Here is a 57,671-nt window from a genome sequence, read left to right as displayed (position 1 = left end):
AGTCCATCTGCTCGGAGGCGGTACAATCGGGCAGGATGATATCGGCGTATTTGGCCGACGAAGTCATGTGGTTATCGATGACCACAATCATTTCGCATTTTTTATCATCTTGCAGAATGTCATGAGTCCGGTTGATTTCAGAGTGTTGGTTAATCAGGCAGTTACTGGCGTAGTTCCAGATAAACTTGATCGGTACATCCAGCTTATCTTTACCTTGCACACCATCGCGCAAAGCGGTCATCTCTGGGCCGCGCTCAATGGCATCGGTCCATAAGAACATTGAGATACTGGTTTTAACCGGGTTTTCCAAGGTTGGCATACGAACAAACGGCAAGCCATAGGAGCCTTCACGCGCACCCGAGTTACCGCCATTAATACCCACATTACCGGTCAGGATCGCCAGCATGGCAATGGCACGGCTGGTAATTTCGCCGTTGGAATGACGCTGAGGTCCCCAGCCCTGAGCGATATAAGCCGGTTTAACTGATCCTATCTCACGCCCCAATTTAATGATTTTTGCCGCTGGAATACCGGTAATGGCTTGCGCCCATTGCGGGGTTTTAGCGGTTTTATCCGCGCCCTGCCCCAAGATATAGGCTTTGTAATGGCCATTTTTCGGTACACCTTCCGGCAGGGTTTTCTCGTCATAACCGACGCAATATTTATCAAGGAACGGCTGATCAACCAAATTTTCCGTGATCATCACATACGCCAACGCGCAGGCTAGGGCGGCGTCAGTACCCGGTCGCAGGGGGATCCATTCATCTTCGCGGCCCGCTGCGGTATCGGTATAGCGGGGATCAATCACAATCATCTTGGCGTTGGATTTTTCCCGCGCCTGTTCCAAATAATAGGTGACACCGCCGCCGCTCATCCGCGTTTCACCGGGGTTATTACCGAACAGCACCACCAGCTTACTGTTTTCAATATCGGACGGGCTGTTGCCGTCGGCCCAGCCGCCATAGGTATAATTCAAGCCAGCGGCAATCTGTGCGGTACTGTAATCACCATAATGATTAAGGTAACCGCCACAGCAATTCATCAGCCGCGCCAATAAGGTCGATCCCGGTGGCCATGAGCGGGTCATGGTGCCGCCCAGCGTACCGGTGCCATAGTTGAGATAGATGGCTTCGTTGCCATATTCCTTAATGATGCTTTTCATGCTGGTCGCGAGGGTATCAAAAGCCTCTTCCCACGAGATACGTTTGAATTTGCCTTCACCCCGTGCGCCGATCCGCTTCATCGGGTATTTCAGCCGATCAGGGTTATACACCCGACGGCGCATTGAGCGGCCACGTAAACAGGCGCGTACCTGATGCAAGCCATCAAAATTGTCATCACCGGTATTGTCGGTTTCAACATATTTAATTTCACCATCAACCACATGCATACGTAGCGGACAGCGGCTACCACAGTTAACGGTACAGGCACTCCATATCACTTTACCGTCGTTGGTCGGATTTATAGCCGATTGAACAGCATGGGCAGCACGGGAAAACGGCAGCGAAAATGCCCCGGTCGCCACTGCAAGGCCACTAATCAAGGTTGTTTGAACCAGTTTTCGCCGGGTAACTTCAGCCGTTAACAGCCGCGATTCGTTGGTCTCTTTCATAAGATTCCCACTTGGTTGCATTCCAGAAAATGGAGAACATCCGCCAGGGATGAAATCCGATTAATTCAAAAAATGAGTCATTCAGCGGGATAGGAGGTCTTTCAGTTGGAGCGCAGTGGCACCATTGTTGCAGTTGTTATAGTTAGGATCATAAATAAACCTTCCCGCCCTGATAACCCTACCTCTTTTGGCTAGAGCAGGAGTTGTCTGGTATCAATAAAGCCATGAGGATTAACCTCACCTCACTGTTTTATGATGGATTTGTGATAAATAACCGTTCTGATCAACAAGCTTGATGACACAGTACCCTGGTCGGTTGTGTTGCATTAACAACAAGAAGTGAGTAGCAGTTGTACTGTTATTTTTAGGTAACCAACCAATAAAATTGTTCTGCCGGAGGCAGCCCGTCGTCGTTCAGACGGTGAAATTGCTCTTTAGCCGTCATTTAAAAGCTTTTAGAATCAGAGAAATGATCATACAATATTATAAAAAACAGTATGTTACCTAACAATTGTTTCGCGCTGTGGGGCTTTAAAAAAAGCAGCTGTCTTGGATGCTATTTTTAACCTCCACACATCCAATAATTGCATTTGAAAATATTCATATTTAAATAATAATTAAACTATCATTTTAATTAAGATCGTGTCTTTTCATTGTTAGTAAAAAGCATGGCAGCTATGGCGTTCTAAATGGAAGCAATACCCCTACGGAATAGTCGCATTGAACTGACTGACGATAGTCATCAGTCTGATTCAGATAAAATTACTGGGTTAATTTCATTGAGTAATAACATATTTACCTATAGGAATATTTATTATGTCCTTTATCTCTGCATTTAAGGGAGTGTTGTATGTGATTACAACGGGAATAGATCAAAGAAATTATTTTCACACACTTTTAGCGCCCTCGCAGGAAGACATCATTGCCTTCCTTCTATCCCCTGGATGGGGAAAAACAACACGTTTTATGTGTTGTTTGGGTAAGTGGCTATCAGTTTATTTAATCAAGTTTTTTTCATTTTATCTGGATTAGAATTATGTCCTTTTATCAGATACAGATTATAGAGCGAGGTGGATATACATATCGAATAAAATCACCTTCTAATTCAGACAAATCTCATTTATATACTGGCAATAACCATATGCCTTTGCTAATTATTGTCGGTTACTCTGTTACGGATAACAATGTATAAATTAAATTTATTAAACGTTTATCTTATAAGTATATTTAAATATGCCAATGCAATCACAATGGGATATAAGATATTTATTTGCAATTTATCACTTAAGCCCATTGATTTTAAAAAATATTCGCGATAAAAAGAAACGCGCTTTATTTATATTAAGTTTAATTGAATTATAAGGAGAGTGATATGTTTGTGTCTGGTTTATTAAAGGCTTTCGTTGTCACTGCGCGCAAGAAATCGTTAAAAAACGCAGCAAAGGAATTGTTTATCACCGCGTCTCCGTTGTCCCGCAGAATAAAAATATTTGAAGATAAATTGGGTGGCGACTTGTTTATTCGGGGAAAAGATGGCGTCACATTAAACCAAAAAGGAATGGATATTTATAATGCTATACTACCCTACTATGAGTATTTAATTTCTCTGGAAAACGATTTTATAGAGGAAAACAATCATAATAGAAAAAAACAGACCATAAAAAAAAGTTTAGGCATATTGATTGACCATGACATACCCAGTTTCATGTCTAATTTTACTTACAATCATCCTGGGGAAATTAATATATACACTCATGACAGCATGGATTTGAATTTAATAAACATCTTACACAATAGTGAGATAGATGCAATTATATCTACTAATACTTTAACCGTTGATGATGATAGGTTTGGCGTTGTTAACATTAAACCTGAAGTGATTAATATCGCATACCAGGCGGGACTAAATCGTGATTTAGTGTTAAATGGAACGATTATTATAACCCCCTCATTGCTAAAAGCCGCGAGTTCCCACAATACACTTAAATGTAATAACTTCAATAATAGCTTAATATCTTTGGGTATAAAAAATGTTATTTCCATGCCAGAAATAACAAGTCATTTATCTAAAATTGAAAAAGGTGAAGTCATCGGATTGGTTCCTAGTTCCATGTCTGATTTTATAAAAGATAAATTCAAAGGAATATCAATTTTTCCTTTTTTAATTTTAGACGATGAAATAAAAATAGAAAGAAACGTCTATTTTTTAAAAGAAAAAGAAAATATTATTTTTGAAAGACTGATATCAAAGTTGAGTTTATCAATGAACTATTAGTTTTTCACCTTACTGATTAAATATTATTCAACCACTCAGGGTGGATGTTTTAACATACAACTCAAAATTGACATCGTACCAGAAACACATTAGCTACTGAACGCCACATAGTATATAGCCAATTTTCATTTACTATATTTACCATTAAAGCCTTAGAATGCCAGGCTGAGTTAATTAATGTAATCCTGCTTATCCACAATGGTAATAATGTCGTCACTTAATCAGTGGCGACATTATTATCGCTCCGTAGTTAACATCATAACCAGAACGTAATAACCCATCAGAGATATTAATTTATAGTGACACCTATTTATGGTGGTGAAATTATTGGGACTTGTAACGCTAGCCTATTCCATTACAAAAAGACCATAGTGCGGAGCTTCAGCCCTCTGACCAGCATGTGTATTGTCTTGCTCAGGTGAGAACAAACAGCACCATACGCTACAATATCATTAATCATCGATATAATAAAACACAGCAATGCTGTGTTTTATCCCTTATAACAGGTGGCATTTAAATAGGGTGTATATATCATAACGTATTTTAATTGCCCCCCTTGCTAACTACCTGTTAGTTTTATTGATAAAATAGGGAGTTATATACGGCAGACCACGTTACCCATCGAACAAAAAACACCAGCCATAGAAAAAGCCATATATTTCCCGCCGCCATATTCAAAGATAATGACTCCCGCCTCCCGATAAAACCAGAAATGACAATTTGAGTTAAGTTGCAAAAACACCAATAATAAACACATAGATATATTTTCAGTATCACGGATTTTTAATTCCATAGTTCAGACTTTTTAAACCAGATTATAAATTGCCAGCGGTATCGTCTTCACTAAAGTATCGTTGCCGACCGTTAGTTAAATAAGTCATTGACTCTTGCAATGAACAAATAAATAAGATGGCCAGCTAAGCTGGCCATCTTATTTTACTTACTTTATTGTCAGGCAATAAATATTACGGAAGTAGCGACCAAAGCGTGTTGTAATCTTTGCCACCGGGTTGCCAATCTTCTGAATGGGCAGTATGAGCACTAAAGCAGAGCCAATTTCTACCGAGACTGCTGACTTTGTCGCCAATCGCATAGATGGCACCAAGCTGCCAGGCTGGATAAGTGCTACCGCCACCATCACCGCCGCCGCCGCCAGTGCTGGCCGCTGTCGTCACAGAATAGACATTACTCGGTACTGATAATCGACCTAGAGTATCTTGTGCTGCGACAAAATAACGGTATGTTGTCTCAGCTTGCAGCCCGGTATCTTCGAAAGAAGATTTCGTATACGGAACTTCTGCAATTTGTACCCCATCACGATAGATGAGATAAACCTTAATTCCAGCTGAACTCGCCGATAGACCCCACATCAGACTGACACTACTCTCGGTTTTCCCCATACTATGCAAATCTGTCGGGGCAGAGGGAGGGAGGTCATTACTATTATTTGATAACGTACGGGCCGACACCGGAATGCTTAACGCGGATTCAACACCTGTGGCATTAACAGTGCTAACTGCATAGGTATAGGCAGTATCCGCTTGCAGAGCTGAATCAGTCACACTCAGTGCTGTGGTGGTGGTCAACAAACTACCATCACGATAGATTTTGTAATGAGAGACATCTGAAACCGTTGCAGTCCAGGCAAGTGACACTGAGTTATTGGTTGTACTCGTCGTGCGTAACCCTGTTGGTGGCAGTGGTTGATCATTACTACCGTCCCCCACGAAGTTCAGATCGATAACCTGATAAAACGCATTGCCGGTATCAGCCACTTCCCAAACGGCTAGCAACACATGATAACCGCTGCGGGTGGGTAGAATCACATCATGGTGCGTCGGATCTGACGGTGTTAATGCGTCTTTCACACCTGTAACCCAAGTCGGTTGCTCATGCAATTGAACTTGATAAAACGGCGTGTGTTCAAATTGTGCTCGGCTAAGAGGCAGATTGGGGTTCCAATCCGTTCGTGTCATAAAATAGTTCCAGCGCCGAGTAAGATGCGGAGTACCAAAACCCCATATGACGGGGATAACCTCGCCAGACAACACATCATGTTTATCCCAGTGGGTACCGGGTTTATCCAGAAACTCACCATTATCTTGATTACCGCTGGCTATTTTTCCATCCGGTGGCGGTAAAGCACTCACAACATCAGAGGGTGCATAAACATCCTGAAGATTCGCCGCTGTCGCAGGGAAAAACTTACCGGATTCGCGTTGATTAAGCTGGCCGAGATTAAGTAGCCCAGCTTGCCAGGCAAAATAAGCGCGAGACGCGGGAGAAAATATGTGGGAATGGAATAAGGATGCATCAGTATTTTTACTGCGGCTGATAATAGTGGCGGATCTCTTTTTCATAAAATAGACCTTTATATGATTAATTGATTGATTTAATTTTTTATTTCATTTTAATAACATCTATCAGATGCAAAATAATGAAATTAGCGCTGTACCGTGAGCTGCCATAAAGTGGTTGCTTGATCCGGTGACCAGAATTCATTTGAGGTGTGTTGCATCACGCAAATATAGTTTTGTGCGTTATGCCGTACCACATCATTATCGCGGTACCATTGACTCGCTACCCAGATCGAAAGGCTGCTGGTTAACGTAATGGCCGTAAAGGGAGCACTTAAATCGGAAATCTGACCTTGTGTATCAGTGGCACTGACCTTATAGGTATATTGTTTGTTTGGTTCCAGTCCGTTGTCAGTAAAGGTTTTATTAATCGAGGTGCCCACCTTAACTCCATCACGGAACACGGTGTATTCTCGGATGGAATTAACATTAATCTGGTGTTCCCACGCTAAACCAATACTGGTTTCAGCTTTTAATTTTTGAGCCAAGTTATAGGGGGCTAGCGGTAGATTATTACTGTTACCGGCATCACTGTGAATCAGGGCCGCGTAGCGATTTTTAAACTCCCAGTTATAACTTACCCCTTGGGCACTTTTACCAATATCCCAGTTAATTGACCAGGTCATCAGGCCTTTAATGGATAAACCTGCGCTATCCAAGCGGGCAAAAGCGTTATATACGTCTTTCTTGTCAATCACATAGCCATTGTTTGCTGCATCAATATTAGAGGGTAAGCCAATAACAAATTTATCGGCTGGAATTTTGATAAGTCCGCGAGTACCAGTAACCAAGCTTTCGGTTAGGTAGTATAGAAAGTCTTCTTTTCTCTCATCGTCATTTTGATTGATGTACCTTGGTTCTTCAATTTCAGCCACCCAAACACCGGCACCACCCTGGTTATAATACTGAGGTGCAATAAAGTCGTAATAACCCTCTAATGCATTGATATAATGACTATATTCTCTACCCACTTCTAAGTAAGGGAATTCTGGTGCCATACTAATAATGAAGTGTTCGCCTAATCCAGCGTAATGCTTTCTTACTTGTATCAATGCGTTGGGAATAACGATATGATTTTGATGTTTCTTCTCAATAGAATAGATTGCATCCTGCTCCAAATCGATATCTAAACCATCAAACCCATAGGTATCAACTAAGCGTATAATTTCGGCTGCCAAGGCATTCTCTTGCCCATTCTGTAACTCTATATGTCCATCCGCGCCCCCTAAGGAGATCAGCACCGTTTGCCCCCGCTCATGCAAAATATCAACTTGTGCGCGAAACTCAGCAGTAGTCATATTATTCGGCGTAAATGTGGGAATACCAGCACCTTTCATAAAGGAAACTGCAACAACATTGTATTCTTTAGGTACCTCACTTAACTTAACAATTGCAGACGTCCCATACCTATAGCCATCGCCACCGGCAGAATTCCAATTATGCCAGAACCCCATAAATATTTTTTTATTTCCGATATCAACTCGCTTAGCGGGTGAGTTTTTTAAATATTTGTTAGTCATGGATACTTCCTCATTTGCATCGTTAATAATACGTGAATGTATGTCTTTTAATCCTTGTCGTGTTTATCTCAATTAATTTAATTATCACTCTGACATTCAAGTTACAAAGTGAGAGTATTATTTTCACTAAGTATTTTTATGTGAGACCAATATTCTCGTCACTGTTATGATACCGCAACAAATATGATTAACCGACACAATCAGTATTTACGCTTAATGGGGTTAAATACAAACTCATTTATTAGTAGGCAGATTGTAAAAAATGCATTCTTGGTAGGAAACGTCTATTCCTCATCAAAATGAGTCAATATTTAGCTGCCCATACTTCAGGCAGTCAACAATAATATCGCGCTCTTTCATCATCTCTTCGATATTACACCGACTCAACCTGTAAGCAAGATGTCCGCAGACACACCGAGTGATGATATCGAGGGAGAGTGCAATCGTTTATTCGTATCAGGGCATCGATAAGTGCGGAAAATGAGATCCACCCTTTATAAAGAGGCCAGAGCCGTCGCTTCGGCCTGACAATCTATAGTAAGATCATCGGCAAAAATATAGCAGCTTGGTTTTACTAACGATTATTTCTGTTATCGAACGCTTTCGCTAACAGATGTTGAATGTGAGAAAAATATGTCAAACAAACCGTTCCACTATCAGGATCCCTTCCCGCTTAAGGAAGACGATACTGATTATTACCTTGTCAGTAATAATCACGTCTCGGTTGCACAGTTTGAAGGCCACGACATGCTGAAAGTCGAGCCTGAAGCCTTGACCCTACTCGCGCAACACGCTTTCCACGACGCCTCCTTCCTGCTGCGCCCCGCTCACCAAAAGCAAGTTGCCGCTATTTTAGATGACCCGGAAGCCAGCGAAAACGACAAATATGTGGCGCTGCAATTCCTGCGTAACTCAGAAATCTCGGCCAAAGGGATTTTGCCGACTTGTCAGGATACCGGCACCGCAATTATCGTCGGTAAAAAAGGTCAGTGCGTCTGGACCGGCGGCAATGATGCTGAAGCGCTGTCACGCGGCGTGTATAACACCTTTATTGAAGATAACCTGCGTTACTCACAAAACGCGGCGCTGGATATGTATCAGGAAGTTAACACCGGTACCAACCTGCCAGCGCAAATTGACCTGTACAGCACGGAAGGCGAGGATTACAAATTCCTGTTCGTCACCAAAGGCGGCGGCTCCGCCAATAAAACTTATCTGTATCAGGAAACCAAGGCGCTGCTGTCACCGGGTAAGCTGAAAGATTATCTGGTCGATAAAATGCGCACCTTGGGTACCGCAGCCTGCCCGCCATACCATATTGCCTTTGTTATCGGTGGCACCTCCGCTGAAAGTACCCTCAAGACCGTCAAGTTAGCCTCAACCAAATACTATGATGGCCTGCCAACTGAAGGGAATGAGCACGGACAAGCCTTCCGTGATCTCGCGCTGGAACAAGAGTTATTGGCAGCCGCGCAGGACTTGGGTCTGGGTGCACAATTCGGTGGTAAATATTTTGCTCATGATGTGCGGGTCGTGCGCCTGCCACGCCATGGCGCATCCTGCCCGATAGGCATGGGCGTCTCCTGCTCTGCGGATCGTAATATCAAAGGCAAAATTAACCGTAAAGGTATCTGGCTGGAAAAACTGGAGCAGAATCCGGGGAAATATATCCCAGAACACCTACGCCACAGCACCGAAGGTAAAGTGGTTAAAATCGATCTTAACCGCCCAATGGCCGACATCTTACAAGAGCTATCTCAGTATCCGGTGTCAACCCGCCTGTCACTGAGCGGCACTATTATTGTTGGCCGAGACATTGCCCATGCCAAATTAAAAGAACGGCTGGATAATGGCGAAGGCTTACCGCAATACATTAAAGATCATCCAATTTACTACGCCGGTCCCGCTAAAACACCCGAAGGTTATGCCTCAGGATCACTTGGGCCAACCACCGCCGGTCGCATGGATTCCTACGTTGATCTGCTGCAATCTCACGGTGGCAGTATGATCATGCTGGCCAAAGGCAACCGTAGCCAACAGGTGACCGATGCCTGTCACCAACACGGTGGTTTTTATTTGGGCAGCATCGGTGGCCCAGCCGCGGTACTGGCGCAAAACAGCATTAAGAGCCTGGAGTGTGTGGAATATCCTGAATTGGGTATGGAAGCCATCTGGAAGATTGAAGTGGAAGATTTCCCAGCCTTTATCTTGGTCGATGATAAAGGTAACGATTTTTTCCAACAGATCCAGGCATCAAGATGTAACCGCTGCGGTTAACATCAATATTCAGCCCCGGTGATATCACCGGGGTTTGTCAACTAATGAGTTCCTGCTGTTCTGCACCGTTTTTCATCCTCAGTAGCTGAATATTTTTTAAGCCCCCTGCTGGTGCAATTTATTAACCGCCATCACCATGCTCCACCGGCTCTTCCTTGATAATCTCACCACGTTACTATTCCCCGCCCACCGTTAGCACCAATGGTCAGCCGTCAGACTGATGAGCCATTTTCGTGCAACAGAAAGCACTAATTTAGTGCAGTAGCTTTCTGCTTTACTATTTGATTTTTATTATAAATTCCTCGTTGACAACCACTTGAAATACTTTTTATAGTGACCCTGACTTCTCCGCAAGAACGCCAACGTTGTCGGCTTGTGGTTATGGCAATAGAGCCCTCGCAATGTCATCTGACTTTGCCGGGCTTTTTTTTTGGCTTTTTTTCAGACCCACCTTTTTAACCAATGCCAGGGGTAACTATGTCTAGAATAGAACGATCCAGAATAAAATGTCATTACGCCACGCTTTCAATCGCGCTGGCAGCAGCATTTGCCATGACCTACTCAGGTATGACGATGGCGGCAGAAAAACCGGTGAAAATAGGTTTATTGGAAGATGCATCAGGGAACTTTGCCTTACCCGTTATTCCCAAAATCCATGCCACAGAACTTGCGATAGCAGAAATTAATGCCAAAGGCGGCATACTCGGACGCCAAATCGAGTTGGTCAAATACGATACGCAATCCGATAACACCCGCTTCCAACAAATGGCTCGTCGCTTAATTAAAAATGACAAAGTGGATGTCATATTCGGGGCGTTTTCCAGTGCCTCACGCGAAGCTATCCGCCCGATAATGGATCGCGAAAAGCAGCTCTATTGGTATAATAATCAGTATGAAGGCGGCGTGTGTGACTCCAATGTTTTCGTCACTGGCGCAGTGCCTGAGCAGCAGTTCTCAACCTTGATCCCGTGGATGATGGCGAAATACGGTAACAAGGTTTACACCATTGCCGCCGACTATAACTTCGGGCAAATCTCGGCCGAATGGGTACGTAAGATTGTGGAAGAGAACGGCGGCACTATGGTGGGCGAGGAGTTTATCCCACTGAGTGTCTCGCAATTTGGTCAAACCATTCAGAACATTCAAAAAGCCAAGCCTGATTTCGTTATGACCTTACTGGTCGGGGCTAATCAATCCTCTTATTACGAGCAACAAGCGGCGGCAAAACTGAACTTACCAATGGGTAGTTCGGTCAGCGTGGGCCAGGCTTATGAGCACAAGCGCTTTAAAGCCCCAGCCCTGAAAGATATGTATATCACCGCTAACTACATTGAAGAGGTGGATAGCCCCGCCAGTAATGACTTTAAACAGCGTTTCCACGCCAGGTTCCCGAATGAACCTTACATCAATCAGGAAGCGGCAAACGCCTATGATGCGGTTTATCTGTATAAAGCTGCCGTGGAAAAAGCGGGCAGTACCGATATGGATGCCGTGCGTAAGTCACTGGAAAGCGGGGATATCTGTACCGATGGCCCATCTGGCAAGGTCTGTATCGATCCTAAAAGCCATCATTTAAGCCATACCATTTATCTGGCTCATGTGAAAGACGACCACTCTATCGAGATCCCTAAAGTGTGGACGGATATCAAGCCTTATTGGTTAGGTGAAGCCGGTTGTAATTTGCCGGTGAAACCGGATAACAGCCAATACACCCCATCATCGCCACCGAAAAAAGCCTAACAAAACCGGTGAGTGAAGGGTTGACCGCACCTAGGGGCACTCCAACGGCTCACGCCGTTACGGCCCCAACGGCACGTTTCCCCTTCATTTGGCTCTGTCAGCAGTCTGAAAGGGCAACTTTGTCGGGAAGTCACCGCCGGTGGCGGGCTTCCCTGTGTTATCCATTTTCAATGGTGTCAATCAGGACACCTGGGATTGCCAAACGATGTTAACGCTATCCTTTCTCTATTCAGTGGTTTATCAATTTGGCGATAACTTCGCCTATCTGGTGCTGGCAGCACTGGGGCTGGCGGTTATTTTTGGCATGATGGGCGTGATAAATCTGGCACACGGCGAATTCATTATGTGTGGTGCCTATGTCACCATTCTGATGAGTAAAGCGGGTCTGCCACTGCCCTTTGCCATGCTGGCTGGTACCTTGGCGGCGGCCTTTTTCGGGGGGGTGGTGGAGCGCCTGGTGGTGCGCCATCTTTATGGCCGCTTATATGATTCGGTGGTGGCAACCTGGGCTATCAGCCTGATTGTGCAGCAAGGTATGCTGCTGATAGCTGGCCCTTCTCTGGAAGGTCTGTCTACGCCTTTCGGCTCTTTCACCCTCGGCGAATACTCCTTTGCCACCTACCGGGCACTACTGCCCTTCTTCGCAATTGCCATCTTAATGGTGCTCTATTGGCTGTTCTTCCATACCAATTACGGCGTCTGCGCCAGAGCCACTATCCAAAATGCCCGTATGGCCTCCTGCTTAGGGTTGGAAACTGATCGTATTTATACGTTGACCTTCGCGTTGGGTGCCGGTTTGGCGGGATTAGCCGGAGCCATTTATGCACCGACACTGACCGCTGTTCCCACCATGGGCAGTAGTTTTATTGTTCAAGCCTTTGTTTCGGTGGTGGTCGGTGGTGCAAATGTTTTAGTTGGCACCATTCCTGCAGCGATTGCATTGGGCGCGATACAAACTGGATTGAATTCTTGGTATGGGCAATTAGCCGGGCAAATTGGCTTATTGGTTACCGCTGTACTGGTTATCCGCTTACTGCCGAACGGCATTGGCAGCCTGTTTACCCGTAACCGCTAGGAGCTGCATGTGACGACAACTTCTCTGAATATATCGACAGATGACGCCAGAAAACGCCCGCTATCCCCGACCCGGCTGGCGGTACTGTTGGTTCTGGTGGGAGCTATCGCCCTGCCATTAGTGGTGGATAGCGCCATGATCGGCGACTTTTCCTACTTCCTACTGTGGACATTCTGCGCCATTGGATTGGCGGCGATGTGGGGGCATGGCGGTATTTTATCTTTCGGACAGACCGCGTTTTTTGGCCTTGCCGGTTACACCTATGGTGTGATGACGCTGAATTTCGGCGATGGCGTACTCTCTACCTGGTCTGGCTTAATAATGGCCTTACTGGTAGCCGCCGCGGTGGCCGCCGCACTGGGCTATTTGATGTTTTACGGCGGCGTAACCGGTATTTTTATCGGCATTGTCACCCTGTCTTTCACTCTGGTATTGGAAACCTTTATGTCGCAGACCGCAGGCCCGCAATGGGCTATCGGCAGCGCACGGCTGAATGGGTTTAATGGCATGTCAGGCATGCCGCCGCTCTCCCTACCCTGGTTTGATGGCAAATTACTGACACTGGAAGACAATGCTTTCTATTACCTGATTATCCTCTTGCTTGCTGGGGTTTATTGGGGAGTGCGGCGGTTATTGCGCTCTGATTTTGGCCTGACACTGGCCTCTATCCGTGAGAACCCACGCAGGGCAGAAATGCTCGGTATTGATATCCGTCGTTATCAATTATTGGTGTTCGTGCTGGGTGGCGTGCTCTCCGGTTTGTCCGGTGTGCTTTATACCCTGTGGGGTTCGTATATCACACCGTCCTCTATGGGACTGACCGCCGCCGCGATGCCGGTTATCTGGGTCGCGACTGCCGGGCGTAAAAATATCTTTGGCACGCTGGTGATAACCGCCTTGCTGGTTTGGTTATCACAATGGTTGGCTATCTATGGCAGCGAATACGCCATGATCCTGTTGGGGGCCATTCTGCTGTTTGTGGTACTGGCCGCACCCAATGGGTTATTGCCTTGGCTGGCGGAGAAAATTACCCACTTATCAGCCACTCGCCAGAAAAAGGGGCAGCCGCTATGAATCAGGCATCGCAGGATCTGATCCTCGAAACCCGTGGGCTAAGCAAACGCTTTGGCGGTATTCAGGTTATCAATCACGTTGATTTGCAAATACGCCGTGGCGAGGTGCGCTGCGTGATTGGCCCGAATGGTGCCGGTAAAAGTACCTTTTTCAAATTACTCACCGGCGAACATACGCCCAGTGATGGGGAGATCCGCTTCTTTAATCGGCGCTTGAATACGCTGGCACCGTTCCAGCGTATCCGAATGGGAATGAGCATTAAATTCCAGATCCCCGGTATCTTCCCTGAACTGACGGTCAGGCAACATTTACAACTGTCGCTAAGTCACTTACGCCCGGAGGTTCGTTCGCAAGCGGTCAGTATCGATGAGCTATTAGAGCGTTTTAAGCTCACCACGGAATACCATCAACTGGCGGGCAACTTATCTCACGGCAAGAAACAGTGGCTGGAAATTGCCATGGCGGTGTCGTTACAACCGACATTACTGATGCTGGATGAGCCGGTAGCCGGTTTATCTATCGATGAAACCTATCTCACCGGCGAGCTGATTAAACAGATGCAACACGACGGCCTGACGCTAATGGTAGTGGAGCACGACATGACCTTCGTCCGTCAGATTGCTTCACAAGTCACGGTACTCCATGGCGGCCAGGTCTTTGCTGATGGCAATGCCAGCGAAGTGCTGGCGCGTGAGGATGTGGCGGATATCTATTTGGGGAAAGCGGTATGAATAACGTGGTTTTGCAAATAGAGGGGCTGACGGGCGGTTACGGCGGCGGGCAAGTGCTCAATGGCGTCACATTACAACTGCATGCCGCAGAGGTATTGGGCCTGATTGGTCGCAATGGGGTGGGTAAAACCACACTGATGCGCAGCTTAATAGGAGCAGTACCGGCGAAACAGGGCTGCATTCTGCTAGGAGAGACCGACATTACCCAGGCGACACCGCAGCGCCGTGCTCGCTTGGGTATCGGTTATGTTCCACAAGGGCGTGAGGTGTTCGCCGGGCTAACCGTGGCAGAAAACCTGCAAGTCGGTATGCAATTTGTCCGTGAACACCGTGAATTCGCCCAAGACTTGCTGGAGCGGGTACTGGATTACTTCCCGATTTTGCGTCAGCGACTCAAACAGAAAGCCGGCACCATGAGCGGCGGTGAGCAACAACAGTTAGCCATCGCCAGAGCCTTGGTGGGTTCGCCAAAAGTGTTACTGCTGGATGAACCCTCGGAAGGTGTTCAGCCCTCTATCGTCCACATCATTGCCGATACTCTGGTGCGAATTGCTCGTGAGCTGCAGGTGGCGGTGATTCTGGTGGAGCAGGATATCGCCATGATCCAGCGGGCCGCACAACGTTGCGCGGTGATGGATAAAGGCCAGGTGATAGAAACCCTGACAAAACAACAACTTTCTGATGATCTTTTAATGCGCCGTCATCTGGCTCTGTGACCAGATGCCCTTATTACGTGGAGAATTGCTAATGAAATGGCTGGAAGAATCAATCATGGTCAAACGCGGTGTCGGTGCCGGACGTAAACCGGTAACCCACCATCTGACGGAAGAGATGCAAAAAGAGTTTCACTATACCATCGGCCCATACTCAACACCGGTACTGACCATTGAACCCGGTGATCGGGTGATTGTAGATACCCGGGATGCCTTTGAAGGGGCGATCAACTCAGAGCAGGATATTCCGAGCCAACTGTTAAAAATGCCGTTTCTCAACCCACAAAATGGCCCGATCATGGTCAATGGTGCCGAAAAAGGGGATGTCATCGCGGTCTACATCGAATCTATGCTGCCACGTGGCGTCAATCCACACGGTATCTGCGCCATGATCCCCCATTTTGGTGGGCTGACCGGCACAGATTTGACCGCCATGCTCAATGATCCGCTGCCAGAAAAAGTACGCATGATTAAGCTCGACAGCGAAAAGGTCTACTGGAGCGAGCGCCATACCCTGCCCTACAAGCCACATATCGGTACCCTGAGTGTGTCACCAGAAATTGACTCAATAAACTCACTGACACCGGATAACCATGGCGGGAATATGGATGTACCGGATATCGGGCCGGGTAGCATCACCTATCTGCCGGTGCGCTCTCCCGGCGGCCGTCTTTTTATTGGTGATGCCCATGCCTGTCAGGGGGATGGTGAGATTTGCGGCACTGCGGTGGAGTTTGCCTCAATTACCACTATTAAAGTGGATTTGATTAAAAACTGGCCGCTATCCTGGCCACGGATGGAAAATGCAGAAACCATCATGAGTATCGGCAGCGCACGTCCGTTAGAAGACGCAACCCGCATTGCTTACCGTGACCTGATTTACTGGTTGGTAGACGATTTTGGCTTTGAGCAGTGGGATGCCTACATGCTCCTTAGCCAATGCGGCAAAGTGCGGCTGGGCAATATGGTTGACCCTAAATACACCGTCGGCGCAATGCTTAACAAAGAGTTGTTAGCGCAATAAAAAACATTTATACCCTAAATAATTCGAGTTGCAGGTAGGTGGCAAGTGAATGAATCCCGCTGAGTTGACACGAGTCAATGATTCGGGTGACTAATCTGCCTGGAGCAGATTTGTACGCTGCTCGCAGCGGCCTCAACGAGGCGAGGCCCATGGACGGGTCGAGTAACGAGCCTAGCCACCCCCCCTACGGCTTGAAGTATGACGGGTATTATATTCAACAGCATAAGCAGGTGCCTATGAGTTCAGAAACACCGGTCAATATTGGCTTACTGTACTCCTTCAGTGGTGTGACGGCAGCACAGGAACAATCACAATGGCGTGGGGCGACACAAGCCATTGCCGAAATTAACCAACGCGGCGGAATCAACGGCAGGCTGCTGAATGCTATCCATTTTGATCCACAATCTGACGATGCGCAGTTCCGTACGCTGACCGAGCAACTGATCGTCGAGCATGAAGTTAATGTGATTTTTGGCGGCTATACCTCCAGTAGTCGCAAAGCCATGTCGCCCATTGTAGAGAAATATCGCCGGTTGCTATTTTATTCACAACTGTATGAAGGCTTTGAGTTTTCAGAGAATATTTTCTATGGCGGTGCCGCACCGAACCAGAACTGCGTACAGTTGGCAGACTATCTGGCCGGCCAATTCGGGGCGCGGGTTTATCTGATTGGCTCCCGCTATGTTTACCCCTACGAATGTAACCGTAATATGCAGGAATTAATCTTGCAGCGGCACGATGGCGCGGTCATTGGCGAGCGCTATCTTGATCTGAATGCTCCTTATGAGGCTTTCCTGCCGATCATCGAGGAGATAGCCAAAAAACAGCCGGACTTTATCTTCAGCACCGTGGTCGGGCAGACCGTTCCCTTTTTGTATCAGGCTTATCAGGCGGCGGGCTTGGATCCTACGCGGATACCTATTGGCAGCCTGAATACATCGGAAACTGAGATTGCCATTATGGGGGCTGAAGTGGCACAGGGCCATTTCAGTTCGGCCCCCTATTTCCAAAGCATTTGCAGCCAAACGAATCAGTCGGCACTCAAACAATTCCATCAGCAATTTGGGGCGGAATTCACCACGGACATGAATTGGGAAGCCACTTATAGCCAGATGCATCTGTTTGCCAACGCCATGGCCGAGTGTGGCAGTGACCGCATCTACCCGCTTTCAGCCGCACTGCGGGGCAGTCAGTTTGATGCGCCACAGGGCCGTATTCGTATTGATCCACTGAATCAACATACCGGGCTGTATCCACGCATTGGTATGGCGAATGAAAGTGGGCAATTTACTATCGTGCAGGAATCTCGCCGCATCGTCGAACCAGACCCCTATATGACCAACCAGATCCAGGGCGATTGGGTCACCAAGCTAACGACAGTGGGGTATCCACATGCGAGCTAATGATAGCCGAGTCAGTGCAACCGCCTTATTGCTCAGCCGGGGGATCCGCTGTGTGGTGTTACACCCCGACGACGACGACGGTGAAACACTCACTAATCACTTACGCCGCATGGGGTTTAAGGTTCAGGCTTTCTGGCCCATACCAGAGCAACTGCCGGCGGATACCGATCTGATTTTCTATGCATTACAGTCAGATAACCCAGAACCAGACGTGTCATGGCTCAATCACAGCAAACACGCCCTGATCGCCGTTATCGCCTATGAAAACCCAACGTTTATTGACCAGGCACTCAAAATGGGGGCGGGTGCCACTATCACCACCCCCATTCGCGCCTCTGGCTTACTGTCGTCCATGGTCTTTGCTTTGCACCATGGTGAACAACAACGGCAGATGAGTGATCGAATCGAGCGGCTGGAAAAAAAGATACTGGGAGTTCGCCAGGTCAGTGAAGCCAAAGCCATCCTGATGCGGATGCACAGCATTGGTGAAGAGCAGGCTTACGAGATCCTGCGCCATCAGGCCATGGACAAACGTATTACCGTCGAAGAGATCTCATGCGCATTAATTCAGGCCAATGATATTTTCGCCTGGACCACCCCTGGCGCGGCCAATAACCGGAAGAGCTGAGTATTTATCGCTCAATAGAACCCTGAGCATAACATTCATTATTTATTAGGATAATCATGTCGATAGCACCTTTTCTTGCGGCTGCAATTCAGTTTGAACCCTTGATGTTTGCCAAAGAAGCGAATTTACGTCAGCTACTGGCATTAGTAGAACAGGCAGCACAAAAAGGTGCGCGTCTGATTACGACCCCAGAAATGGCCACCACCGGCTACTGTTGGTTTGATCGCCAGGAAATTGCACCGATGGTTGAAACCGTCCCCGGTGATAGCACCACACGCTTTGCCGCACTGGCGCAGCGTTATCAATGTTATATCGTATTAGGAATGGCGGAAGTGGAGCCACAAACCGCGCTGTATTACAACAGTGCGGTATTAATCGGGCCACAAGGCGTTATCGGCTGCCATCGCAAAACTCACCCCTATATTTCAGAACCTAAATGGGCAGCCGCCGGTGACGTTGGGCATCAAGTCTTTGATACCCCGCTTGGGCGTATTGGCATGCTGGTCTGTATGGACATTCATTTCCCGGAAACCGCCCGTTTATTGGCACTGGATGGGGTTGATGTCATTTGCCATATCAGCAATTGGCTGGCAGAGCGTACTCCCGCACCTTACTGGATCAGTCGGGCCATGGAGAATGGCTGCTATCTGTTGGAAAGTAACCGCTGGGGGTTAGAGCGAGGGGTACAATTTAGCGGGGGGAGTTGCATAATTGAACCTGATGGCAAGATTGCCGCCGTGGTGGATGGCGGTGATGGCATTGCCTACGCCGAGATTGATATCAACCGTAGCCGTCAGCGCCGGGTACTGGGCGAACCGGTGTTTGAGCAGCGTCGACCGGACTATTATCATTCATTATTGAGCGACAGCTTTTTATGGGATCCGCAGGATTTCTTTGGGCTGTATGGGCAGCAGCCCTTACCGGCGGGCAAACAGAGCCGTATCACGGTGGCACAATTCTCCTCAGTGGATCAGGTAGAGGACAATCTGGCGACCATAACCGCCATGACAGAAGAAGCCGTGTCACAGCAAGGTAGCGAGCTTATTGTTTTTCCTGAATTAGCCCTGACGGGGTATCTTGCCGGTGCGACCCATGGCCAAACGCGGGAAAGCGCCTCGGTGCAGGCATTAACCCGCCTGGCCATGAAACTGCGGGTTTATCTGGTCGTCGGGATGGCCGAAAAACAACCGGATAAAAACTACAACACGCAGATGTTATTTGGCCCGGAAGGGGTAATCGGCAGCTATCGGCAAATACATCTGTCGCAGGCACAGCAGCAGTGGGCCAGCGCCGGAGAACACTGGGGCGTGTTTGATACCGCGATCGGCAGAGTGGGGTTGCTGTCAGGGCATGATGCACTGTTACCCGAGTCAGCCAGAATTCTGGCCCTGATGGGGTGCGATATTATCGCCTGTTCCGCTGCACTGGCTAGCGGCTTCACTGCCGCTCATGCGGGCAGTGTCGTCACGCAGAATTACCCGATCCCTACCGGAGCCGATCCTCTGCATTGGCACTTATTCAGAACCCGCGCGGGGGAAAATAATCTTTACTTCGCCTTCGCCAATACTGCTGATGACATCAATGGGCTGGGAGGTTATAGCGGGATCTTCGGGCCTGAAACCTTCAGCTTTCCACGCCTTGAGCGACTGCTCTGGCAAGAAACACAAGCCGTAACACAACCCATTGATACCGCTTCCCTCGCCGGCAGCCCCTACCCAACCAATGTGGTGCGCCGTAAAGATCTGGTCGCAATGCGCCAGCCTCATCACTATAAACCACTGCTGAATTAACCGGGTTACCTTGTGAACCTCAGAGTTTACAGTGCAACCATGAAACTAAGGAGAAACGTGCCGCAGGGCCCATCGGCGTAAGCCGCCGGAATGCCCTAGGTGCGTTAACCCCTTAGCCCATCATGGCATCTCTTCTATATCAGGTGGATGCTTCATCAGGCAGATGCTTCGCCGTCGATTCATCGGTGGTAGCATCATTTTCCACCGTATCAACATTATCGACACCCCTGGGCATGTGGATTTCACCATTGAGGTGGAACGATCCATGCGGGTACTCGACGGTGCAGTCATGGTGTATGACGCCGTCGGTGGCGTACAGCCGCAATCTGAAACTGTCTGGCGTCAGGCCAATATCGGTAAACCACAGGTGACATATCGTGAAACCGTGACCGATATTGAAGGCAAATTTGTGCGCCAATCTGGTGGTAAAGGGCAATATGGCCATGTGGTCTTTACCCTCGAACCACAGGCTGCGGGCAGTGGTTTTGCCTTTGTCGATGCCACTAAAGGCGGTGTGGTTCCGCGAGAATATATCGGCGCGGTAGAAAAAGGCGTGCTCGAAGCCACCAATACCGGTGTATTAGCGGGTTATCCGGTCGTGGATGTGAAAGTGACTCTGACCTTCGGTTCCTATCACGAGGTGGATTCATCTGAACTGGCGTTCAAAATGGCAGCCATCTTTGGTTTCAAAGAGGCAGTCAAACAAGCATCACCGGTAATTTTGGAGCCGGTCATGCAGGTTGAGGTGGAAACACCGCAAGAGTATGCCGGTAACATGATGGGCGACCTTTCCTCTCGCCGTGGCCTGGTACAAGGTATGGAAGAGATGATCGGTAGCGGGAAGATTATCCGCGCAGAAGTGCCATTGTCAGAAAGGTTCGGTTACTCCACCGTACTGCGCTCCATGTCACAAGGCCGGGCAACCTATAGCATGGAGTTCACACATTACGCCGAAGCACCACGCAATGTCGCCGATGCGATTATCGCCGCACGAGGCGGTAAAGGCTGATCTGCCGGTTAAATCATAGGTTAAGCCACCAGTGGAAAATTTTCTGCGGGTGGCTTTTTTATCGACTAACTGGCTATTCATCAACTAAATGGCTATCCGTCGACTGATCTCTACCACCTGATCACCTGGCAAATGATAGTAATCCGTGACATGAGTGCAATTTCTTACCATAAAGGCAAAGCTGCTCCGTTGCCATGCGGGCAACCCACTACCATCCTCACGACCCACAATGGTTTCATGGCCCAAATAGTAAGTGATATCGTCGAGTTCGAACGGGCAGTTCATCTTAACGATACTCTGCAATAACTCGGGAATATGTGGCCGCTCCATAAAGCCATACAGGGCGGTGCCGCGCCAGTAATCCGGTGCCTGCTCGATAATAACCAGTCGTTCTGCGGGATCTACGCGGGGAACGTTCAGAATATCAATGGTGAGAGATAAGACCTTCTGTTGTAAGGCGCGGTTACGCGCCACATGCCAGCGCATTACCGGTGGAATATCATTCTGGGTGCGGGTCAGAAACACCGCAGAACCCGGCACCCGAGGAATATTCTTAGCGCGTATTTTAGTAAAGAACTCATCGATACCCACCACCTTCTCACTGATAGCCAGTGATGTGGCTTTCACTCCGCGATGCCAAACCAACATTACGGTACAGACAACGGCGGCCAGCAGTAGAGGAATATAACCACCTTCCAGTACTTTAATTAGATTGGCAATAAGAAAACTGGCATCGATAATTAAAAAACCACCCGCAACTGATACGCTAGCCAACAAATTCCAACGCCATATTTTTCGCATCGCCACGAACAGCAATCCAGAGGTCATCAGCATGGTTAGCGACACGGCTATACCGTATGCCGCAGCAAGATTTTCAGAGGATTTAAAGAATACCGCCAGACAAACGGTCACTATCATTAATAACCAGTTGATCGTACCAATATATATTTGCCCGTAGCTCTCCGCTGCCGTCTGTTTTATGCGCAAGCGCGGTAGCCAACCTAATTGAATCGCCTGCCGGGTCATGGAAAAAGCACCGGTGATGATCGCCTGACTGGCAATAATGGTTGCTAAGGTTGCCAGAATAACCAAGGGAATTTGCATCATCGGCGGGCATAACCGGAAGAAAATATTATGCGTGAGATCAGCACCGGCCAAAATCAATGCTGATTGACCGGCATAATTCAGCAACAGACTGGGGAATACCAAGCCAAACCACGCCATCCAGATCGGTTTTTTACCAAAATGCCCCATATCGGCATACAGCGCTTCCGCCCCGGTGACGCACAGAAAAACGCCCCCCAAGACCAGAAAACTGACGAAGCCATTAGAGAGCAGAAACGTAATGCCATAGTACGGGTTAATCGCCAGCAGAACCGCCGGGTGTTGAACAATACCCCAGATCCCCAGCCCTGCGATGACCAAAAACCACAACGCCATTATTGGGCCAAAAACTTTACCGATTTTAGCCGTACCAAAAGGCTGAACAGCAAATAACGCCACCAGAATGACCACCGTGGCAGGCAGGATATAAGGATGTGCTTGCGGAATAACAATATTCAAACCTTCAAGGGCGGAAAGCACCGATATTGCAGGCGTAATGGCACCATCGCCGTAAATTAATGCCGCACCAAGTAACGCGGCCAAAACAACCCAGTGATGCCCCTTCCCCTTACGCGCCAACAGGGACATCAGAGCCATAATGCCCCCTTCACCATGGTTATCAATACGCATGGCAAAAACGGCATACTTTACCGAGGTAACCAGAATCAGTGTCCAGATAATCAGCGATAACAACCCCAAAATTACCGCCGGTGTCGGGTTATTTCCTGACAGCAACAGCACGGTTTTCAGGGTATAGAGGGGGCTGGTACCGATATCGCCAAAAACTACGCCGAGTGCGCCACCCGCCAACATAATCCCACCAGGCGATTTCTGCACGGCGACCCCATTGGCCACTAATGCCATTTTGTCCCTTGCACCGGTCATTTTGTTCATTACAACATCCCTTTACCTATTCACCCGCCAGGCGCGATGATTTATTTAAATTCCCCTATGAACAATATAGCCACAAAGATGCAGCTCTATACATTACCGTGGTAAATATCCTCCAGATACAGCGTTAAATCCTCGCAGACCGACATACGGCAGCCGCTCTATTAATCCACAGGCAAAGCGGTAACAAGATACACAGCTAACAGAGAAATTTGTTCAAGTTTATTCGCATGGCTATTCCGAACAAACCATGACTGATGCTATTGCCGAGTGTTTGTATTAATTTCTCTCAGGTAAGAATATTCTTGCAACCCTTTGTAACTGAATGTTTTTTTAAAAAAATCATTGCGTAAAAAGAATGCCTGAAGTTATTCTCATTGATACATATAACAAAATGTAACAAAGATTTAGCTGGGAGAAGTCTGCATGGATCGTCGCACGCTATTAAAATCGTCAGGTTTATTACTGGGTGGATTAACATTAGGTGGCTTTATTCCTAGTGCTCAAGCAAAAAGCGCTAAAATATCCCCACAAATACTGATACCGAGTAAACAGCAGCCTCTGCTATTAAATTTTAATGAAAACTCGCTGGGAATGTCGCCTAAGGCACATCAGGCTATTATCGAGGCTCTGCCGACCGCGTTTCGCTATCCGGATGCCGCTCGCGAACAACTCATTGCCGATCTCGCTGCAGAATACCAACTCAAAACCGAGAATATCACGCTAGGCAATGGCTCATCAGAGACTATTCAGGCGGTGATTCAGGCGGTGATCCGTCAGGCCGAGCAAGATAATACGCCAATTCAACTGGTGGTGCCGGACCCCACATTTAACTATGCCGAACGGTATGCCAAGCCTTTTGGTATCCCTATCGAGAAAGTGGTTCTGACGACAGAAATGACTTTCGATCTACCTGCAATGCAGCAAAAAGTGGCAGACTTCAAAGGTCGCTCGATTGTCTATCTGTGTAATCCTAATAACCCGACAGCGACTATCACCCCGGCCAATTTTATTGAAGCATGGGTTAAAAATGCCGCAGCGGAAACACTGTTTATTATCGATGAAGCCTATGCCGAGTTTGTCAGTGATCCGGCGTTCCGCAGTGCGATTGAGCTGGTTCAGTCAGGTCATAAAAACCTGCTGGTGACCCGAACATTCTCAAAAATCTATGCGTTGGCTGGCCTAAGAATAGGTTATGGTATCGCGCATCCGGAGCTGATAGCCGCAGTAGAAAACTTTGTTTCGTTAGATAATACCAACACCGCCGGAGCCGTTGCCGCATTGGCCTCGTTGCAGGACAAACCTTTTGTACAATACAGCCGCCAGTCTACCGATCAAGCGCGCAAAATTGTCACAACAGCCCTGGATGAACTGAAATTACCTTATGTTCCCTCTCAGGCAAATTTCGTTTTTCATCAAGTGACCGGAGAGGTGAAAACCTATCAAAGCCGGATGAAACAATATCATGTGTTGGTCGGGCGTGAATTCCCACCCGCGCTAGGTTGGAGTCGCCTTACATTAGGGACACCGGAAGAGATGGTGGCATTTGTTGCCCTGTTGAAAATGTTCCGTATCCAAGGTTGGGTTTAACAGGAATAAAAAATGAAGACATTAAGTTTGGCAATAATGGCCGTGGCGTTAATCAGTAGCCAACCTCTGTTAGCAAAAAACTGGCAGGAAATTCAACAAAGTGGCGAGTTGCGTATTGGCGTTCCCGGTGATTATGCGCCTTTGGCATTTCACGATAAACAGGGGCAACTGGTCGGTTACGATATTGATATGGCAAGGTCCCTGGCCAAGAGTTTAAAGCTTGAGGTTAGTTTTGTTCCTACCCGTTGGCCGGCCCTTTCTGACGATTTGGCGGCAGATAAATTTGATATTGCCATGGGCGGTGTGACCGCCACTGCTGGCCGTGAGGCACAGTTCGCGTTATCCCACGCCGTGGTCAAGAATGGCAAAATTGCCTTAGCCAATTGTCAACAATCGAAAAAATTCCCGACGTTAGATGCTATCGACCGTGAGACGGTGAAAGTGATTGTTAACCCCGGTGGCACCAACCAGTCTTTCGTCGATGCCCATATCAAGCAAGCACAGATCATTCGAACTCAGGACAATATCGCTAATTTGCAGGGCGTGCGCGATCAAAGTGCGGATATTATGTTCACCGACTTAATCGAAGGGGATTATTACCAGAGTAAAGAGCCGGGGGTATTTTGTGTCGCAACAGCGGAAATATTACCCGGAACCGGCAGCTACAAAGTGTATATGATGGCTAAAGATAATCAGCCGTTACTGAATGAAGTAAACCAGTGGCTGGCTGGCGAGACGAAATCCACATTAGCGCATCAGTGGAATATCGCCGAATAGCGTGCTTATTCAATAATATCTCGGTCTTCGGATCATTATTTTCCAAAGACCCGAATATTGAAACAATCAGGATGCCCAGACTTTACAACGTGATGCCGTAGCAAACTCGTTGAGTTCGATATTACCGATATGCAGACCGACCATTGCCATAATAGAAACCCGCGTATCAATACTGAAAAACGGGTTTTTGCGGTGCATCAGTTCAGAAATACGGGGCTGAGTCAGCCCGAGTAGGTTAGCCGCTTCTTGCGGGCTAAGCCGTTAATCCGCCATCCAGTACCAAAGCCTGTCCGGTCATATAACGGCTGTCATTGCCTATCATAAAGGCGCTGACACGGGCGACTTCTTGCGCATCACCTAAACGTCGTAACGGTATCTGTTTACGCAACCCTTTTAAGGCGTCCGTTGGCATCGCACGGGTCATATCGCTGTCGATTATCCCCGGTAACAGGCAGTTTACCCGAAGACCAAAACGCCCCATCTCCCGCGCCAGCGAGCGGCCAAGGCCGATCATCGCCGCTTTACTGGCACCATATGCGCTCTGTCCAACATTACCTTTGATGGCGGTCACTGAAGACATCAGCAACACCGCACCCTCGCCCTGCATTATCATCTGCGGCAATAGATGCTTATTCCAGTAGAAGATAGCATTCAGGTTAGTATCCAGTACATTACGCCAGTTATCGCCATTTTGCTGAATATGCAAACCATCGCCGGTGATACCGGCATTATGGATCACCGCACCGGGCGGGCCATATTTTTCCAACAACAGCGGGGCTAATGCATCGACATCCGCTTCATTACTGCCATCACAACGATAGCCGGTCACCCAACCGGGTAACCCTTCACAGCTTTTGATCACCTCAATACTCTGCTGCTCACCGCTACGCCAGGTAAAAACAACATTCCACTCTTTGGCCAGTTCTTCGACTAATGCACGGCCAATGCCGCGACTGCCGCCGGTAATTAACACCCATTGCCTGCTCATAATATTATTTCTTCTGCTCTGCCAACTTCTGGCAAAGCTCTCCTAATGTCATGTCCGGACTTTCCATAAACATCTCTGCATTCAGCGTGGCACCGAATTCGCGCTTTGCCAGCACCATCAGTTCGACATAATCCAGGCTATCGAGTTTGAGCTGATGCAGTGACATCTCGGGCGACAGCGCTGACATTTCCAGATCTTTGGCGTCACACAACATTTCACAAACGGTGTCATAGACTTGTTGATACTTTTCCATGGTCTTATCCTTATTTAGTGAGCGGCTAACGGCCACGTTTTTAATGTTACCGCGGTGGTGATTAATGGCCCGGCATCTGACCGGGCCTGAATAGCTGAACGCAATACCCAACCATCATCAGGATTACCGACGATTAATGTCGGCTCGATGGCATAGTGCAGCGCGCTGCGGACAAACACATGCGGGTCGATGCGCAGAAAATCAGTACTGAAATGCACATCGTGATGAGTCTGGATCACCGGCACATGCCTGAAAATATCAATCAGAGTGTCAGCCTGAACTCCCGACAAAACCTGTTTGGCGGTTGCCAGGGTTTCTGGCGCGGCAACCAACAATTTAAATAACAGCGCATCGAAAAACCCCCAACACTCAGCAGGTTGTGAAGTATCACCAGGGAATTGCTGGCTGAACTGATAAACGTTATCTGCCGAAAGGGAAGCCCATGGCCCGCTTTCTGTCAGTACCAATGTCGGCGCACCGCGTAATTTGCTGTTAAAGCAATTTTCGCCACGGGCAGTATCCAACAGATTGCCACTGACCTGCCCTATCGCCGGGCTGAGCCGTAGATGATAGGACGTGTTACACAGTACCGGCTGGCGCAAGCGGGCGTTAAAACGCAGAAAATCAGCGTCGGGTAATCGCGCTAATAACGCCGCACTGAGCTGATATTTGATATCCAGCATCGCACGCATACCGTGAACAGTCAGCTCCTGCTGGCCGAGATGCTGTGCATGTTGCAGATCAAAATGGATCGGGTTGTAATCGCCAGAAAACGCGGCCCAACGTTCGGCATCACTGAGATTGTAGTTGTAGTTAAAAATCGTGTTAAAAATCATACTCAATCCAGCCCGATAACCAGGGCAGCATTGGCCCCACCAAAACCAAAGCTCAGGTTCAGGGTATTGCGCAATGCTTTAGGGCGGTGCCCCTCACTGATGTAGTCAAGATCACACTGCGGATCGGCATTTTTCAGATGACAGGTCGCGGGCATCACTTGATGTTTAAGCGCTTGCAGGCACACTATCGATTCAAAGCTGCCAGCGGCAGCAATCAAATGACCCGAATACGATTTAGTACTGGAAAGCGGCGTGGTATAAGCCGCCTCACCAAATGCCTGCTTAATAGATTGGGTTTCGTTCAGATCGTTGAGCTGAGTCGAGGTACCGTGCAGATTAACGTAATCAATGTCATCTGCGCTTAAACCGGCCTGCTGCAAAGCATGACGGATCGTTTTTACCCGCGCGACCCGGTCTTCCGCCGGGGCGGTGAAATCAAACGCATCAGAGTAGTTACCGTAACCCTTAATCTCGCCGAGGATGGTGGCACCACGGGCGATAGCCCCTTCTCGCGCTTCCAGACACAACACTGCCGCGCCTTCCGATAACACAAAGCCGTTTCGGTCCAAACTGAACGGGCAACTGGCTTTGCTCGCATCTTCTTGTTCACGCGCCAGTGCACCCAGAATGTCGATATTCCACACTGCGGCATCGCTGCGCAGTGATTCCCCCGCCCCGGCCAACATCATTGATGCCCGCCCACTACGGATGATTTCAAATGCATCACCAATGGCAATGGTGCCGGTCGCACAGGCGGCAATCGGTGAGTTCTGATAGCCACGCAACCCCCAGTACAGGCTGCATGCCGCAGTACCGGCATTGGGCATCGACAAGAAACAGCCGAACGGTGTACCCAGTCCGGTTTCCAGATAACCTTCATAGTTATCATGGGTTTCATCCTGCCCAGCCCAGCCGCTGCCGATAATAGTGCCGCAATCGAGCAAATCGTAGTATTCCGCAGGGGACTTTTCCGCGAATGCCATCGCCATAGCCTCTCGTGCTGCCGCCAGCGCCAGTCGGGCATAACGCGGTAAGCGGCGGCGTATCGCAGCAGGGACCGATTTCAGATTGGGTTCAGCGTCAAGCAGGCCAAAAAAGCGCGATTTGATACCCTGCGCAGATTTATCGTAATAACGATAACCCAATTGATAATCCATAATGGCCGCCCAACTCTGTTCCGCCGTCATGCCCAAAGGGGTTACCGAGCCATAACCCGTTACCACAACCCGGCGCTGTTTATTTGTATTTATCATGATTTAATTCCTTTACTGTCCCTGCGGTTATCAACACCACCGCCTAACGCTAACCACAGTTTCATGGTGGCATTCAGGTAGTTATATTGAAGTTCGAGCAAATTGGTTTCACTGGTCAGCAGGGCGTCCTGCGCATCCAATAAGGTCTGAAATGAGACTGCACCCGCTTGATATTGGCTGTTGGTCAGGCTTAGCCGACGTTGGCTGAGTTGCAGGTTCTGCCACTGATTCTGCTTTTGTTTCTGGTAACTCAACCGCCCCGTCATCGCATCATCCACATCTTTGAGTGCGCTGTAGACCTTGCTACGAAAATCGACGGCAGCTAATTTCACATCCAGCTTTGACTGGTCGATAGTCAGTTGCACGGTATTCCACTGTAAGAAGGGCAAAGCACTGCTCACGCTTAACGTGCGACTGGGGTTACTGAACCATTGTGAAAACACCGCACCGCCCGCATCCAGACTGGCACCCAGTGAAAGGGTTGGGTAGAAATTCAGTTTTGCCACATCCGAGCCGGTTAATGCCGCCCGCAAGCGCCATTCGGCTGCCTGTACATCTGGCCGCTGGGCTATCACCTGTAATGGCAAGCTTTCGGCTATCGGCACCTGTTGTTGTAAATCCAGGGTTTTGCGCTCAGCCTGACGATAATCAGGCGCACGGTTAAACAGCAGAGCCATAGCATTACGCGCGGCTTCCCGCAGTTGTTCGATATTTTGATACTGATCCTGCCGGTTCAACAGTGACTGTTGCGCCTGTAACCGCTCGATTTCACTGGCATCACCCGCCGCAAAGCGCGATTGCACGATATTGAGGGTATCTTGCGAGATAACCAACGCGGCCTGTTGATTGCTCAACTGCTGATTAAATTTAGCAATCTGCCAGTAAAGATCGGCGGTAGTACCAATCAGCGAGAGTGCCGTTTCCTGACGATCCTGTTCGCTGGCATTAACCAGCCATGCTGATTGCTCGCGGCTACGGGCCAGTTTGCCCCACAAATCCAACTCGTAGCTCAACCCAAGCGCGGTGTTATAGTTTTCTTGCGGCGGAGTGTTTCCATTCAGCGACCGAGTATTGCTACCCGAACCGGTCAGGGTGATATCCGGGGCCAAATTGGTATTGGTCAGCCCAGCCGTCAACCGTGCCTGCTGTAACCTCAGACCCGCCGCCGCCAGATCGTTATTGCTAACCAACATACGATTGATATTTTCTGATAGTTGCGGATCATCGAAATTCTCCCACCAGTGCACACTGTGGTGCAGATATCCACCGCCACTGTCTTTAACACGCCATTCGTCGGGTACCGACAGCATCGGCCGCTGATAATCACTTTTTAGCCACGCCCCGCAACCGCTGAGTAATAAACTGATCAACAATAAGCTGATCAACGACAACGGGCTAACCCCGGTATTAATCAGTCTGCTCATTCTCGTGCCAATGCCTCGGTCGGATGCAAACGGGCAGCATTACGCGCTGGGAAAAAGCCGAATCCCAGCCCGATAAGCGCAGAGAAACTACAGGCCAGCACTAACGGTGGCCAGGTGAAAACCATGGTAAAGGTCTGGGTAACCCAAGAGAAAATTATCCCGGCTAACGCGGAACCGAGAATACCGATCAACCCGCCAATGGTGCAGATCACCACCGCTTCAATCAGGAACTGAAGCATGATGTCACTGGGTCTGGCCCCCACCGACAGGCGAATACCGATTTCATGGGTGCGCTCAGTCACTGATACCAGCATGATGTTCATCACGCCAACGCCTCCCACCAGCAGCGAAATAGCCGCAATAGAGGTGATTAAGAGCGTCATAGAATCAGACGTTTTTTGGATAGCTTTGCTCATTTGGTCATTGCTCAGAATAAAGAAATCACGCTGACCATGGGCCCGATCAAGTACCTTCTCAACATTGAGCTGTACCTCATTCACGTCGTAACCTTCAGCCACTCGCACGGCAATTGATTCCAGCGGCATATCCCCCGAGATACGCTCAGTGAGTGAGGTATAAGGCATCCAGGCAGCCAATAATCCACCGAACGACGAACTTACGCGTTTAGCTACACCAATCACTCGCAATGGAATACCATCCAGTTGCACAATTTCACCGATCGGGTTTTCCCCGCGAGCAAACAGAGTGTCCCTGAGTTCAGGTTGTAAGATGACCACCGGCTCACGGGCATTGACATGGCTCTGAGTAATGCCATCGCCAGCGATAACATTCAGCCCTTTCGTTTGGAAGAAACCGTTGCCGACCCCGGAGAGTAAAACCAACACTTGTTTGTCGCCACGAATAGCGACAACCATTTTGCTGACCACCGGTGACAGGCTATCAACATAAGGTTGACCGCTAAGCAACTCAACATCCGTCACCGTGAGGGATCGTTCGAAATCAGGTCGTGCTTTACCCCACCCCAGTCCGGGTCTAATATCGAGATTACTGGTACCAAGCTGGCTGATTTCATTGAGGATTTGCTGCCGCGCACCCTCCCCAACCGCCATGGAGGAGACCACCGATGAGATGCCGATAATGATGCCGAGCATCGATAAAAAAGCACGAATACGGTGACCCAGTAATGAGCGCCAGGCCATTTTTATCGCTTCTTTGACACTCAACCACCAGTGCGGGCGACCCGTCGCCACCGCTACCGGCAGCGCCGCGTCAACGGCGGTAGTACCGATAGCATCATTATTGCGATCAGCAATAATTTCACCGTCACTGATCTCGATAATGCGCTGTGCCTGATTAGCAATATGTCGGTCGTGAGTCACGATGATAATCGTGTGACCGGACTGATGTAGGCCGTGCAAAATCCCCATCAACTCCTGCCCGCTGGCACTGTCCAGCGCACCGGTCGGTTCATCCGCCAAAATAATGCCTGCGCCATTCATCAGGGCACGGGCAATACTCACCCGCTGCTGTTGCCCACCCGAGAGCTGTGCCGGTTTATGCAACAGATGTTGACCAAGACCTAAACGACGCAACAAATAAGTCGCACGTTGCTGACGCTCCGCAGGCTGCATCGCAGTATAAAGTGCCGGGATAACCACATTCTCGGTCGCCGTCAAATACGGCATTAGGTGGTAGCGCTGAAAAATAAAACCAATGTACTGGCTTCTTAATTGCGCCAATTGTTCACTGCTGGCCTGCTGCGTCGGGATGTTATGAATCGACATCTCACCCTGTGTCGGTTGATCGAGGCAACCGATGATATTCATCAGCGTCGATTTACCCGATCCCGAAGCACCGATAATCGCGACCATTTCGCCGCTGCGAATTGACAGTGAGATATTCTTCAGTACCGCGACAGATTCGGTGCCAGAGGCAAAATGGCGATAAATACCATTCAGTTGGATCAACGGACGCGGATTAGCGTTAGTAGAATGAATGGCGTTACTGCCCATTGACCGCTCCCGCAGGTGCACCCATCAGCACGACCTGCTCACCCTGCTGCAATCCCTCTTTCACTTCGGCATATTGACCATCACGCAGACCAAGCAACACCCCGCGTATTACCGTCTGCTTATCTTGGATAACCAGAACCCGATAACGGTTATCAGACTGCGGCACACCGAGAGCTGACAGCGGCACCCGCAGCACATTTTTTGCCTGCGCGGTAGTAATAAACACCTGCGCTGTCATCGAGGTGCGCAACAGTCGCTCGCCGTTGGCGATACTGAATATGCCATTGTAATAAACAGCAGAAGGTTGCTGGTTGGCGGGTTGCCCGCCGCTATCTTCACGTAAACTTTCTGCCGAGGCTTCCTGGATGGCATCCATTCGGCTCTGATAGCGGCGATTAGGATCCGCGACCACATAGAACCACAAGGGTTGCCCGGCACTGACTTTGAGAATATCGGTTTCTGAAATACGGGTGTGCACCGTCATGGTATCGACATTCGCCAGCACCAGAATAGTCGGCACTGTCTGTGAGGAAACAATGGTTTGCCCCTCTTTAGTGACGATACCCAGCACTTCGCCATCAATGGGTGCCATGATGCGGGTAAAACCAAGATTAGCCTTGGCGGTTTCCAATGCCATCTGGCTTTGCACTATCTGTGCTTCATTCACCCGCAATTGTGCCAATTGACTATCGTATTGTGCCTGTGCTTTCTCCAGCGTACTTTTCACCCCTGAACCTTCCTGCGCCAGAGTCTGTTGGCGGCGGAATTCGAGAAGATATTGGCGTAACAATGCCTGAGCCGCTTGCTTCTGTGCCTGTGCGCTTTGTAATTCAGCCTCAGATTTACGTAATTCGTTTTGCTGCAAGGTAGGATCAATTTCAGCCAACAATTGGCCACGGGTCACGCGGTCACCCTGCTTAACATAAAGCTTGGTTAACTGGCCGTTGACCTGTGCACCGACATTCACCTGTAATGACGGTTTTAAGCTGCCGGTCGCCATAACATTATTTTCAATATCACCAAGACCAATAGTTTCAGTGACCTGCGGTGCATCCTGATGGCTACCCGATAACCATAGCGCCGTCCCACCGCCAGCCACCAAGAGCAACGCCAGCAGCAGAGCCAGCGATAACCGCAGCCTTTTATTCGTCATATTAATATGCATCGATTAGCCCGCCACCGGTATCAGGCAATTTGACGCCATGGATTGGGCACTACGCACCAGTTGGCCGTCATTCAAGTGGAAAATCCGGTCAAACAGCGGCAGCACGCTTTCACTGTGGGTCACCGTGATCAGCGTTTTCTGATATTCACGGCAATGAGCAATTAAAGTCTGCATCACCTGCTGGGCGGTTTCTTCATCCAGATTGGCCGTGGGTTCATCCAGCACCAATACCGGACAATCGCTGTACATCGCGCGAGCCAATAATAGCCGCTGACGTTGCCCCAAAGAGAGCGCTGAATGGCTTTCACGTACCAATGCGCTAAGGCCGCCCGGTAACTTATCGATGACCGGGGTTAATTGCAGCCCTTGTAGCGACCGTTTAATTCGCTGAAGCTTATCAGCGTCCAGATGCCCATCAAATAAAGTGATATTTTGTAATACCGAGGCATTAAACAGAATATCTTCCTGACTTTGCAGGAAGAACAGTACATGAGCTTGCTGGAAATCAACTGGCTCACCATCCACCAAAACTTGTCCTTGCTGTGGCGGCATCAATCCGGCCATCACTTTCAGTAAGGTACTTTTCCCAGCACCGGATTCACCAATAATGGCAATGCTTTGCCCACGCGTTAGCGACAGCGATAAATCGCGCAACACGGGCTGGTTGGCATCATAGGAAAAACGGATATTTTGATAGGTCAATTGGCGAGTAAACGCCGGAATTGCCGGAGGAACCGATGAGTCACTGGGTGGCGGAGTCTGCCGCCCGGCGGGGAACAGATCGCGCGCGCGGATATCAATTACGTGCAGTTGGTTTTTCTGCAAAATCGCATAGAAAATTTTGGTGATATACGAAGTAAAGATCTCACGTACAAAGCTGTAAGCGAAAAACTCACCCAGAGTCAGTGTTCCCTGCTTTAACAATGGCAGAGCAAGCAACATAAAGAGCACCATTTCCAGGCTGCCAATCAACTGATACAGGCTATTTTTAACTTGGTCGTAGATCTTTTTCTTCTGTAACGCACTGAATAATGACAGTGCCAGCCCCGCAAATACCCCTTGGCGCTGACTGGCCAAACCGGCAGATTTAATGGTGGAAAAGCCCTGAATGGTTTCCAGAATAAAATCACTTTGCTCAGCACCTTTTACCTGCAACTGTTGGGTGTAATAGCGGTCACGGTAGATAGCCCAAATACTGATTAGCCCCATCAGCATCACACTGATGGCGGAAACCATTGCCAATAGCGGGCTCATATAACACATCACTGCCAGCGCAATAGCACCAATGATCCAGTCAGTGCGCAGACCGTTATCCAATTCAATTTTTTGCGTCGCAGCCATTTGCCAGTTAGAAAACCGGCTGAAGATGTCACCCGGTGCGCGCTTATCAAAGAAGTTAAGCGAATGACTCAGCAAACGGGAAAAACCGGCAACACTGTTAAGTACCACGAAGTGTTTGATGTAGCGCTCAGTGATGTATCGCACACAAAATGCTAACGATGTGGAGACCACAAAAGCCAACAGAAAATAGAAATAAGGGAAATCTTTATCACCGGCTGAAGAAAACACGTCATTAATCGCGCTGCTGACCATGGTCGGCATAATAAACAGTGTCAGAGAGATCAAAAATGCCAGCGTCATCAACCAGTAAATCCCGCGCACACTTGCGGTCTCTTTGAGGCTCATGCAATCAAGTGCGCTGTTTCGCTTGCTGTGTTCTATCTTCTTCACCGCTTCGGGGTCCGCTGGCGTTTCGGGATCAAGCACCAAGGCATAACCGCTGATTTCAGCTTTTAATGCCTCCATCGGCAGTAACTGTTGCCCGATTGCCGGGTTCATCACACAGACATAGTTGCCTTTACGGTAGGCGAGCAAGACATAATGGTTTGCGCCATAGTGCAAAATGGCGGGTAGCGGTATGGCTGACAGTTCCTGATGTTCAAACACCACCGGATAAGCCGGTATCGCCAGCTCAGATAAAATAGTACAAAGTGTAGCCAGTGACGTGCCGTGTGCAGAGGCAGGATAACGCTCCCGTAAGCTCTCCAACGGTGCGTTGATGCCTTGCGTCTGTGCCAGCATCGCAATACAGGCTAAACCGCATTCATTGGTTTCACTTTGAAAAACCTGGGTCGGGATTATCTTTTCCATTTTCTACACTTCTTTGTAAGTGACATTATTCATTAATAAAAAATAACGAATGTGAGTGCCATAACAACCAGTCTTGCGGATGTTGTGTCATTGACGTTTCAATCAATTCAGGTAATTTATTTTTGACTTCTCGTGGTTTAAGCGCAGGATAAATATGAATTTTTATTCCCTTATCGTAATACAGGTAATAAAAAACCACCTGAGCTGAAAGCGCTCTGGCAAGGCGAATAATGCCACTGTGCAAATTGGCGGGTCGGTTAAACAACTGGCAGGGGATTTTGGCTGTTTCAGCCATCCGATTATTGACGGTATAATCCGGCGTGATATCCGGGAATATCATAATATTCCGCTTATGCTCTGCCGCTTCCATGATGGCATCCATCAGATTACCAGCAATCGCACGGCTATCAGCATGGATCGAGCAATAGGAAATATTCACCCCGCCCATTTGCCGGGCCTGTTCCTCATAAGCTTCGGCGCTGGCCGAGACCACTACCGTTGCCTGACCTGGATATGCCCCTGCCCCAACCATGCCAGCGAGCACATCAGAAACCATATGCAGGGGAGCCAGAATAACCGGTGAACCGGCTTCATGCAGCGCACTGACCTGACTGTCTAACTGCTGGGTACAAGCAGCCAATTGGGCTAAAACTTGTTTGTTTTGCCCAAAGGTTGCTGCCAACTCCAACACCTGACGGCGTTGGGCGGTACGGATAAAATCTCGCGCTGACGGACTGTTCGAGTTATTCAACAAACATTGGCTATTGGCTGCCGCTACGCGGGCCAGATTCTTCTGCCGGCGCGAGTTCCCCCCCATCAATCGACACACCGCACTACACCACAGTAATAAACGGTAATCGCCATGCCGTAATAGCCAGCAAGCCAGTTTGGCCTGCCAGCGGCGGAGTGCCAATCCGCTGAAAACCAGCTTATCGAGCTGGTTTCTCCAGGTAAAATAACCCCATACGGCAAGCAGTCTCATTATTTATCCAGCGCTTTATCGTGCTGTAATAATGACAAAAGTTGGTCTGAAAATGCTGGAAATGCACGATCTTGTAACGCTATCCATTTCTTGCCGACAATAAAGCTCGGGGTGGCTTCAACGTTGTAATGTGCAGTCACTGCCTTCATATAAGTGAGGAGATCTTTAACCTCAGTTGATTGACTGACTCGCTGATATTCTGCGACATCAATGCCATTGGCCTTCAGCCAGGCTTCAAGTTGGCTGTTATCGCTGAGCTCAATCTTGTCTTCAATCACCGCTTTATAGGCGCTCTCGCGGTGCTGCGATTCAATGCCCATCACACTTAAGGTGGCAAACATCGGTGCGAAGCGCCCCAGACCACCGGTTTTATCGCTACTGATATGCAGGCGAACAAAACGAGTGCCTTCTGGCATACGCGCTTCTAATTGAGCAATATTCTCTTCATTGATGGCGCAGTAATGGCAGCCATAAGAGAAGATCTCGATAATGGTTTTATCATCTTTGATTGGGCTGCTTTCAATTTCACTGTTGCTAACAGAGACCAGCGTTTCTTCTGTATCTTGATTAAGCACAAAATAGTGGAAATAGGCCGTTGTTATCAATGAAGAAATAAGGATAACCAACAGTGTGTAACCGATAAAAAATCCCTTATTCCTAACTATACTGTTTTTTATCGATATCTCGTTTTTTATAGACATAAGAGGTTTATTCACATTCAGGGTTCAGGTAAAGACATAAACAATGTCAAATTACATTTATGTCTGTTTAACATCATGACTATTAACATTAAATTAATGCTAAAATTCTCAAATGTGAGACAACGTTACGCATTAATAAAATAAATAAGGCAAGCACAGTCATTATCCCTGCGCTTGCCAAAGTATCTTTAAATATCAATCGATATTAACAAATACTTAATCACATCTTATTTGCAGTTAGCAACATTAGACGCTGAAACGGTACGGCTAGTCACTTTACCGTGTTTGTCAGTACAAGTAGTAATAGCCTGACAAGCTAAAGTAGTGCTACCAGTCAACCACTCATAAGTATCTTTACAAGTAATACCAGTACCGCCAACGATTGTATTGGCATCAGTCATGTTGATTTTTTTCATGATAATTTCCTTAAAGAAAAATAAAAATTTACAGCCTATTACATTTAATAGCCCATTGAAGTAAGCGTTCGAGATGTTAGGTTCAAGCCCTAACAATCAGTAAATTAAACGCCGTATTTTTATACTCTATAAATAAAATAAATTAAAGAAAAATAGCATTTATTTAATGAATGAAAAATAAAATAAAATAAAATAAAATAAAATAAATTCCATGGGAGCTTGCTATTATATTTAAATAACAGTATTACCCCTCGAATTAAAAATATAAAAATAGCGAATTTAAACCGCTATTTTATACTCTTAATAATTATATACTCAGCTATGGAGTACATATAAACCTAGAGATACGACATAATCACAACTCCGCTGCCGCTAAAAATTCCCGCGTCAGGCAATCCTGTCGCATGAAGTGTTGACTCAATAGGGAAAGATGTACTCCCCTGTATCGCGCTTATCGAAACACCATCAGACAAGTCCTGCCCTGATACTTTCAAGGTTGATGTCAGGTTTCCATTTTGACCAAGATCGATATTTTTACTGCCCACTAGCGTCAATATCAGTGAAGTTTTAGCCGTACAATTGATGAGTAGTGGTTCACTTTTCACCGCACCATCAACACCTTGCTGATTAAGCGAACCATAATTGATATAGACATCACCCATGATTTCACAGGTTTCAGGTGTTGGAGGAACCGCACCGCAGTAGGAGCCGGGGATAACCCTACCAGTGCTATTGTTATCATTATCCCCTTGCCAATACATTATACCAAAGCAACTGCCAACAGATCTCAATGGATCAGCTGTCGACGTGACCCACGGCCCCGATATCCCATTCTTCAAAATAAAGGCTCTTCTCATCTCCTCTGCATCAGCCCCTTGGCTGACCTTTACATTCGTCGACGCATAGGATGGGTTACCACATATTTCAGCATTAGGACTATCCGAGTAGTGACATATCGCCACAGAACAAGATGAAGCAGTACAAAGTACCCCCTTCATTTCCTCGCTCGGCCAAGAGTAAGTTCCGTGATATTCATTACCCACCCGAGTTTGCGTCGAAACCCAGGCACTGGCCTGACTATAAAGCGGCAATAAGAACAGCACGCAGGCTATTAACCCGTAATATCGATGACTTACCTTCATATCAGGCTGTTCCATTCGTTTAAGTTCCATTGTCTCTATCCACATTTAAGCTGTTGATAACAAATTTCAGCGTTAACATATTCGTATTGAAATGAAATCAGAGGGGGTTTCGCCACTCAATAATATTGCAGCTTAAATGTTGCTACTGCATTAAATTCACCGTGCTTAATCGTGCGCTGGGTAATTGCGTCTGGTTCACCCTGTACATAGGCTTTCAGGGTAATAGTATTATTATCTGCATTAAGCACGATATCTTCACTGTCTTGATCCAAAGGTAATGCTTTCCCGGCCAGAGTCTCGATACCAATGCCTATTCCCATATCATTATCACTGACTGCCAATAACCCAGGTAATTTAAGGTTATTACTGCCAGTGAACATGATTTTGGCGATATTACCCAGACTGATATCACAATCAATCAGATGTATTTGAAATTGTTTGCCCAGGGTGCGTTGATTCGAATAGAGATATTTATCGACAATGCTACCAAAGTCCAAAGTAATAGCTTCACTCCCCGGGCGTATATTGCACGGCTCAGCAACCAGTGCGCCATGGAAACGCATATTGTCAGCCGCCCATGTCGGCACAGACCAAGAGATATTCAGAATGAGAATACTCAACATAATTCGCCAGCGGCGTATCAGCAGATTTAGATTAGCCATCAGTTGATCCTATTGATAGTCCACTAATAATGTAGCGGTAGCCTCAAAGTCCCCTTCACTTAAAGTGGCGCCCACGGCCTGAACCGGCACGGCCTGAAGCACCGGCGGGTTATTGCTGTCATAAGAAATACGGGTATTAAGTGCAAAAGGAGCACCGTCTTTCAGTAACCGAATACCGAGATCGGGAATATTGGTTTGTATCGCGGCGGGATCAAATGAGGTGACAGACACACTGACTATCGTCAAGCCCAGATCCAAACTCGTATTGGTTCCATCGCAGATCACGCGATAAGGCACAACCTGGGTATAATTGATGCCATCAATTTTGTTCACCCCGAGATTCTTCCCAAAAGCCACATCGATCATGCTGCCACCATTAACCACGCAAGGCGGAGGATCGATTAATGTGCCCGAGAACTCCATATTGGTGGCAGATACCTGGGCGCTACTCAGCGCTACTACCATCAGCGTCAGCATTCTCGCCACAGCAAAACGCACACTCAATAAGCCATTTTTCATTACTGGTACTCCACGACCATCGTCGCTGCTGCGCTGAAATAACCGGTATCCAGCGCACCCGTTGTTTGTTTTACCGGTACCGCCTGTATCACAGGAACATCCGGATAGGTAAAATTGAATACGTTATTGAGTGCCAGTGGCTGCCCATTACGTATTAGCTGTATCCCCAACCCCTGATTACTGGTTGCCAATACGCGGCTATCAAGTGCTGCGCCGCTACCCTGAATACTCATTTTCAGGCTATTGGATGTCACGGCAGTACAGCTCAAGGTATAGTTCACCGGATGCATATAGTTGGCACCGTCAATACGCGAAGTCAGGAGATCATCACCAAAGTCTACGTTGATAGTGTTGTTGCTGTTAATCTCACAAGGCGGTGCGGCAAGAATCGAGACAGAAACGTTAACCGTCGCCGTCTTCGTCATCGCCCATGCCGAGCGGCTTAACAATGTCGTCATCGCAACGATGGTTATCATCACTACCATGACCATCGGGGTCAGCCGGGTAACTATTCCCCTACAAACAACAGTCATCCCATATTCCTTATTCATTGGTTCAGCCTGACATCCGCCCTGTCGTCTCATACGCCATGCTAAAGTCGTAGCGCGATACGTTGTTATTTGACGCTTTCAACCACTGAGCAATTATTGCCAGTACAGGCAAATATCAGTTTTGGTCGGCCGCCGAAATCATTGACATACGTCAGTACCGGTTTGCTGCCTAAGGCACCAGCACTGGCGTCCAACATGCTTTGTCCCATTGGGGGTACCATCAGCGGCTTGAAGCCAGCGGCTGTTTTGCCAGTTTTACTCTCACTGAAATCCACCAATGTGATGTAATACGGCGTCGGGTTATTGACCTGATAGCGATCGCCCTGACGGGTTAGCTGTAACTTTTCCTGCCAGGGGGATGATAAATCACTCTTTTGTGCCACGATGCTGGCTGGCCGATAAAAAAGCTTGATGCGGGTTTGCAGCGCAATCTGCAAAGTATTAGCTTTGTCGGTGCGTGGTGGAATTTCACGCAGGTTAAAATAGAACAAGGTTTCCCGGTCTTGCGCCAGTTGGCTCACCGCAGGCAAGGTCTGTACTTTTAACTGGCTAAGGGCTCCTGGCTCTACGCGCTGAACCGGTGGAACCACCGTCAACGGCGTATTGATTTTGTTACCCTGCTCATCCTCAATCCATCCCTGCGCCAAATAAGGTAACTGCTTATTCTGGTTACTGATGTTCAGGCTGACTGATTTATCGCCGCCGTTGAGGATCACTCGGGTCCTATCCAGCGCAATCGCCGCAGTCGCCTGATGAGCCATGAATACGGTCACCAAAATGGCGCTGATACGCAATTTATTTGTCAATTTCATTACCTTTTCCTTCGATTAATCATGTCAGAACCCCGTGGCGCCGATCGTTTTCTATTCTCTAAACGGGCTGTTATCCGCAGGTCCATTGCTAAACCTTTCTACTGTGATACCGGGGGGGTATCCCCTTCCGTTATCGGCTGACAAGGCAACAATAGATTCGTCAGCACCGCTGGAGAAAGTGTCGTCGGGAGCGTCACGCGACATTGTATCTTGCCATTCCAGTGCACTGACATGGTTTCACCGGCCTTGATTCCACTGAGATAAGTAGAACCATCTTCGTTAACAATGCCGGTTTCTTGCTGATTCTTATTTAACACCGTGGCACCGAATGGCGGTGCTGAGCCATCGGCCATACGTAACATAGCCATGGCTTTTTCGCCGGAAATCACATTAAAGCGGCGATAACCGATGGCACCTTCAGTCAAGGTTACCTGTGCCACTGATCCAGCGACTTCAACATCATCGGCCAAATTGTCAATATCAATACTGGCCCGGTTGCGGTAATAGCTGTTCACATCACCCACCACCGCTTTACCAAAGTAGTTGGTACGCAGCGTTGACCCATACCCCTGAACCGGAACACCGGATACGCCTTGGGTATCGAGTAGTAATCGGGTACCACCGACATTATTGACCCGATGTAGTGCAGCACCTTCAGTGGTAATGGTTGCCCCCCCCTGAAGTCCTAAACCGACGGAAGAGTACTGCCCTTCCTGATAGCTGGCATTGGCATTAATATTCGCGCTATTGCCAATATGGTTGTAGCTGCCACTCACCAATGCGCCACTACGTGCCACACCGGTATTGATTTGGTAGTTATTATGGTTATCCAAACGATCGGCATACCCGACCCGATGGGTATTCTCACCATTACTGACTGACGCGCTATAACTCACCGTCGCGCTATTACCGAACGGCATGGATAAGGACAAGTACACCCCGTCATCATTGCTTTCGTTATAGCGGTTACGGAAAGCTGACAACGACACATTGACGTTCCTGAGTTTACCCATATCGAAATAGCGGGCTAACGATAGGTTATAACGATCATTGGCCGAGCGATCCCAATAGGTCTGATGGCTATAGTTCAGATAAGCACTCACCCCTAAATCGCGGAATTGCTGGTTAAAGCTAATGGTATACATCTCTTTATTGCCACCCACGTTATAGCCGCGATAACGTGCATCGAGATATTCGGTCATACTCATAAAGTTGCGCTCAGAAAAACGGTAACCGGCAAACGTCACCTGACTACCCGTTTCCTGAAAGTTTTTCGAATAGTTGACCCGGTAAGAGCCGCCACTCAAGGTGCTTTGATCCGGTAGACTGGCCCAGGATTGGGTCATATCAATCGACAACGCACCAAATTCCATCAAATCACGACCAACCCCCATGGATGCCGCTTGATATTCGTTTTCGCCGCTGATCCCGCCACCGTACAATGACCAGCCGTTATTGATCCCCCAGGAGAATTCCCCAGTAGCAAACGCTGGCCCTTCAGTACGATGACCGATATTCGAAGGCTTACCGACGGCCACTTTATAGCGCACCATTCCGGGGCGGGTCAGATAGGGAATACTGGCGGTATTTACTTGAAATTGCTGAACTTGGCCGTCAAGTTCTTCCACCCGGACATCCAAGGTACCGGAAACAAAACTGTTCAGGTTCTGAATACGGAATGGGCCAGCAGCAACCAACGTATCACTTAATACCCGCCCCTGCTGACTGATAACCACCCGCGCATTGGTACGGGCAACACCGATAATCTCAGGCGCATACCCTCGCAGATTCGGCGGCAACATATTGTCATCGGTCGCCAGACTGGCCCCGCTAAAGCGGAAACTGTCGAAGATCCCTGAATTCAGAAAATCCTCACCCAACGTAAGTTTGGCCCCCAAACTCGGTATCGCACGGTAAGCGTAATAACGGCTCCAGTCCCATTGATGTTCAGTCGGTGAACCGGAAGACTGATCGATACGAGACTGCCAATCAGCACGTAACCGCCAGGCACCTAAGTTAGCTCCGGTTGTGCCGTTACCGCTCAAACTGTTGTTGTTGGTATTGCTTACTTGCTGACGGGTCAATTGCCCTAACAAGTTGTAGTCGAAAAGAACCCCTGGGATCCCCTCCTCCCAACGAGATGGCGGATCCCAATCAGGTGCGCTGTATTCCAGCCAGGCTTGCGGCACACTCAGGTTTAGTGATGATGTGGCCAAATCGCCTTGCACGGTCATACCGGGGAGGCTACTGATATCCAGACATTCCCCATCACGCCACCAGGTTATCTTGTTAAGGCTATCTTCTTTCAATGCCAGCAGCTCAACCAGTTTGGGAGATAAACATGCCTCACTCTTTTTAGGGTCATTTTCAGAGGCATAGAATATTACCGGCTGCTCGTTAAGTTCCTGTTTGTTTAATTTAATTAATAAATCATAGCTCCCAGGCATGATAAAACCGCGTTGGGCAAATTGGCTCAGATCAATATTGGCGCGATCCTTGGTATCCAGCACATCGGTATTAAACTGAATATCATCACTGGCTAATACGCAATGAGTATTCCCACTTAGCGCGATCGCAATCAAAATACGTAAGAAACCGCAACGGGCAATACCAGGGGTGATAGAACGAGCAGACACCATGAGATACGTCACCTTACTCATTGAAATCAATAATAATCTAATTTGAAACGGACGCTGGAATGATAAGTTCCGGCACGCAACATTTTGCCATTACCCACTAAGCGCAGGGCATAATTGAGTTTCATATCAGCAGGGATAATATTAATATCGGGTGACTGTATCCCTGGTGTAGATAAATTTCCTTTATCATCAATAATTTGCATCGCAATCCCCTCGGCTTCACCGTAAACTGCAAAATGACTACCGTCTGCAGCACCGTCAAATGACACGGCAAAATGCTGGCTGTTAGATTTGGCCGGATCAGCATCAGCCAAACGGCAATCTAGCAAACGAATCTCGAAGGGGTGTTCATTTCCCATGCCGTTTTGAGCCAACTGACCTATCGGCAAAATCGCCATATCAATGGTCTGTTCCAGACTTCCTGGATCTATCGCACACGCGGTATCAGTAATACTTCCTTCCATACTCACGCGACCCCAATCGGTTTTCATGGGATCAGCCATGACTGATAAACTCATCAATGACGCCATCAGTAAGGAGGGAGGCACTATTAAAAAAAATGACCTGGACATAAATCACCTAGCTCATCTAACACGTATCTTTCTTAAGAAAAAAGACATGCGGAAGGATCCGCATGCCGAATTAGAACAGGATTACTTATTGATAAGACAACATGAAGTCTGCAACACTGTAGAAGCTACCTGGTTTGATAGCGTCAGAAGCGGTGCTGCCCTGTAGGTAAGCAGAGAAAACCAGAGTGTTGTTTTCGCCAGCCAGAGTCTGCCCAGCAGTTGGCTGGCCCAGAGTAATAACAGAACCAGAACCATCGGTGATGGCAATAGCAGCACCTTCAGCTACACCAGTGATGCCCAGCAGGCCAGAGACATCAGTGGATTCCGCGCCGCTGAAAGTAGTCGTAACAGTGTTCATAACAGTGGTGTCACAGTTTTCTAGTTTGATCTGGAAATTCTGTGGGTTTGATGTGCCGCCATTCTGCAGTACCACGTTAGAGATCTGACCCAGTTCAACGGTTTGATCAACTGATTCAGGTGCGATTGAGCAAGGTGCATCAATGATAGAACCAGTAAAAGTCACAGTACCGTGACCCTGATCAGCAGCGTTAGCCATAGAAGCAAAACCCAATACCAAAGCTGCAGCCAAGATCGTTTTATTCAGTTTCATTACGTGATTCCTTTTATACATAATTAAGATTTCGCAAGCAGATTCACCTTAATAAAATCAAGGTAAATACCGCATCGAAGTGGTTTAAAAATACAAACTAATACAGTTTCTTATCGTAAAAATACGAAAAATAAAACTGCAAAATGCCCAGAGCTATAAGGTCAATATGTAGGTATTGAAAAGTACCCACGTCTTAAGAAATATTTAAATAACGTTAAAGCTCTTTATTGTTCGACGCTGATAATACAAACATAGACATATACTTGATAGGAGTTTAATTCAAATAGCTTAAATTCAGAGTGTTTAACTTAATTGATTAGACTTACCAAAGAATATCGATAACATTGATCGATAAACATAGCACCCTCGACAGATATCACTACCAAAAAGAACATGTCGACACATTTGATCACTAAATAGCTTCTTTTCAAAATTAAAGATTGCTTATTCTATTACCCAATTTATAATCGAAGTTAAGTTATTAACATTTCAGTATCAAAAGCAGAAAAATCTCAGGTGTAAAACAATTAGACCTTGCTAGTTATTTGATGATTTCTTGGGTTGGTTCTGTTTTTTCATATATAAATCCGCATAAAAACCCAAGAAAACATACAAAACCATTGATATAAAAGAAGTTATTTAGAATCAAACAAAAACCTTTTTTTTTAAAGGGAATTAACAATTATGTTCTATTGCATAATAAAAAGGGCTGACATGAAAATTTATAGCGATGGTAATTTGGCTGTAAAAATATGAAGTATACAAAACAATAATAATATATAAGAACACGCCCATTTCGGCGTAGGAATAATCATATTATATTGTAGGAATTATCCTTCAAGCGAGTAGGAAATATTGGTTGGATACTAAGAATGTAGGAAGTTAAGAAATAAATATTCTTAAGTACAAATTAAAAGAGGAAATATCAATGAAACCGAAGACCCAGCGAAAAGAAGAAGTCATGGGTATATTAGAAGAACAGTGTAATTTTTTGAACTCGCAGTTTACTGACTCACCCCCTCCAGTAATCAATTGGCCAAAAACCAGAGAGCTTGCTGATAAGGCGCACTTGGATATTTATACGGCAAGGCTGGTATTAATGAAGTTGGTCGATGAGGAGAGAGTCAAAATGTCAGAAACCAAAGTAATGAACTCATTACGCTGGTTTATTGCTCATCCAACAAAAAAGTAAAACAGCCGCCATTTTGAAATAAGTGTGATTTTTTTCAGTAAGATATCGACTCTACAGATCAATATAGGCGCGATTGATTGCGGTCAGGCACTGTTTCTTGGCGCGATGACACCTCTAAAAACCACTATGATTAGCTAACCCGTTAGCATGTAACGTAGTGTTAGCTATACAGTCAACCTATTGATAAAAATGAAATTTTGTTTACCTACTGTTATAAGGCCAGCAAACTCAGCGCCGGGAGTTAACCTTGTTGTTATGGTCGTTATGGCCATTACATTTGTTGCCATGATGCACTATGAAATCAATCGAGGTGGTGTTGGGCTGCATCTTCCTACCAATATAGTCATCTGGGCCATGATGGCGCTGCTAGTGATAGCGCTCTATTTGCCACAGACTAAAGCAACCACGACCGTGAATTATCCGGGCATTTTGTGGCTTCTGCTTGGGGCATTGATGATAAGTGTTCCCGGCTTATGGCCCGCCTCACTACAACACATAGGTGCCTGGCTTCCCCGGATATTGGGCTTATGGGGTGGAGTAATACTGTTGCTTGGTCTGTTTCGCCTGAAACTGAGTACAGGTATACGGCAAGGGTGGCTGGTGCTAATCCTCCTGTCATCCTGGGGCCAGGCAATGTTGGCCATATTGCAACTATCTGTTTTTACATCCAATAACTGGATGGAATTTGATATTGCACAACGCCCCTATGGAATATTTCAACAAACCAATGTGCTGGCCAGTTACCTGGCAACAGGTTATGGCATCGCAGCTTATCTATTTATGCTATCAGGGCATCGGGTCATTCGTGGCATAAGTATCGTTACCTTGTTGATTTTCCCCGGCTTATTAATGCTGCTACAATCGCGGATCGGCTGGATCGGCGGGATAGCCACCTTGCTCTTACTGGCGCTATATTACTGGCGTCAACGGCAGATAGCTTGGCTGTGGCTATGTAGCCTACTGAGTTTGCTAGCCGCGTTTTATCTGCCGGAACAGATGAATGACAGTGGGCAGATATTAAAAGAAGCCAGCAACCGCGAACGCGGGTTAATGCTGGAATATACTTGGCAGATGATACAGCAGCACCCATGGCTGGGCTGGGGGTATGGTAACTTTGAGCCTACCTTTGCCCGTGAATTGGCGCAGAATGGGCTGATATTTAATAAATTACTTTACCCTTCTCACCCACATAATGAAGTGCTTTATGGTTGGGTCGAGGGTGGCATCATGGCACTGATAGGGATGCTGGTATTGGCTATCGGATATATAAAGCCACTTTTGATGCAACCAAAAACCGTTTTCCCTCTGTGGGTTATCACCTTGCCGATCGCTTTGCATTTGATGACAGAGTTCCCTCTTTATCAATCTACTGCCCACTGGTTAGTGCTTATTTTACTTGGCCGATTGATGGTACCGGAGTCTATGCTGGTGCCAACGATACGTCCTCCAAACCGTTGGCAACATTGGCGGCACGCTACCGTGGTTTTATTGGCGTTAAGTACCCTGCTATTTATGGTGACTGGCTTCAAAACTGGTCGCGTACTGACACTGACTGAAAGAACGGGCTTGGTTGATATGCGGCCATTAGATGGCCTGATAAATCCATACATTCAATGGGAAAGGTATAAGTACATTAAACATATTAATCTATTGCTGCGATTTAACCAACACCCAGACCCCGCGTTGCTGACGCAGTTTAGGGTATGGGCAGAACAGTATATTCAGTTGCATAATGATCCGAATGTTTATCAAAGCCTGATCATGATTGCTCGATATCAGAATGATGCCGTCCAGGCACATAATTTGCTGCAAATAACACAGACGCTGTTCCCCGCCAATCCCGCTTTCCAATAAGCTATTTTCTGTAATATGGTTCTATAGCCCCTTAACCTGGGGCTAGTTTGCTCACACGATCGACAAACCTGTATATTTCAGTGGGATTATCCTCTCCTTTTTTCATTCTGAGATTAATGTCAGGAAACATACTGTGTGCGTTTATTGAAAAAACGTTAAAAACGATGGTAAGGATATTTTGGCCAAAGGTCGCACTTATTCGACCATACAGCGATGGCCACTTAACAGAAATTTTCAGTCAATTATCTGCAAAATGCTGTTAATATCGCTAAATATCACTCAGGGAAAGGAAGAATATGTCTTCAAATCAGAATAAGCCCCCCATGCACTATGCTCAGTACTGGCATTTACAGCTTACTAAAAAGAAACACAAGCAGCAGAACGAGGCTATGAGGATATTATTTACCCAGAATATGTATGGGTTGAATACCTGTATCACATAGGAGTCCTCCCCATATTAGAGGGCGGATCACAGTAGTCGATTTGAAGCGGCACACTCTATTGATGGGAGTAATTCTCCTTTGCACAGGATATGAGAAATGATACGGCACTGGGAAAATGGAGAGACTCCGTGAAAAAAAAACAGCGCGAAAATGATCTTGATGTAAAAAAAGAACTAAAAGAAATGGATTCTTGTGCTGTCTACTTTTATCTGGCTATCCCCTTTATCTTACTCATAATAGGCGGGAAAAAACTTGCATCCTACACACCCCTAATCTGGTTTGGATACAGTATAATTTACATTATTGCTTTCAATTCTTTCATTAAGAGTCTCTCCTCCAATGAAGAGATAAGTATAGCCAAACTAAGCAAGACCTATGCAGGTCATCATATGTCATGGATAATCCTCGTACTGACATTATTGATTTTTATTTTCAGTAAAATACCATTTCTCCCTTGATAACAGCAAAAAAATAAAAATCATGTTAAATAAATAACGAGAATTAAGTTTTGCAATACAAAAATATAAATTAACAACATTGAAAACGTCTATTCGACCATCTGAGGTGCTCTACCCTCCCCAAATTATTCCATTCTGTCCCATATGATTTCACAAAGTGATAGTATTACCTGCAATCGCTCTTAGATATCATAATATGACTAATAGTTATCAACCTAACTATTATCGTGGTACTAATTGCATTTGATGCATTTATAAATACTCTTATACAACCATATTTTCCATTATGGAAATAGTGATATGAATAAATACCCATTGTTGTAATTAGAACCTAATGATATAAAACATAAATAAATTAATTAGAGTTATTAACACGCCATAAGAAAATGGAGATGATAATTAAATAATTACAATATAGACAATTCCATATTCCATTCAATACTCTATAAAAAAGGAGGCATATGCATTTTATAACAAAAACCATCTCATTACTTATAATAATAAGTTCAATAAGTATTTCCGTAAAAAAAGAAGAGGTACAAAATTGTTATGCTGATGAAGAACCACCCAATATTTCATTTGTTTATCACTATCATAGGGTTAAAAAAAGCTACATATTATAATCTATTTTAATGCTTCAAAAACAAACCATCTCAGGCACTATGTGTTTTGAGATGGTTTATTTAATCTTTTTAATTTAGTAAGTTATTCTCAATATATATCAATGCCTCAGCCACATTAGGCCGCCGACCACAGACTATCTCTGCGGTATTACTGTAACCCGTTAGCCGCATTATTTCTCGCATATCATATGAATCAATAATCAACCCATAATGTGATTTTAAATAACCTTGAGTGAGTGTAATTGCACCACCGACAAGAGCTGTAGCACTGGATGTTCCATTAAAAATCGCAGTGTAATCTCTGGTATTAATACCAACAACACTCTGTAAATCACCATAACCCGTCGTTGTTACAGAATCCCCCCAAGAATTCATATAAACATGAGATCCCGAATTACTGAAACTAGAGAGATTGCCGTTGGTAGATTGGCACGCACTGATCATACTAGAACCGTTATCCCCCCAGTCGTTAAACTCCGGTATCAAATCAAGCCGTACACCTTGTCCGATAATAGAATCTGAGAATCCATTACCCGCGGCTAAAATTACAACCGCGCCAATTGTATGTACGCATTCATAAATTTGATCCCATATAGATCGGAAATGACTAGCAGGTACATGCAGTGTTCGACCGGAGGCCACAGTTATTCCAGCCTGAATATTTAATACAATAATGTCCCCACTATGGGCATCAGCAATGATCTCACCTAAATTAGGATTGGTGGTTGCATCATAAAAAGATAAACGACATCTATCATTAACCAACCCTTTGATACCAATGCCATTAGACGATGTTCCGGCGATGCAACCAGAAGTGGCCGTTCCATGATTGCTATTTTCGCTTGAAGGCGCGTTACTGACAACGGTGATATTGATCAAATCTTCATGAGCTTCATTGACACCAAAATCATAAAGGCGGCATTCTGTTGTCAAACTTGACCAGAATGGTACTTGCCATGCTGGTATAACATTCATTCCCAGCCCTTCATGCAAATAACCTTGTAAAGCAGAAAGGTCTGGTGTTATACCTTTTTTTATCTGATACAGATAAGACTTTAAATTTAATATTGGTGGCAGATTAATATATTTTAAATCTGGAGATATACAACAATATTCAACATAATCAAAAGATTCTATCTCTTGTGCTAAAGCGAGCATTTCATCATTATTTAAATCAGATATTATTTTGAAAAAATTAATAAAACGAACAGATTTAGTGTCTCTTTTTATTATTTTATTCAGTGTATCTTGACTGAAGCAGTGAGAAAAATTAATTCTTGATTTAAACTTGGAATATATAGGGGTAAGGCTTGAATTTTCTTTACCAAGTCTATCTAAACCGCCTGCTTTAAACATTATTTTTAAATTATTCTTATCCTCAACTTGCTCTATTCTTAATTTTCCTTTTAATGAAGCCTTCTCTAAACCTAATTTAATGTGTGATAAAGTTTTAGGTGCCGATATGACGATACTGTGAGATTTCTCTTCTTTTCGCTCTCCACTTTTCATCAACAAGCAAGCAATAACATAATATGTATCATAACGTTGAGATTTAAATTTAACTACCTTACTTGAATCATAAGTTATTACCTCAGAGCAAACCTTACCTCCTTTTATTAATTTATATCTAATGGTTAATACATCGTCTAAATAGTTACAAAGGCGAACATAAATCTCACCATTAAATCTATATCTTCTGTATACTTCAATATTATTATTTTTATTTGCATGTTTTACATTTAATTTATCGATCACTCATCCCTCTCTTAGTTATTAAATAACACTAACCTGCGGGCACTAGTAGCATTTTTTAAATACGCACGGTTTTTAATATATTTCTTATAACTATTAATACATATATTGGTTAAACATTACCTATAGATCAACATACTATTCAACAAACAGCGTAACTGGTTAAATAAAATAAAAATTTAGCAATAAAACCTTTCAATATGATATTTTAAACCCCTCTATTACCCTTAGTTGTGATTGGTCCTTATTGGCGTAGCAATAAGGTAATGTCTCGTGCAACGTAGAGATTAAGTGCCTCCTCATAATTAAAAGAATCTAACTAAACATCAATTAATCTAAACTATATTTCAGATCAGTAAAAGTAAAAAATTCATTATAATATTACAACAAAAATTAAATTCAAAATAATTGACTTAATATAAACAAAAAAACAATATATTATTCTAACTTTAACTTGTATTTAAGATAAAAAACCCAAAAAAAACTAATATTGAAGATAATTGAACTATAATTATGATATTGATATAAAAATCACACTTGAAAAGCATGGGCATTTGAAATTAATTATTATGATAAAATAATTTAATTTCAAGTAAATGACCATAACATTATGTTTTATATGATTAAATAATAAATATTAATTTAAAATCAATATCACAAACTCGTTTAGACTAAATACCATTAAAAATAAACAATAACTCTTTAAAAATATAACTATAGAGCATTGATTATCTTGCTAAGTTATTTTTTTTATCATTAAAAATCAATTGGTAAATTACAAAAAAAAGTTTAAACGCCAAATGGACACACTTATGAACTAAGTACATATAATATTTTTTATGGTTACATTTGTAATGGAAATGTAAATATTTCAATTTAATTATAAAAAAAATAATAAATAAGATGATTCTCGAGGTATATAACTAGGTTATATCAGCAATAGATAACGGTTTTATTCAACAGAAATACCAAAAATTAATACGCTGACATCCATCTAATGCTCAAATCAATAACGCAAACACCGCTCCCCAACTGGCTATCAACCCATAGGCTTATTTTTTATTAGGACAATTCTTGCCATTTATCATCATCAGGATAATTTGTTTCTATCGCCAATTATTACTTGCCATTGAGATAATATTTACTGGCACAACAAGTCAACTAACAGTAGTATTACTTCATAAAACCCTGAATAAGTTCTTTAGATTAAGTAAAAAAATGATCCCCCATCACATTCGTTAATAATCCAAATATTCTCTTAATATAAAAGGCAAGTTAATTCCTAAAATTAACTATTATGATTGATTTGTTATTTCTTTATCGAACAATATCCTAATATTAATTATCTTCCAACGTATGAGGTACTAGAAACGTAAGGTTTCGTCTATTAAGAGTGAATGTAGCTTTCATCCTATGTGGAAAAACAATCCTAATAAATAAAATACTTAATTAAAGCTACAAATGGAGAATTATGAATATAAATGCCAATAGAAGAATGAAGGAATGGCGGGTTTTTACTAAAATTGTTGAAACCCAAAGTATTACTTTAGCTGCCGCAGCTATGTATATAGAGCCATCAACCGTAAGTAAATCACTTTCTTTATTGGAAAGTGAGCTGGGAATTATTCTTATTGAACGCAGCACCAGAAATATAAAAGTCACACAGACTGGTATGGAAATATATGAAAGGGTGAAGGTGATTATTCATGATATGGATTTTTTTACTAATGAGATACTCGAAAAAAAGAATAACATTGAGGGAGTATTACGTATTGCAGCCCCTACAATTATCTGTGAATTTCTATTGCCCGAATGGATACTTGAATTTCAGCATATACACAAACACGTATACTTCTATATCCGTGCATTTGATAAGTATACAGAACTCTCCCCTCATGATTATGACATAATCATACGGACTGTTTTTTTCACAAGAAAATCAATGGTATGCCACAAAATGGACAACCTTAATCTGATCATGTGTGCCAGCCAAAGCTATATTGAGCGAAACCCAACGATAAATCATCCTAAAGATCTATTGAATAATTTAACACTAAATCTATCCCATCAAAGTTTATCATATCCCATTATTTTAAAAAAACAGCATGAGGTTTATCATCTACATAAAAGCGATAGCAAAATAAATACGGATAATATCTTGTCACAATTTAATCTTATGCTCAAAGGGAAAGTGATAGCTGTTGCTACCCCAAGCTGGCTTGCATATGATTATTTACATAACGAAAAAATAGAACGATTATTGCCAGATTGGCAAATAGCAGAACTCCCCATTTTCATATTATGGAGACCAAGAAAAATTTACTCCAAGTTATTTTTAGAGTTCGTTGATTTCCTTGCTGACGCTTGGGGAAAACGGAATAAAATTGAAAATTGACGCTGATCATTCCCAATATCATACGATCTATAAGTTGCTTAGTATGAAAATCTGGCCGCCTCCGGCTACGAGTGCTTTCTAACTGTAGCCGGAGGCCTGGATATGATGACTGATAAAACGAAGCGAGATGTAGCCAATCGTTAGAGTAACAATTAGAGACTTACCCCCTCTAACCTGGTAACCCTGGATATATTAACTATAGTTATAGTAATGTTAGTTATTGTTTGATTCCTTATTAACTGATGTTGATTATCTGGTTATCATACCCATTATTTATTTTAAATTTTTATAGCTATCTATTGTTATTCTTAAAAAAGGCGCCTAGATTGTTAATTATTGGATCCCATTATGTTACATGGATGTACCTTTTGGCTTAGTGAGGTTTACCATGAACGCTTGCAGATTCGCTTGCATTTCAGCCTCCATCAGCTTCCTTTTGCTGACCTATATTCCATCCGCTAGCAGTGCCACAGACGGCATTATCACGTTCACAGGAGCCATTGTTGAAAGCCCCTGCTCCATTAACAATTTACAACATGCCGTCGATATAGAATGTTACAGAAATGGGAATAACACACATACCATAACCCCACTCAATTCATCACAGATTAATTTCCCTGGAGGGAAAGCGACGGGCATTACATGGCTCAATACGGCTCATACCCTTGGTATTATGAATGTAGAATATCAATAGGTTGCCAACATTAGAAAATGTTAACGTCTTTAATCCATTAACCCTGAGCGGCTATTACTTCTCAGGGTTTTTTCATTCCATTTATAATTATGCTAAACAAATTCGTTGATAACCCTTGGTGCCGATAAAGGTTATTACTCTTTCAATTTCAGCTTAAGACTCTGACTATTAGGTCAATCTAATTTGTGTAATGCGACAATTCCATCATGCTTAAACAGACAAACTACTCTGGAATTTAAGCGTACTACCTCCCTCATATAACCTTATTGTACGCCACAGATCATCAATGACATGACCTCCTTCCATTTTTCTGCATATTTACCCACATGTCCTAATTTCAGCTTGTTTCAGAAAAAATACCATTTTATCTTCAAAAAAAAGAGATATTCTCCATGGCTTTTCATCTCGTTGAACAGAAAAAATAAGGCAGAAAACTCTGAGTTTAGACCAGCGTATATTAGTAGGAATATATCACATCATAGAAAAACATCATGTTATCTAACGAACATTTAACGCGACAAAACAACAGAAAAATCTGGGATTTCGCTGTCTATCCTCTTATATAATCATTATGTCAACCGACCTTTAACTTGCGTATAATATCGAAAAATAAAAAAATGCAGATTTTAATTCCTTTTTATTTAACAAAAAAAGGCCAACTGACTTTATAAGGTTAATTTAAAATTATATAATAAAAAAATTTACAGTTGCTAATATTTACTGTGTTTATTATGTTTATTTAAGCCAGAGTAAATAAGTCATATAACATTCTTCACTCTATAAATAACTGAGGTTTTTATGTTTGTAATTTCACTATCAGAAGCCATATTACTGTTTGATTTATGCAAGAAAAGTCCCATCCCAATTTTATTGAAGAATATTACATATACCATAGCGGATGATTTTCTTATTTAAGTTTCTATTAAAATTAAAAACCACAAACGTAAGGCACTAACACTTTGGAATATATTGATACTTAGTCAGCAATCATCAAAACCAAACCATCTCTTTCCAGAAAATAAATAATTTTGGACACCCAATATATATTTTATATGTAACTTTTTTACTTAATTATCAACATATTAAATCACTCATTAACTCGAGAGAAATGACCAATGCCTATATACATCTGGAAATCAGTCAAACTCATGGTTCAGTGGTATCAAAAAAAAACGATTTATAAAAAAGATAAATTAATTTTAAAATCGAATTTTTTCAAAACATCAGCATGGGTGGCAATTATATTACAATTGTTTTTCCCTATCGCTATTTCCTATACATCTACTGTTATCGCAGCTGTATCACCAAACAAAAATTCGACTACCCCATATATCCTGACTCATGGGGAAACCACTGTATCGATCGCTAAAAAACATCAAATATCAATCAATGAACTACAAGAGCTTAACCAATCACGGGTATTCAACGCTCCGTTTGATTCACTGGGGAGTGGGGATGAAATTGATATTCCTATACCTTTGGCACTAAACGGAAACAATCAACCGACAGAAACAGAAATTAAACTGGCTAAGGGGATAATGCTGCTAGGAGATCCACTTTATCAGCAAGACTCGGGCCGTTATGCCGGACAGAGAGCGAAGTCAGCAATAGTCAATGAAGCGAATGAATCGGTTCAGACATGGTTAAATCAGTTTGGTACTGCCCGGATACAACTGAATGTCAATGATGATTTCCATCTAGATAATAGCGCTCTGGACTTTCTCATTCCTTTATATGATGGAGAGAGTTCTATGCTGTTCACTCAGTTAGGGGCCAGAAACAAAAACAGCCGCAATACGATAAATATAGGGACTGGTGTGCGAACCTACACCGGTAATTGGATGTATGGTATTAACACTTTTTTTGATAATGATGTAACCGGCCATAATAAACGTATAGGTGTAGGCACTGAGGTTTGGACAGATTATCTCAAGCTTTCTGCGAATGGATATCTCGGAACAACTGACTGGCACCCGTCTCGGGATATTGAATATTACAATGAGCGTCCCGCAGATGGTTATGATATCCGTGCTGAAGCCTATCTCCCATCTTATGCACAACTCGGCGGAAAACTCATGTATGAAAAATACAAAGGGGATGAAGTCGCGCTTTTCGGCACAAATAATAGACAGAAAGACCCTTATGCGGTCACTGCAGGACTTAACTATACGCCGATCCCATTAGTCACTCTAGGGGTCGATCACCGCGTCGGTAAAGGCAGTAATAATGACACCAGTTTCAACTTACAATTGAATTATCGTCTTGGTGAGTCTTGGCAGAAACACATTAGCCCGTCAGCAGTAGCCGCGAGCAGAACTTTAGCAGGCAGCCGATATGACCTGGTCGAACGCAATAACAACATCGTTCTTGATTATCAAAAGCACGAGTTAATACGACTGACGTTACCTTCTCAGTTAGTAGGTGTCACAGGTGATACAGCACTATTGACCGCTCAAGTGGTAACAAAACACGCTATAGACCGTATTGATTGGGAAGCAAGCTCCCTGATTGCTGCTGGTGGAAGTATTAACCCGTTATCTTCGCATGTGATCCAAGTGACTTACCCACCTTATCAAAGCACAAATAACACTTACACCTTGCATGCAGTTGCCCATGATATAAGAGGAAATTCATCTAATCGGGCGACAACACTTATTAAGGTTAATTCTCAAGAACTGAGCACCACCCACTCCACTCTGGAAGCCGCCCCACTCACTATTGAGGCCAATGGCAGCGATACCTCGGTGGTCACCCTTACCCTGAGGGACGGCAGCAATAATCCGGTCACCGGTCAGACTGTAACCTTTGATACCTCGCTGGGCAGCGTGGGAACCCCCACTGAGAGTGGCAACGGCGTCTATACCGCCGCCCTGACCGCTGGTACCCTCGCCGGTTCCGCCACCATTACTGCCAATGTAGGCGGCAGTCCATTTAACGTCCCCCCCGCTACCGTCATTCTCAACGGTGACAGCGGCGACCTGAGCACCACCCACTCCACTCTGCTGGCAGCCCCACTCGCGA

43 protein-coding genes and 2 pseudogenes (1 of these 45 running past the window's edge) are annotated in these 57,671 nt (G+C 45.5%); 20 read left to right on the top strand and 25 right to left on the bottom strand.

Annotated elements, in window-relative coordinates; genetic code table 11:
• On the bottom strand, window positions 1-1,612 hold the 5' portion of the coding sequence (gene dmsA / locus AEP37_RS13405) for a dimethylsulfoxide reductase subunit A (protein ID WP_049613793.1). The gene continues 833 nt to the left of window position 1, outside the view; the window shows 1,612 of its 2,445 coding nt (coding positions 1-1,612); the start codon lies at window positions 1,610-1,612; its stop codon lies beyond the left edge, outside the window.
• Window positions 1,613-2,984: 1,372 nt separating this feature from the next.
• Here dmsA and AEP37_RS13400 point away from each other — a divergent pair.
• A complete protein-coding gene (locus AEP37_RS13400; protein WP_049613792.1) occupies window positions 2,985-3,887 on the top strand; it encodes a LysR family transcriptional regulator in 903 nt (300 codons plus the stop codon).
• A 965-nt stretch (window positions 3,888-4,852) separates the two neighbouring features.
• Here AEP37_RS13400 and AEP37_RS13390 read toward each other — a convergent pair.
• Window positions 4,853-6,247 (bottom strand): lytic polysaccharide monooxygenase, encoded by a 1,395-nt coding sequence (locus AEP37_RS13390; protein ID WP_049613790.1) that lies wholly within the window; start codon window positions 6,245-6,247, stop codon window positions 4,853-4,855.
• Between the two features lie 83 nt (window positions 6,248-6,330).
• Window positions 6,331-7,764: a glycosyl hydrolase family 18 protein gene (locus tag AEP37_RS13385; RefSeq protein ID WP_049613789.1), complete on the bottom strand. Its 1,434-nt coding sequence runs from the start codon at window positions 7,762-7,764 to the stop codon at window positions 6,331-6,333.
• Between the two features lie 633 nt (window positions 7,765-8,397).
• Here AEP37_RS13385 and fumA point away from each other — a divergent pair.
• The 12 genes and pseudogenes from fumA to fusA all read left to right on the top strand — a co-directional run.
• Window positions 8,398-10,041, top strand: a complete 1,644-nt coding sequence (gene fumA / locus AEP37_RS13380; protein ID WP_049613788.1) for a class I fumarate hydratase FumA — start codon at window positions 8,398-8,400, stop codon at window positions 10,039-10,041.
• A gap of 573 nt (window positions 10,042-10,614) precedes the next feature.
• Window positions 10,615-11,781: an urea ABC transporter substrate-binding protein gene (locus AEP37_RS13375; RefSeq protein WP_082170800.1), complete on the top strand. Its 1,167-nt coding sequence runs from the start codon at window positions 10,615-10,617 to the stop codon at window positions 11,779-11,781.
• A 205-nt stretch (window positions 11,782-11,986) separates the two neighbouring features.
• Window positions 11,987-12,856, top strand: a complete 870-nt coding sequence (locus tag AEP37_RS13370; protein WP_049613786.1) for an ABC transporter permease subunit — start codon at window positions 11,987-11,989, stop codon at window positions 12,854-12,856.
• A 9-nt stretch (window positions 12,857-12,865) separates the two neighbouring features.
• The gene (locus tag AEP37_RS13365) at window positions 12,866-13,930 is read left to right on the top strand and encodes an ABC transporter permease subunit (protein ID WP_049613785.1); all 1,065 of its coding nucleotides are present in this window, start codon (window positions 12,866-12,868) and stop codon (window positions 13,928-13,930) included.
• Complete coding sequence (locus AEP37_RS13360) at window positions 13,927-14,661, top strand: ABC transporter ATP-binding protein (protein ID WP_049613784.1); 735 nt, start codon at window positions 13,927-13,929, stop codon at window positions 14,659-14,661. Before AEP37_RS13365 ends, AEP37_RS13360 begins: the two co-directional genes overlap by 4 nt.
• Entirely contained in the window at window positions 14,658-15,377 is a 720-nt protein-coding gene (locus tag AEP37_RS13355; RefSeq protein ID WP_049613783.1) for an ABC transporter ATP-binding protein, read from the top strand. Before AEP37_RS13360 ends, AEP37_RS13355 begins: the two co-directional genes overlap by 4 nt.
• A 31-nt stretch (window positions 15,378-15,408) precedes the next feature.
• Entirely contained in the window at window positions 15,409-16,398 is a 990-nt protein-coding gene (locus AEP37_RS13350; protein WP_049613782.1) for an acetamidase/formamidase family protein, read from the top strand.
• A gap of 236 nt (window positions 16,399-16,634) precedes the next feature.
• Entirely contained in the window at window positions 16,635-17,801 is a 1,167-nt protein-coding gene (locus tag AEP37_RS13345; RefSeq protein ID WP_049613814.1) for a transporter substrate-binding domain-containing protein, read from the top strand.
• Entirely contained in the window at window positions 17,791-18,429 is a 639-nt protein-coding gene (locus AEP37_RS13340; RefSeq protein WP_049613781.1) for an ANTAR domain-containing response regulator, read from the top strand. Before AEP37_RS13345 ends, AEP37_RS13340 begins: the two co-directional genes overlap by 11 nt.
• A gap of 56 nt (window positions 18,430-18,485) precedes the next feature.
• The gene (locus AEP37_RS13335; RefSeq protein ID WP_049613780.1) at window positions 18,486-20,219 is read left to right on the top strand and encodes a nitrilase-related carbon-nitrogen hydrolase; all 1,734 of its coding nucleotides are present in this window, start codon (window positions 18,486-18,488) and stop codon (window positions 20,217-20,219) included.
• A 163-nt stretch (window positions 20,220-20,382) separates the two neighbouring features.
• A pseudogene (locus AEP37_RS27245) lies at window positions 20,383-20,559 on the top strand (GTP-binding protein); the annotation flags it as partial.
• A 3-nt stretch (window positions 20,560-20,562) separates the two neighbouring features.
• Window positions 20,563-21,228, top strand: a pseudogene (gene fusA, locus AEP37_RS13330) (elongation factor G); the annotation flags it as partial.
• A gap of 84 nt (window positions 21,229-21,312) precedes the next feature.
• On the opposite strand, the gene AEP37_RS13325 reads toward fusA, so the two are convergent.
• Window positions 21,313-23,196: a potassium transporter Kup gene (locus tag AEP37_RS13325; protein WP_049613812.1), complete on the bottom strand. Its 1,884-nt coding sequence runs from the start codon at window positions 23,194-23,196 to the stop codon at window positions 21,313-21,315.
• A 453-nt stretch (window positions 23,197-23,649) separates the two neighbouring features.
• Between AEP37_RS13325 and AEP37_RS13320 the strand changes: the two genes are divergently transcribed.
• Both AEP37_RS13320 and AEP37_RS13315 read left to right on the top strand, forming a co-directional pair.
• Entirely contained in the window at window positions 23,650-24,813 is a 1,164-nt protein-coding gene (locus tag AEP37_RS13320) for a pyridoxal phosphate-dependent aminotransferase (protein ID WP_049613779.1), read from the top strand.
• A gap of 12 nt (window positions 24,814-24,825) precedes the next feature.
• A complete protein-coding gene (locus AEP37_RS13315) occupies window positions 24,826-25,590 on the top strand; it encodes a transporter substrate-binding domain-containing protein (protein WP_049613778.1) in 765 nt (254 codons plus the stop codon).
• 66 nt (window positions 25,591-25,656) lie between these two features.
• On the opposite strand, the gene AEP37_RS27585 is transcribed toward AEP37_RS13315, so the two are convergent.
• The 20 genes from AEP37_RS27585 to AEP37_RS13220 all read right to left on the bottom strand — a co-directional run bounded on the left by AEP37_RS27585 (window position 25,657) and on the right by AEP37_RS13220 (window position 45,239).
• On the bottom strand, window positions 25,657-25,788 hold the full coding sequence (locus tag AEP37_RS27585; protein ID WP_280512714.1) for a hypothetical protein: 132 nt from the start codon (window positions 25,786-25,788) through the stop codon (window positions 25,657-25,659).
• A gap of 55 nt (window positions 25,789-25,843) precedes the next feature.
• Window positions 25,844-26,578, bottom strand: coding sequence for an SDR family NAD(P)-dependent oxidoreductase (locus AEP37_RS13310; protein WP_049613777.1), 735 nt, complete (start codon window positions 26,576-26,578; stop codon window positions 25,844-25,846).
• Window positions 26,579-26,582: 4 nt separating this feature from the next.
• A complete protein-coding gene (locus AEP37_RS13305) occupies window positions 26,583-26,831 on the bottom strand; it encodes an acyl carrier protein (protein ID WP_049613776.1) in 249 nt (82 codons plus the stop codon).
• A 14-nt stretch (window positions 26,832-26,845) separates the two neighbouring features.
• The gene (locus AEP37_RS13300; protein WP_049613775.1) at window positions 26,846-27,667 is read right to left on the bottom strand and encodes a MaoC/PaaZ C-terminal domain-containing protein; all 822 of its coding nucleotides are present in this window, start codon (window positions 27,665-27,667) and stop codon (window positions 26,846-26,848) included.
• 2 nt (window positions 27,668-27,669) lie between these two features.
• Window positions 27,670-28,920, bottom strand: coding sequence for a beta-ketoacyl-[acyl-carrier-protein] synthase family protein (locus AEP37_RS13295; protein ID WP_049613774.1), 1,251 nt, complete (start codon window positions 28,918-28,920; stop codon window positions 27,670-27,672).
• Complete coding sequence (locus tag AEP37_RS13290; RefSeq protein ID WP_049613773.1) at window positions 28,917-30,344, bottom strand: efflux transporter outer membrane subunit; 1,428 nt, start codon at window positions 30,342-30,344, stop codon at window positions 28,917-28,919. Before AEP37_RS13290 ends, AEP37_RS13295 begins: the two co-directional genes overlap by 4 nt.
• A complete protein-coding gene (locus AEP37_RS13285; protein WP_049613772.1) occupies window positions 30,341-32,317 on the bottom strand; it encodes an ABC transporter permease in 1,977 nt (658 codons plus the stop codon). Before AEP37_RS13285 ends, AEP37_RS13290 begins: the two co-directional genes overlap by 4 nt.
• Window positions 32,307-33,470, bottom strand: a complete 1,164-nt coding sequence (locus AEP37_RS13280; RefSeq protein ID WP_408068331.1) for an efflux RND transporter periplasmic adaptor subunit — start codon at window positions 33,468-33,470, stop codon at window positions 32,307-32,309. The genes AEP37_RS13285 and AEP37_RS13280 overlap by 11 nt, the downstream gene beginning before the upstream one ends.
• 15 nt (window positions 33,471-33,485) lie before the next feature.
• The gene (locus AEP37_RS13275; RefSeq protein ID WP_049613770.1) at window positions 33,486-35,633 is read right to left on the bottom strand and encodes a peptidase domain-containing ABC transporter; all 2,148 of its coding nucleotides are present in this window, start codon (window positions 35,631-35,633) and stop codon (window positions 33,486-33,488) included.
• A gap of 25 nt (window positions 35,634-35,658) precedes the next feature.
• Window positions 35,659-36,615 (bottom strand): lysophospholipid acyltransferase family protein, encoded by a 957-nt coding sequence (locus AEP37_RS13270; RefSeq protein ID WP_049613769.1) that lies wholly within the window; start codon window positions 36,613-36,615, stop codon window positions 35,659-35,661.
• Window positions 36,615-37,241, bottom strand: a complete 627-nt coding sequence (locus AEP37_RS13265) for a DsbA family protein (RefSeq protein ID WP_049613768.1) — start codon at window positions 37,239-37,241, stop codon at window positions 36,615-36,617. Before AEP37_RS13265 ends, AEP37_RS13270 begins: the two co-directional genes overlap by 1 nt.
• A gap of 302 nt (window positions 37,242-37,543) precedes the next feature.
• Window positions 37,544-37,732: a DUF4762 family protein gene (locus AEP37_RS13260; protein WP_049613767.1), complete on the bottom strand. Its 189-nt coding sequence runs from the start codon at window positions 37,730-37,732 to the stop codon at window positions 37,544-37,546.
• 338 nt (window positions 37,733-38,070) lie between these two features.
• Window positions 38,071-38,904 carry an MrpH family fimbial adhesin gene (locus tag AEP37_RS13255; protein WP_156168596.1) on the bottom strand — a complete coding sequence of 278 codons (834 nt, stop codon included), beginning with the start codon at window positions 38,902-38,904 and terminating at the stop codon, window positions 38,071-38,073.
• An 86-nt stretch (window positions 38,905-38,990) separates the two neighbouring features.
• Window positions 38,991-39,536 carry a fimbrial protein gene (locus tag AEP37_RS13250; protein ID WP_049613766.1) on the bottom strand — a complete coding sequence of 182 codons (546 nt, stop codon included), beginning with the start codon at window positions 39,534-39,536 and terminating at the stop codon, window positions 38,991-38,993.
• Window positions 39,537-39,545: 9 nt separating this feature from the next.
• On the bottom strand, window positions 39,546-40,013 hold the full coding sequence (locus AEP37_RS13245) for a fimbrial protein (protein ID WP_049613810.1): 468 nt from the start codon (window positions 40,011-40,013) through the stop codon (window positions 39,546-39,548).
• A gap of 41 nt (window positions 40,014-40,054) precedes the next feature.
• Entirely contained in the window at window positions 40,055-40,588 is a 534-nt protein-coding gene (locus AEP37_RS13240; RefSeq protein WP_049613765.1) for a fimbrial protein, read from the bottom strand.
• A gap of 83 nt (window positions 40,589-40,671) precedes the next feature.
• On the bottom strand, window positions 40,672-41,418 hold the full coding sequence (locus AEP37_RS13235) for a fimbria/pilus periplasmic chaperone (protein WP_049613764.1): 747 nt from the start codon (window positions 41,416-41,418) through the stop codon (window positions 40,672-40,674).
• Window positions 41,419-41,516: 98 nt separating this feature from the next.
• Window positions 41,517-44,057: an outer membrane usher protein gene (locus AEP37_RS13230; protein ID WP_049613763.1), complete on the bottom strand. Its 2,541-nt coding sequence runs from the start codon at window positions 44,055-44,057 to the stop codon at window positions 41,517-41,519.
• A gap of 26 nt (window positions 44,058-44,083) precedes the next feature.
• Window positions 44,084-44,587 (bottom strand): fimbrial protein, encoded by a 504-nt coding sequence (locus AEP37_RS13225; protein ID WP_049613762.1) that lies wholly within the window; start codon window positions 44,585-44,587, stop codon window positions 44,084-44,086.
• 127 nt (window positions 44,588-44,714) lie between these two features.
• Entirely contained in the window at window positions 44,715-45,239 is a 525-nt protein-coding gene (locus tag AEP37_RS13220; RefSeq protein ID WP_049613761.1) for a fimbrial protein, read from the bottom strand.
• Window positions 45,240-46,167: 928 nt separating this feature from the next.
• On the opposite strand from AEP37_RS13220, the gene AEP37_RS13215 reads away from it, so the two are divergent.
• The 3 genes from AEP37_RS13215 (at window position 46,168) to AEP37_RS13205 (ending at window position 49,186) form a co-directional block, all read left to right on the top strand.
• Window positions 46,168-46,431, top strand: a complete 264-nt coding sequence (locus AEP37_RS13215) for a FaeA/PapI family transcriptional regulator (protein WP_049613760.1) — start codon at window positions 46,168-46,170, stop codon at window positions 46,429-46,431.
• Between the two features lie 264 nt (window positions 46,432-46,695).
• Window positions 46,696-48,285 carry a PglL family O-oligosaccharyltransferase gene (locus AEP37_RS13210; protein ID WP_156168592.1) on the top strand — a complete coding sequence of 530 codons (1,590 nt, stop codon included), beginning with the start codon at window positions 46,696-46,698 and terminating at the stop codon, window positions 48,283-48,285.
• 571 nt (window positions 48,286-48,856) lie between these two features.
• Window positions 48,857-49,186 carry a hypothetical protein gene (locus tag AEP37_RS13205; RefSeq protein ID WP_156168591.1) on the top strand — a complete coding sequence of 110 codons (330 nt, stop codon included), beginning with the start codon at window positions 48,857-48,859 and terminating at the stop codon, window positions 49,184-49,186.
• A 692-nt stretch (window positions 49,187-49,878) separates the two neighbouring features.
• Here the strand turns inward: AEP37_RS13205 and AEP37_RS13200 are convergent.
• The gene (locus tag AEP37_RS13200) at window positions 49,879-51,564 is read right to left on the bottom strand and encodes a S8 family serine peptidase (protein ID WP_049613757.1); all 1,686 of its coding nucleotides are present in this window, start codon (window positions 51,562-51,564) and stop codon (window positions 49,879-49,881) included.
• A 1,468-nt stretch (window positions 51,565-53,032) separates the two neighbouring features.
• Here AEP37_RS13200 and AEP37_RS13195 point away from each other — a divergent pair.
• Together AEP37_RS13195 and AEP37_RS13190 are read left to right on the top strand one after the other, a co-directional pair.
• Complete coding sequence (locus AEP37_RS13195; protein ID WP_049613756.1) at window positions 53,033-53,956, top strand: LysR family transcriptional regulator; 924 nt, start codon at window positions 53,033-53,035, stop codon at window positions 53,954-53,956.
• 1,926 nt (window positions 53,957-55,882) lie between these two features.
• On the top strand, window positions 55,883-57,671 hold a 1,789-nt coding region (locus AEP37_RS13190), incomplete at its 3' end, for an inverse autotransporter beta domain-containing protein (RefSeq protein ID WP_209435164.1).

This window comes from Yersinia pekkanenii (genome assembly GCF_001152565.1).
Classification (GTDB): Bacteria; Pseudomonadota; Gammaproteobacteria; order Enterobacterales; family Enterobacteriaceae; genus Yersinia; species Yersinia pekkanenii.
Note: the sequence above shows the minus strand (reverse complement) of the source record. Positions and strands in the feature narration are given on the sequence as shown.

Coding starts and splice junctions, on each gene's coding strand:
- AEP37_RS13385 (WP_049613789.1), bottom strand. CDS start 7,764: ATGACTAACAAATATTTAAAAAACTCACCCGCTAAGCGAGTTGATATC.
- AEP37_RS13355 (WP_049613783.1), top strand. CDS start 14,658: ATGAATAACGTGGTTTTGCAAATAGAGGGGCTGACGGGCGGTTACGGC.
- AEP37_RS13195 (WP_049613756.1), top strand. CDS start 53,033: ATGAATATAAATGCCAATAGAAGAATGAAGGAATGGCGGGTTTTTACT.
- AEP37_RS13250 (WP_049613766.1), bottom strand. CDS start 39,536: ATGGCTAATCTAAATCTGCTGATACGCCGCTGGCGAATTATGTTGAGT.
- AEP37_RS13390 (WP_049613790.1), bottom strand. CDS start 6,247: ATGAAAAAGAGATCCGCCACTATTATCAGCCGCAGTAAAAATACTGAT.
- AEP37_RS13345 (WP_049613814.1), top strand. CDS start 16,635: ATGAGTTCAGAAACACCGGTCAATATTGGCTTACTGTACTCCTTCAGT.
- AEP37_RS13400 (WP_049613792.1), top strand. CDS start 2,985: ATGTTTGTGTCTGGTTTATTAAAGGCTTTCGTTGTCACTGCGCGCAAG.
- AEP37_RS13310 (WP_049613777.1), bottom strand. CDS start 26,578: ATGAGCAGGCAATGGGTGTTAATTACCGGCGGCAGTCGCGGCATTGGC.
- AEP37_RS13255 (WP_156168596.1), bottom strand. CDS start 38,904: ATGGAACTTAAACGAATGGAACAGCCTGATATGAAGGTAAGTCATCGA.
- AEP37_RS13350 (WP_049613782.1), top strand. CDS start 15,409: ATGAAATGGCTGGAAGAATCAATCATGGTCAAACGCGGTGTCGGTGCC.
- AEP37_RS13290 (WP_049613773.1), bottom strand. CDS start 30,344: ATGAGCAGACTGATTAATACCGGGGTTAGCCCGTTGTCGTTGATCAGC.
- AEP37_RS13245 (WP_049613810.1), bottom strand. CDS start 40,013: ATGCTGACGCTGATGGTAGTAGCGCTGAGTAGCGCCCAGGTATCTGCC.
- AEP37_RS13335 (WP_049613780.1), top strand. CDS start 18,486: ATGTCGATAGCACCTTTTCTTGCGGCTGCAATTCAGTTTGAACCCTTG.
- AEP37_RS13305 (WP_049613776.1), bottom strand. CDS start 26,831: ATGGAAAAGTATCAACAAGTCTATGACACCGTTTGTGAAATGTTGTGT.
- AEP37_RS13300 (WP_049613775.1), bottom strand. CDS start 27,667: ATGATTTTTAACACGATTTTTAACTACAACTACAATCTCAGTGATGCC.
- AEP37_RS13270 (WP_049613769.1), bottom strand. CDS start 36,615: ATGAGACTGCTTGCCGTATGGGGTTATTTTACCTGGAGAAACCAGCTC.
- AEP37_RS13275 (WP_049613770.1), bottom strand. CDS start 35,633: ATGGAAAAGATAATCCCGACCCAGGTTTTTCAAAGTGAAACCAATGAA.
- AEP37_RS13240 (WP_049613765.1), bottom strand. CDS start 40,588: ATGACTGTTGTTTGTAGGGGAATAGTTACCCGGCTGACCCCGATGGTC.
- fumA (WP_049613788.1), top strand. CDS start 8,398: ATGTCAAACAAACCGTTCCACTATCAGGATCCCTTCCCGCTTAAGGAA.
- AEP37_RS13320 (WP_049613779.1), top strand. CDS start 23,650: ATGGATCGTCGCACGCTATTAAAATCGTCAGGTTTATTACTGGGTGGA.
- AEP37_RS13215 (WP_049613760.1), top strand. CDS start 46,168: ATGAAACCGAAGACCCAGCGAAAAGAAGAAGTCATGGGTATATTAGAA.
- AEP37_RS13360 (WP_049613784.1), top strand. CDS start 13,927: ATGAATCAGGCATCGCAGGATCTGATCCTCGAAACCCGTGGGCTAAGC.
- AEP37_RS13295 (WP_049613774.1), bottom strand. CDS start 28,920: ATGATAAATACAAATAAACAGCGCCGGGTTGTGGTAACGGGTTATGGC.
- AEP37_RS13235 (WP_049613764.1), bottom strand. CDS start 41,418: ATGAAATTGACAAATAAATTGCGTATCAGCGCCATTTTGGTGACCGTA.
- AEP37_RS13260 (WP_049613767.1), bottom strand. CDS start 37,732: ATGAAAAAAATCAACATGACTGATGCCAATACAATCGTTGGCGGTACT.
- AEP37_RS13370 (WP_049613786.1), top strand. CDS start 11,987: ATGTTAACGCTATCCTTTCTCTATTCAGTGGTTTATCAATTTGGCGAT.
- AEP37_RS13230 (WP_049613763.1), bottom strand. CDS start 44,057: ATGGTGTCTGCTCGTTCTATCACCCCTGGTATTGCCCGTTGCGGTTTC.
- AEP37_RS13220 (WP_049613761.1), bottom strand. CDS start 45,239: ATGAAACTGAATAAAACGATCTTGGCTGCAGCTTTGGTATTGGGTTTT.
- AEP37_RS13285 (WP_049613772.1), bottom strand. CDS start 32,317: ATGGGCAGTAACGCCATTCATTCTACTAACGCTAATCCGCGTCCGTTG.
- AEP37_RS13375 (WP_082170800.1), top strand. CDS start 10,615: ATGGCGGCAGAAAAACCGGTGAAAATAGGTTTATTGGAAGATGCATCA.
- AEP37_RS13325 (WP_049613812.1), bottom strand. CDS start 23,196: ATGGCATTAGTGGCCAATGGGGTCGCCGTGCAGAAATCGCCTGGTGGG.
- AEP37_RS13225 (WP_049613762.1), bottom strand. CDS start 44,587: ATGGCGTCATTGATGAGTTTATCAGTCATGGCTGATCCCATGAAAACC.
- AEP37_RS13280 (WP_408068331.1), bottom strand. CDS start 33,470: ATGACGAATAAAAGGCTGCGGTTATCGCTGGCTCTGCTGCTGGCGTTG.
- AEP37_RS13340 (WP_049613781.1), top strand. CDS start 17,791: ATGCGAGCTAATGATAGCCGAGTCAGTGCAACCGCCTTATTGCTCAGC.
- AEP37_RS27585 (WP_280512714.1), bottom strand. CDS start 25,788: ATGCACCGCAAAAACCCGTTTTTCAGTATTGATACGCGGGTTTCTATT.
- AEP37_RS13315 (WP_049613778.1), top strand. CDS start 24,826: ATGAAGACATTAAGTTTGGCAATAATGGCCGTGGCGTTAATCAGTAGC.
- AEP37_RS13210 (WP_156168592.1), top strand. CDS start 46,696: ATGGCCATTACATTTGTTGCCATGATGCACTATGAAATCAATCGAGGT.